Origin of the sequence: Parafannyhessea umbonata, assembly GCF_012844235.1 — a bacterium.
GTDB lineage: Bacteria > Actinomycetota > Coriobacteriia > Coriobacteriales > Atopobiaceae > Parafannyhessea.
The window spans coordinates 172,533-217,235 of the sequence record NZ_JABAGR010000004.1; the positions used below are offsets into that span (position 1 = coordinate 172,533).

53 protein-coding genes (1 of these 53 cut by a window edge) are annotated in these 44,703 nt (G+C 63.5%); 50 read left to right on the top strand and 3 right to left on the bottom strand.

All coding sequences use genetic code 11. The features are described 5' to 3' along the window. The 15 genes from nusG to rpsJ all read left to right on the top strand — a co-directional run. Nucleotides 1-137, top strand: partial view of a transcription termination/antitermination protein NusG gene (gene nusG / locus HF885_RS05470; protein ID WP_170103914.1) — the 3' portion only. Its footprint begins 421 nt before the window's first position; only the last 137 of its 558 coding nucleotides appear in the window; the start codon falls outside the window, past its left edge; the stop codon is at nt 135-137. An 86-nt stretch (nt 138-223) separates the two neighbouring features. Further along, nucleotides 224-649 (top strand): 50S ribosomal protein L11, encoded by a 426-nt coding sequence (rplK, locus tag HF885_RS05475; protein ID WP_090845492.1) that lies wholly within the window; start codon nt 224-226, stop codon nt 647-649. Nucleotides 650-753: 104 nt separating this feature from the next. After that, a complete protein-coding gene (gene rplA / locus HF885_RS05480; RefSeq protein WP_170103915.1) occupies nt 754-1,461 on the top strand; it encodes a 50S ribosomal protein L1 in 708 nt (235 codons plus the stop codon). Nucleotides 1,462-1,902: 441 nt separating this feature from the next. Continuing rightward, a complete protein-coding gene (gene rplJ, locus HF885_RS05485) occupies nt 1,903-2,418 on the top strand; it encodes a 50S ribosomal protein L10 (protein WP_170103916.1) in 516 nt (171 codons plus the stop codon). 88 nt (nt 2,419-2,506) lie between these two features. After that, the gene (gene rplL / locus HF885_RS05490) at nt 2,507-2,884 is read left to right on the top strand and encodes a 50S ribosomal protein L7/L12 (RefSeq protein WP_090845498.1); all 378 of its coding nucleotides are present in this window, start codon (nt 2,507-2,509) and stop codon (nt 2,882-2,884) included. A gap of 422 nt (nt 2,885-3,306) precedes the next feature. Beyond that, a complete protein-coding gene (locus HF885_RS05495; RefSeq protein WP_170103917.1) occupies nt 3,307-6,819 on the top strand; it encodes a DNA-directed RNA polymerase subunit beta in 3,513 nt (1,170 codons plus the stop codon). A gap of 5 nt (nt 6,820-6,824) precedes the next feature. After that, a complete protein-coding gene (locus HF885_RS05500; RefSeq protein WP_170103918.1) occupies nt 6,825-11,267 on the top strand; it encodes a DNA-directed RNA polymerase subunit beta' in 4,443 nt (1,480 codons plus the stop codon). Between the two features lie 172 nt (nt 11,268-11,439). Next, nucleotides 11,440-11,976, top strand: a complete 537-nt coding sequence (locus HF885_RS05505) for an HdeD family acid-resistance protein (protein ID WP_170103919.1) — start codon at nt 11,440-11,442, stop codon at nt 11,974-11,976. Nucleotides 11,977-12,242: 266 nt separating this feature from the next. Beyond that, the gene (locus HF885_RS05510) at nt 12,243-13,340 is read left to right on the top strand and encodes a glycerol dehydrogenase (RefSeq protein WP_170103920.1); all 1,098 of its coding nucleotides are present in this window, start codon (nt 12,243-12,245) and stop codon (nt 13,338-13,340) included. Between the two features lie 256 nt (nt 13,341-13,596). After that, on the top strand, nt 13,597-14,973 hold the full coding sequence (locus HF885_RS05515) for an FAD-dependent oxidoreductase (protein ID WP_170103921.1): 1,377 nt from the start codon (nt 13,597-13,599) through the stop codon (nt 14,971-14,973). A gap of 235 nt (nt 14,974-15,208) precedes the next feature. Next, on the top strand, nt 15,209-15,577 hold the full coding sequence (locus tag HF885_RS05520) for an ArsR/SmtB family transcription factor (RefSeq protein WP_170103922.1): 369 nt from the start codon (nt 15,209-15,211) through the stop codon (nt 15,575-15,577). 364 nt (nt 15,578-15,941) lie between these two features. Next, a complete protein-coding gene (gene rpsL, locus HF885_RS05525; RefSeq protein ID WP_090845511.1) occupies nt 15,942-16,316 on the top strand; it encodes a 30S ribosomal protein S12 in 375 nt (124 codons plus the stop codon). A gap of 47 nt (nt 16,317-16,363) precedes the next feature. Beyond that, nucleotides 16,364-16,834: a 30S ribosomal protein S7 gene (gene rpsG, locus HF885_RS05530; protein ID WP_170103923.1), complete on the top strand. Its 471-nt coding sequence runs from the start codon at nt 16,364-16,366 to the stop codon at nt 16,832-16,834. Between the two features lie 19 nt (nt 16,835-16,853). Further along, nucleotides 16,854-18,947 (top strand): elongation factor G, encoded by a 2,094-nt coding sequence (gene fusA, locus HF885_RS05535; protein ID WP_170103924.1) that lies wholly within the window; start codon nt 16,854-16,856, stop codon nt 18,945-18,947. Between the two features lie 50 nt (nt 18,948-18,997). Next, nucleotides 18,998-19,306, top strand: coding sequence for a 30S ribosomal protein S10 (rpsJ, locus tag HF885_RS05540; RefSeq protein WP_009278409.1), 309 nt, complete (start codon nt 18,998-19,000; stop codon nt 19,304-19,306). A 193-nt stretch (nt 19,307-19,499) separates the two neighbouring features. Here the strand turns inward: rpsJ and HF885_RS05545 are convergent, their stop codons facing one another. After that, nucleotides 19,500-20,264 carry a hypothetical protein gene (locus HF885_RS05545; RefSeq protein ID WP_206109812.1) on the bottom strand — a complete coding sequence of 255 codons (765 nt, stop codon included), beginning with the start codon at nt 20,262-20,264 and terminating at the stop codon, nt 19,500-19,502. Between the two features lie 567 nt (nt 20,265-20,831). Here HF885_RS05545 and rplC point away from each other — a divergent pair. The 34 genes from rplC to HF885_RS05715 all read left to right on the top strand — a co-directional run bounded on the left by rplC (nt 20,832) and on the right by HF885_RS05715 (nt 41,217). Then, a complete protein-coding gene (rplC, locus tag HF885_RS05550; RefSeq protein ID WP_170103926.1) occupies nt 20,832-21,452 on the top strand; it encodes a 50S ribosomal protein L3 in 621 nt (206 codons plus the stop codon). Between the two features lie 43 nt (nt 21,453-21,495). After that, nucleotides 21,496-22,122, top strand: coding sequence for a 50S ribosomal protein L4 (gene rplD, locus HF885_RS05555; protein WP_170103927.1), 627 nt, complete (start codon nt 21,496-21,498; stop codon nt 22,120-22,122). Next, complete coding sequence (gene rplW, locus HF885_RS05560; RefSeq protein WP_090845521.1) at nt 22,122-22,427, top strand: 50S ribosomal protein L23; 306 nt, start codon at nt 22,122-22,124, stop codon at nt 22,425-22,427. Before rplD ends, rplW begins: the two co-directional genes overlap by 1 nt. Before the next feature lie 136 nt (nt 22,428-22,563). Then, a complete protein-coding gene (rplB, locus tag HF885_RS05565; RefSeq protein WP_170103928.1) occupies nt 22,564-23,400 on the top strand; it encodes a 50S ribosomal protein L2 in 837 nt (278 codons plus the stop codon). A gap of 30 nt (nt 23,401-23,430) precedes the next feature. Next, nucleotides 23,431-23,691, top strand: a complete 261-nt coding sequence (gene rpsS, locus HF885_RS05570; RefSeq protein ID WP_090845525.1) for a 30S ribosomal protein S19 — start codon at nt 23,431-23,433, stop codon at nt 23,689-23,691. A gap of 17 nt (nt 23,692-23,708) precedes the next feature. Next, on the top strand, nt 23,709-24,062 hold the full coding sequence (gene rplV / locus HF885_RS05575) for a 50S ribosomal protein L22 (RefSeq protein WP_170103929.1): 354 nt from the start codon (nt 23,709-23,711) through the stop codon (nt 24,060-24,062). 7 nt (nt 24,063-24,069) lie between these two features. Further along, nucleotides 24,070-24,780: a 30S ribosomal protein S3 gene (gene rpsC, locus HF885_RS05580; RefSeq protein WP_090845529.1), complete on the top strand. Its 711-nt coding sequence runs from the start codon at nt 24,070-24,072 to the stop codon at nt 24,778-24,780. Further along, complete coding sequence (gene rplP / locus HF885_RS05585; RefSeq protein ID WP_170103930.1) at nt 24,780-25,205, top strand: 50S ribosomal protein L16; 426 nt, start codon at nt 24,780-24,782, stop codon at nt 25,203-25,205. Before rpsC ends, rplP begins: the two co-directional genes overlap by 1 nt. Before the next feature lie 5 nt (nt 25,206-25,210). Then, complete coding sequence (rpmC, locus tag HF885_RS05590) at nt 25,211-25,426, top strand: 50S ribosomal protein L29 (protein WP_090845533.1); 216 nt, start codon at nt 25,211-25,213, stop codon at nt 25,424-25,426. Nucleotides 25,427-25,442: 16 nt separating this feature from the next. Further along, entirely contained in the window at nt 25,443-25,709 is a 267-nt protein-coding gene (gene rpsQ, locus HF885_RS05595; protein WP_090845535.1) for a 30S ribosomal protein S17, read from the top strand. Nucleotides 25,710-25,784: 75 nt separating this feature from the next. Beyond that, nucleotides 25,785-26,153: a 50S ribosomal protein L14 gene (rplN, locus tag HF885_RS05600; RefSeq protein ID WP_090845537.1), complete on the top strand. Its 369-nt coding sequence runs from the start codon at nt 25,785-25,787 to the stop codon at nt 26,151-26,153. A 14-nt stretch (nt 26,154-26,167) separates the two neighbouring features. Then, a complete protein-coding gene (gene rplX / locus HF885_RS05605; RefSeq protein ID WP_235927321.1) occupies nt 26,168-26,482 on the top strand; it encodes a 50S ribosomal protein L24 in 315 nt (104 codons plus the stop codon). Between the two features lie 332 nt (nt 26,483-26,814). After that, the gene (gene rplE, locus HF885_RS05610; RefSeq protein WP_206109813.1) at nt 26,815-27,372 is read left to right on the top strand and encodes a 50S ribosomal protein L5; all 558 of its coding nucleotides are present in this window, start codon (nt 26,815-26,817) and stop codon (nt 27,370-27,372) included. A 60-nt stretch (nt 27,373-27,432) separates the two neighbouring features. Then, nucleotides 27,433-27,618, top strand: coding sequence for a type Z 30S ribosomal protein S14 (locus tag HF885_RS05615; RefSeq protein ID WP_090847706.1), 186 nt, complete (start codon nt 27,433-27,435; stop codon nt 27,616-27,618). An 87-nt stretch (nt 27,619-27,705) separates the two neighbouring features. Continuing rightward, on the top strand, nt 27,706-28,104 hold the full coding sequence (gene rpsH, locus HF885_RS05620; RefSeq protein WP_170103932.1) for a 30S ribosomal protein S8: 399 nt from the start codon (nt 27,706-27,708) through the stop codon (nt 28,102-28,104). A 30-nt stretch (nt 28,105-28,134) separates the two neighbouring features. Continuing rightward, nucleotides 28,135-28,671 carry a 50S ribosomal protein L6 gene (gene rplF, locus HF885_RS05625; RefSeq protein ID WP_170103933.1) on the top strand — a complete coding sequence of 179 codons (537 nt, stop codon included), beginning with the start codon at nt 28,135-28,137 and terminating at the stop codon, nt 28,669-28,671. A 62-nt stretch (nt 28,672-28,733) separates the two neighbouring features. Next, nucleotides 28,734-29,102 (top strand): 50S ribosomal protein L18, encoded by a 369-nt coding sequence (gene rplR / locus HF885_RS05630; RefSeq protein ID WP_154541525.1) that lies wholly within the window; start codon nt 28,734-28,736, stop codon nt 29,100-29,102. Nucleotides 29,103-29,113: 11 nt separating this feature from the next. Continuing rightward, nucleotides 29,114-29,635, top strand: a complete 522-nt coding sequence (gene rpsE, locus HF885_RS05635) for a 30S ribosomal protein S5 (protein ID WP_170103934.1) — start codon at nt 29,114-29,116, stop codon at nt 29,633-29,635. A 2-nt stretch (nt 29,636-29,637) separates the two neighbouring features. Beyond that, entirely contained in the window at nt 29,638-29,829 is a 192-nt protein-coding gene (rpmD, locus tag HF885_RS05640; RefSeq protein ID WP_170103935.1) for a 50S ribosomal protein L30, read from the top strand. Between the two features lie 12 nt (nt 29,830-29,841). Continuing rightward, entirely contained in the window at nt 29,842-30,291 is a 450-nt protein-coding gene (gene rplO / locus HF885_RS05645; RefSeq protein WP_090847718.1) for a 50S ribosomal protein L15, read from the top strand. Then, the gene (gene secY, locus HF885_RS05650) at nt 30,285-31,565 is read left to right on the top strand and encodes a preprotein translocase subunit SecY (RefSeq protein ID WP_170103936.1); all 1,281 of its coding nucleotides are present in this window, start codon (nt 30,285-30,287) and stop codon (nt 31,563-31,565) included. The genes rplO and secY overlap by 7 nt, the downstream gene beginning before the upstream one ends. Before the next feature lie 213 nt (nt 31,566-31,778). Further along, a complete protein-coding gene (locus tag HF885_RS05655; protein ID WP_170103937.1) occupies nt 31,779-32,405 on the top strand; it encodes an adenylate kinase in 627 nt (208 codons plus the stop codon). Then, nucleotides 32,402-33,205, top strand: a complete 804-nt coding sequence (map, locus tag HF885_RS05660) for a type I methionyl aminopeptidase (protein WP_170103938.1) — start codon at nt 32,402-32,404, stop codon at nt 33,203-33,205. The genes HF885_RS05655 and map overlap by 4 nt, the downstream gene beginning before the upstream one ends. A gap of 135 nt (nt 33,206-33,340) precedes the next feature. After that, complete coding sequence (gene infA, locus HF885_RS05665; protein WP_170103939.1) at nt 33,341-33,559, top strand: translation initiation factor IF-1; 219 nt, start codon at nt 33,341-33,343, stop codon at nt 33,557-33,559. 144 nt (nt 33,560-33,703) lie between these two features. Beyond that, nucleotides 33,704-33,817, top strand: a complete 114-nt coding sequence (gene rpmJ, locus HF885_RS05670) for a 50S ribosomal protein L36 (RefSeq protein ID WP_013252436.1) — start codon at nt 33,704-33,706, stop codon at nt 33,815-33,817. A gap of 15 nt (nt 33,818-33,832) precedes the next feature. Continuing rightward, complete coding sequence (rpsM, locus tag HF885_RS05675; RefSeq protein WP_090847728.1) at nt 33,833-34,204, top strand: 30S ribosomal protein S13; 372 nt, start codon at nt 33,833-33,835, stop codon at nt 34,202-34,204. Nucleotides 34,205-34,215: 11 nt separating this feature from the next. Beyond that, complete coding sequence (rpsK, locus tag HF885_RS05680; protein ID WP_090847730.1) at nt 34,216-34,620, top strand: 30S ribosomal protein S11; 405 nt, start codon at nt 34,216-34,218, stop codon at nt 34,618-34,620. 18 nt (nt 34,621-34,638) lie between these two features. Next, the gene (rpsD, locus tag HF885_RS05685; RefSeq protein WP_090863611.1) at nt 34,639-35,235 is read left to right on the top strand and encodes a 30S ribosomal protein S4; all 597 of its coding nucleotides are present in this window, start codon (nt 34,639-34,641) and stop codon (nt 35,233-35,235) included. 23 nt (nt 35,236-35,258) lie between these two features. Continuing rightward, nucleotides 35,259-36,200, top strand: a complete 942-nt coding sequence (locus HF885_RS05690) for a DNA-directed RNA polymerase subunit alpha (protein WP_090863610.1) — start codon at nt 35,259-35,261, stop codon at nt 36,198-36,200. 36 nt (nt 36,201-36,236) lie between these two features. Continuing rightward, on the top strand, nt 36,237-36,683 hold the full coding sequence (rplQ, locus tag HF885_RS05695; RefSeq protein WP_170103940.1) for a 50S ribosomal protein L17: 447 nt from the start codon (nt 36,237-36,239) through the stop codon (nt 36,681-36,683). Nucleotides 36,684-36,987: 304 nt separating this feature from the next. Next, nucleotides 36,988-37,881, top strand: a complete 894-nt coding sequence (truA, locus tag HF885_RS05700) for a tRNA pseudouridine(38-40) synthase TruA (RefSeq protein ID WP_328804336.1) — start codon at nt 36,988-36,990, stop codon at nt 37,879-37,881. Between the two features lie 278 nt (nt 37,882-38,159). Further along, nucleotides 38,160-39,182: a putative manganese transporter gene (locus HF885_RS05705; RefSeq protein WP_328804337.1), complete on the top strand. Its 1,023-nt coding sequence runs from the start codon at nt 38,160-38,162 to the stop codon at nt 39,180-39,182. Between the two features lie 39 nt (nt 39,183-39,221). Then, a complete protein-coding gene (locus tag HF885_RS05710) occupies nt 39,222-39,989 on the top strand; it encodes a hypothetical protein (protein WP_170103942.1) in 768 nt (255 codons plus the stop codon). Nucleotides 39,990-40,146: 157 nt separating this feature from the next. Continuing rightward, nucleotides 40,147-41,217 carry a glycosyltransferase family 2 protein gene (locus HF885_RS05715; protein WP_170103943.1) on the top strand — a complete coding sequence of 357 codons (1,071 nt, stop codon included), beginning with the start codon at nt 40,147-40,149 and terminating at the stop codon, nt 41,215-41,217. An 82-nt stretch (nt 41,218-41,299) separates the two neighbouring features. On the opposite strand, the gene pepT is transcribed toward HF885_RS05715, so the two are convergent. Together pepT and pyrE are read right to left on the bottom strand one after the other, a co-directional pair. After that, the gene (gene pepT / locus HF885_RS05720; RefSeq protein WP_170103944.1) at nt 41,300-42,565 is read right to left on the bottom strand and encodes a peptidase T; all 1,266 of its coding nucleotides are present in this window, start codon (nt 42,563-42,565) and stop codon (nt 41,300-41,302) included. An 88-nt stretch (nt 42,566-42,653) separates the two neighbouring features. Next, nucleotides 42,654-43,337, bottom strand: coding sequence for an orotate phosphoribosyltransferase (gene pyrE / locus HF885_RS05725; protein ID WP_170103945.1), 684 nt, complete (start codon nt 43,335-43,337; stop codon nt 42,654-42,656). Between the two features lie 295 nt (nt 43,338-43,632). Here pyrE and HF885_RS05730 point away from each other — a divergent pair, with 295 nt between their 5' ends. Continuing rightward, entirely contained in the window at nt 43,633-44,487 is an 855-nt protein-coding gene (locus HF885_RS05730; RefSeq protein ID WP_170103946.1) for a pirin family protein, read from the top strand. The last annotated feature ends 216 nt before the right edge of the window (nt 44,488-44,703 follow it).

A 44,703-nucleotide genomic window follows, 5' to 3' on the forward strand; every position in this document is an offset into this window, starting at 1 on the left:
CTGGGCCGCTTGCGGACTTCGACGGCCAGGTGTCCGAGGTCAATGCCGAGGCGGGCAAGGTCAAGGTTATGCTCACGATCTTCGGCCGCGAGACGCCCGTCGAACTCACCCTCGACCAGATCACCATCATCGCTTAGCAACCAGTCGGTCCCGGTATCGGTGAGGATGGCTTCTCCGGGGTCGGTTGATATAGGAAACGCAAAACTCTGTCTAGGAGACCACAATGGCCAAGAAGGTTACCCACTTCATCAAGCTCCAGATTCCTGCTGGCGCAGCTAACCCCGCGCCTCCCGTCGGCCCTGCCCTCGGTGCCGCCCAGGTCAACATCATGCAGTTCTGCCAGGCGTTCAACGCGGCGACCTCCGACAAGAAGGGTGACATCATCCCTGTCGAGATCACCGTCTACGAGGACCGCACTTTCGACTTCGTGTGCAAGACCCCTCCCGCGGCCCAGCTGATCAAGAAGGAGCTCGGCCTCAAGAGCGGCTCTGGCGTTCCCCAGCGCGATAAGGTCGGCCAGCTCTCCCAGGAGCAGCTCACCAAGATCGCCGAGATTAAGATGCCGGACCTCAACGCGAACGACATCGAGGCCGCCAAGAAGATCGTCGCGGGCACCGCTCGCTCCATGGGCGTCACGATCGCCGAGTAGAAGGCTCTAAGCGCCCGGTGTCGCCGGGCGTGTCCGATAACGGTGGTGATCCACCAACTACGTGGGAGGGCCACGCCGCCCGCTAACCACACAGGAGGTAAGAAATGGCGAAGCACGGAAAGAACTACACCAACGCCACTGCCAAGTTCGACAAGGCAGAGGTCTACAGCCCGAAGAAGGCCATGGAGCTCGTGAAGGAGCTCTCCACCGCCAAGTTCGACGAGACCGTCGAGGCTTCCATTCGCCTGGGCGTCGACACCCGCAAGGCCGACCAGAACGTCCGTGGCTCCATCTCCCTGCCCAACGGCACTGGCAAGACCGTCCGCGTCGCCGTCTTCGCAGAGGGCGCCAAGGCCGACGAGGCCAAGGCTGCTGGCGCCGACATCGTCGGCTCCGACGACCTCGTTGAGGATGTCCAGAAGGGCAACATCAACTTCGATGCCGTCATCGCGACCCCCAACCTCATGGGCAAGGTCGGTCGTCTCGGCCGCATCCTCGGTCCCCGTGGCCTGATGCCGAACCCCAAGCTCGGCACCGTCACCATGGACGTCGAGAAGATGGTCAAGGAGCTCAAGGCCGGTCGTGTCGAGTACCGCGCCGACCGCTACGGCATCTGCCACGTCCCGATGGGCAAGGTCTCCTTCACCGTCGAGCAGCTGGTCGAGAACTACGCGGCTCTCTACACCGAGATTCTCCGCGTTAAGCCGTCCACGGCTAAGGGACGCTACGTCAAGTCCGTCTCCTTCTCTTCGACGATGGGCCCTGGCGTCAAGGTCGACTCCGCTGTCACCCGCGACTTCCTCGCCGAGTAGCAAGCTAGTCGCCTAGCGGTCGCTAGACAGAAGCAACGTACGAATGCCGGTTCGGGACTGCCCGGGCCGGCATTCTGCTCTTCTCGACCACGGTCCTTTCGGTGTGCGGGCGCGAAGCTATGACTGACGGTGGGGGCGGAAGCGATCGCATGCCCATGCACACAATGTGAAGACGAGAAGAACGCGTCGCCTTTGCTTGACGTCCGCCATGGGTGATGTAAAAATACTCTGTGCATGACGTTGGTCATGCAATTTTACATAGCACGTACCGCTGCCAAAGACAGCAGGTGCCCGCAAGGGCTCAAAGGGGTTATCCCGCCAGCCGAGGTGGTCTTGGAATAGCTTCTTAGACCCTGCTTTGGCTGCGCCAAGCGGGGTCTTTTTCGTGAAGGCCCGCCGCGTCGGCGGCATGTGCCTGATCGGATCAAGGAGGTGTATTTCATGCCCAACAGCAAGAACGTCGAGATGCTCGCCAAGGTCAAGGAGTCCATTGACAACTCCAAGGGTGTCTTCTTCATCGACTACCGCGGTCTTACCGTCAAGGAGACCCAGGAGCTTCGTCGCAAGCTCACCCAGGCCGGCGCTCACATGAAGGTCTACAAGAACAACATCGTGAAGATCGCTCTTGAGCAGGCCGAGATGCCCGTGGCTGACGTTGCAGGCACCGTCGCCTACGTCTTCTACGAGGACGACCCTGTCGCCGCTGCCAAGGTCATCAAGGAGGAGTCCAACTCCCTCAAGAAGATCGAGTGGCTCGGAGCCATCGCTGACGGCCAGTCCCTCTCTGCGGACGAGGCCAAGGCCTACGCGGAGCTGCCCTCTCGCGAGGAGCTCATGGCCAAGCTGGTTTACGTCATCGCAAGCCCGCTTTCCGGCATCGCTCAGGTTTGCGCTGGTCCCGCCAGGGGTCTTGCGACCGTCCTGGACGCCATCGCAGACCAGAAGAACGCCGCCTAGACAGGCGCTCTTCGAAAGCGCCATCGCACGTTGCACTACCAAGAATTCTATGGGCGCAGGAAGCGCCCACTAACAAAGGAGAATTGACATGGCTGTCACCAAGGATGAGATCATCGAGGCCCTCAAGGAGATGCCCGCCCTCGAGCTTTCCGAGCTCGTTCACGAGCTGGAGGACGTCTTCGGCGTCTCCGCCGCCGCTCCTGTCGCCGTCGCTGCTGCCGCTCCCGCGGCCGACGCTGCTCCCGCTGAGGAGAAGACCAACTTCGACGTCGAGCTGACCTCCTTCGGCTCCAACAAGATCGCCGTCATCAAGGTCGTCCGCGCCCTCACCTCCCTTGGCCTGAAGGAGGCCAAGGAGGCCGTCGAGTCCGCTCCTAAGGTCATCCTCGAGGGTGCCAAGAAGGAGGACGCCGAGGACGCCAAGAAGCAGCTCGAGGAGGCCGGCGCTACCGTTACCCTGAAGTAACGAACGCTCCTTCAGCACTTCGCACGTCTGGGGTCCGGACCGCAAGGTCCGGGCCCTTTTGCGTAGGACCGCCAATGCGAGAAGGGCTTGCGCAGCGCTCTTCGGACATCGTCTCTCTGGCTGATTGCGGGTCCGGCTGCCTTTCGGTACGGGCGCGCGACCGGGTTGATGGCGGACGAGAATCTATGGGCACTGGAAGATTTCTGTGCTGAATTTCGTCGTCCCGTCGGTTTGGAATGTAACAGCCCACAATCTGACCACAAATTCGAAATGCGTTTTCGCAGGTAGAAGCCTTGCTTTTCTCCCCTAATAAAAAGGGTCTCGAATGTCAAGACTTTTCATTGACCTGGAATTCCAACTTCGTTAAGTTATTAGATTGCGACAACTGCCGCTTTTTATCTCGTCGAAGGAGGAAGTGCCTGGTGCCTACCGCAAAGTCTTCCCAGCCCGCACAGGAGCAGCGCAAGCGCGTGAGCTTCAGCAAGATCCCTAGTGCGATGGAGTTGCCCAACCTCATTTCCGTACAGAAGGAGTCTTTCAACCGCTTCATGACCGAAGGCCTGGCCGAGTGCTTTGCCGAGTTTTCGCCCATCGAGAACTCCGCGAAGAACATGCAGGTCACCTTTGGTGAACACCAGTTTGGCGACGCGCCCGCGGACATTGCCGAGTGCCGCGCCAAGGACATGTCGTACCAGGCGCCGCTCTTCGTGGACGTGCGCTTCGTGAACACCGACACGGGCGAGATCAAGGAGCAGCTCGTCTTCATGGGCGACTTCCCCCTGATGACCGACCGCGGCACCTTCATCATCAACGGCACCGAGCGCGTCGTCGTCTCGCAGCTGGTCCGTTCGCCTGGCGTGTACTTCTCCGAGGAGCTGGACAACGGCGTGACCGTGCAGCACGTGCAGTTCATTCCTGCGCGTGGCGCATGGCTCGAGTTCGAGGTCGACAAGCACGGCCACCTGGTGGTCTCCATCGACCGCAAGCGTCGCCAGAGCGCGACCCTGCTGCTTCGTGCGCTCGGCATCGCCGAGAGCGACGACGAGATCATGAACCTGCTTGGCGACTCCGACGTGGTTCGTGCGACGCTTGAGCGCGACGTTGCCACGACTCGCGAGGACGCCCTTCTCGAGATCTACCGTCGCCAGCGCCCGGGCGAGCCCCCCACCGTCGACTCCGCGATGAAGCTGCTGGACGGCCTGTACTTCAACCACCAGCGCTACGACCTCGCTAGGGTCGGTCGCTACAAGATCAACAAGAAGCTTGGGCTGGACATCGACGCGCAGGAGAAGATCCTGACGCAGGAGGACATCGTGTGCGCGCTGAGGTACCTGCTCGCGCTGCACGAGGGCGACAACACCAAGAAGTTCGACGACATCGACCACTTTGGCAACCGTCGCGTCCGCACCGTTGGCGAGCTGGTGCAGAACCAGTTCCGCATCGGCATGAGCCGCATGGAGCGCGTCATCCGCGAGCGCATGGCCTCCCAGGACGCCGATGACATCACGCCGCAGTCCCTGATCAACATTCGTCCCATCGTGGCGGCCATCAAGGAGTTCTTCGGCTCTTCTCAGCTGTCCCAGTTCATGGACCAGTCCAACCCGCTTGCCGGCCTGACCCACAAGCGCCGTCTGTCCGCGCTTGGCCCTGGCGGCCTTGCCGGCCACAAGTCTGGCTCCAGCCGCCGCACGAACGTCCCGACTGCGGTCCGCGACGTCCACAACTCCCACTACGCGCGCATGTGCCCGATCGAGACGCCCGAAGGCCCGAACATCGGCCTCATCGGCTCGCTCGCGCTGTACGCGCACGTCAACGAGTATGGCTTCATCGAGGCGCCGTACCGTCGCGTCGTGGACGGCCGCGTCACGGACGACATCGACTGGATGACCGCCGACGAGGAGGAGAACCACGTCATCGCGCCGGCGAACACCCCCGTCGACCCGAGCACCGGCCACTTCGTCGCCGTCGACCCCGAGGGCAAGACCTACAAGCCCGAGACCGTCATCGCGCGTACGCGCAACTTCGACGGCTCGTTTGGCGCTCCCGCGTCCGTGCCCGTCGAGACCGTCGACTACATGGACGTCTCCCCGCGCCAGCTTCTCTCCGTCGCGGCGAACCTCATTCCGTTCCTGGAGCACGACGACGCAAAGCGTACCCTCATGGGCGCTAACATGCAGCGCCAGGCCGTGCCCCTGATCAAGCCGCACGCGCCGTACGTCGGCACCGGCCTCGAGCGCCGCGCCGCGCTCGACTCCGGCGAGCTCATCGTCGCGAAGCATTCCGGCACCGTTGTCGAGGTCGACGCGGCTCACGTGACCGTCGACACCGCGAACGGCCCCGAGCGCTTCGACCTGCCCAAGTACCAGCGCTCGAACCAGAGTACCTGCATCAACCACCGTCCCGTGGTCCACGTGGGCCAGAAGGTCGAGGCCGGCGAGCCCCTGACCGACGGCACGTCCATCGACCACGGCGAGCTTGCGCTTGGCACGAACCTGACCGTGGCGTACATGCCGTGGGAGGGCTACAACTACGAGGACGGCATCGTCGTCTCGGAGCGCGTTGTCCAGGACGACCTGCTCACCTCCATCAACATCTCCCGTCACGAGATCGACGCCCGCGACACGAAGCTCGGTCCCGAGGAGATCACGCGCGAGATCCCGAACCAGAGCGAGGACATGCTCGCGAACCTCGACGACGACGGCATCATTCGCATCGGCGCCGAGGTCGGCCCCGGCGACATCCTCGTCGGCAAGGTGACCCCGAAGGGCGAGCAGGCCCTTACCGCAGAGGAGCGCCTGCTCCGCGCGATCTTCGGTGCCAAGGCGCACGACGTTCGCGACACGTCCCTGAAGATGCCTCACGGCGCCTATGGCCGAGTCGTCGACGTGGTCCGCTTCAGCCGCGAGGCCGGTGACGACCTCCCGCCCGGAGTGAACGACCTTGTCCGCGTCTTCGTCGCGCAGCGCCGCAAGATCCAGCAGGGCGATAAGATTTCCGGCCGTCACGGCAACAAGGGCGTCGTCTGCAACGTACTGCCGGTCGAGGACATGCCCTACATGGCCGACGGCACGCCCGTCGACGTGCTTCTTGACCCGCTGGGCGTCCCCTCCCGTATGAACGTGGGACAGCTCATGGAGTGCCACCTCGGTTGGGCCGCGAGCCACGGCTGGGACGTCGTTTCCGCGGACTCCAAGGAGGTCGTGGACGGCCCGATGTACGTCTCGACGCCCGTCCTCGACGGCGCGACCGACGACGAGGTCCAGGAGGCCCTGCGCCGCACGAACATCAACATCATGAACAAGGCCCTGCGCACCTACGGCGAGCACCTCCGCAAGGAGTTCGTGCCCCAGCTGAACGAGATGGGCAAGACCACGCTGTATGACGGCCGCACCGGCGAGCCCTTCGAGAGCCCGATCACCGTCGGCACCTCGTACATCCTGAAGCTCGGCCACATGGTCGACGACAAGATCCACGCCCGTTCGACCGGCCCCTACAGCCTCGTCACGCAGCAGCCCCTGGGCGGCAAGGCCCAGTTCGGCGGCCAGCGCTTCGGCGAGATGGAGGTCTGGGCGCTGTACGCGTACGGCGCGGCCAACGTCCTCCACGAGCTCATGACCGTCAAGTCCGACGACACGAACGGCCGCGTCAAGACGTACGAGGCCATCGTCAAGGGCGAGAACGTCCCCAGGCCCGGCATCCCCGAGTCCTTCAAGGTCCTCGTCAAGGAGATTCGCTCCCTCGCGCTCAACATCGAGCCGATCTCCTACAAGAGGCCCGAGAAGGGCCCCAAGTCGCAGGAGGACGTCCAGGACGAGAACAGCGTGGACGTCTTCGCTGGCGCCGACAGCGCCGACGACCTGATCGGTGGCGTTGCCTCCGATTCCGAGAAGGGCTCCGAGGCCCTGATCGGCGACAATTCCGACGATAAGGAGTAGCGAACGTGGCAGATTTCGATACCACTGATTTCGACGCGATAAAGATCTCGCTCGCCTCCGCAGATGAGATTCGCAGCTGGTCGCACGGCGAGGTCAAGAAGCCCGAGACCATCAACTACCGCACCCTCAAGCCCGAGAAGGACGGTCTGTTCTGCGAGAAGATCTTCGGTCCCGTCAAGGACTGGGAGTGCGCTTGCGGCAAGTACAAGGGCATCCGCTTCAAGGGCATCGTCTGCGAGCGCTGCGGCGTCGAGGTCACGAGCGCCAAGGTGCGCCGCGAGCGCATGGGCCACATCGAGCTGGCCGCGCCCGTCTCGCACATCTGGTACTTCAAGAGCCCCGCGACCTTCCCCCTGGCGCGTCTGCTCGACATGAAGAGCAAGGATCTCGAGAAGGTCCTGTACTTCGCGAGCTACGTCATCACCTCCGTCGACGCCGAGGCCCGCGAGGCCGACGCGGACGACCTGAAGGAGGAGCTGGCCGCAGACCTCGAGGAGCTCGACGCAGAGCGCGACGACGAGATCGAGCGCCTCAAGGCGCAGGGCGACCCCGACGCCGCCGGCGAGTTCGGCGACGACGAGGTCCTCTCGGCCGACGAGGTCCGCATGGGCATCGCCGACCTCGAGGAGGAGTACGCGGAGGAGAAGAAGCTCCGCCAGGACGCCTTCGACAAGTTCATGCAGCTCGAGGAGCGCGAGCTCATCTCCGACGAGTCGCTCTTCACCGAGATGAAGCGCTACTACTCCATCTACTTCAAGGGCGGCATGGGCGCCGAGGCCATCCGCGACCTACTTCGCGGCATCGACCTGGGCGAGGAGGCCGAGCGCCTTCGTTCCATCGTCGCGTCCGACGATGCCCAGAAGCAGAAGAAGGAGCGCGCGGTCAAGCGCCTCGAGATCGTCGACGCCTTCCTGAAGGGCGGCAACGACCCCGCCAACATGATTCTGGACGTCATTCCGGTCATCCCGCCCGACCTGCGCCCCATGGTGCAGCTCGACGGCGGCCGTTTTGCGGCGTCCGACCTCAACGACCTCTACCGCCGCGTCATCAACCGCAACAACCGCCTCAAGCGCCTGCTTGATCTGGACGCTCCCGCGATCATCGTCAACAACGAGAAGCGCATGCTCCAGGAGTCGGTGGACGCCCTCTTCGACAACGGTCGCCGTGGTCGCCCGGTCACGGGCCGTGGCGGCAGGCCGCTCAAGTCCCTCGCCGAGTCCCTCAAGGGCAAGCAGGGCCGCTTCCGTCAGAACCTGCTGGGCAAGCGCGTCGACTACTCCGGCCGTTCGGTCATCGTCGTCGACCCGCGCCTGCAGCTCCACCAGTGCGGCCTCCCCTCCGCGATGGCGCTCGAGCTCTTCAAGCCGTTCGTCATGCGTCGCCTCGTCGAGCTCGGCAAGGTCGAGAACATCAAGGGCGCCAAGCGCGCCATCGACCGCGGCATGCCCGTGGTCTGGGACGTCCTGGACGAGGTCATCAAGGGCCGCCTGGTCCTGCTCAACCGCGCACCTACGCTGCACCGCCTGTCCATCCAGGCGTTCGAGCCGGTGCTCGTCGAGGGCAAGGCCATCCACCTGCACCCGCTCGTCTGCGCGCCGTTCAACGCAGACTTCGACGGCGACCAGATGTCCGTGCACGTGCCCCTGTCCACGCAGGCCCAGACCGAGGCCCGCGTCCTGATGCTCTCGAGCAACAACCTCCGCTCGCCGGCGTCGGGCAAGGTCCTCACCGTGCCGTCCCAGGACATGGTCTTCGGCGTGTACTTCCTCACCACCGAGAAGAACGACGACCAGCCCTCCATCCACACCTTCGCGAGCTTCGAGGACGCCCTCGCGGCGTTCGACAGCATGGGCGACCTCGACATCCAGGGCAAGATCACCGTCCGCGTCAAGCCGGAGCAGGCCAACGTCGTCGACGGCGACAAGCGCTACTTCCGCATCGTCGACGGCTGGGGCAAGTTCGAGGACCTCGACCTCACGAACGGCTCCGCGCGCTTCGAGACCACCATCGGCCGCGTCATCTTCAACAAGTGCCTGCCTGACGACTATCCGTTCATGAACTACAAGATGGTCAAGGGCGACATCTCCAAGCTCGTCAACGACTGCTGCGACCGCTACAGCACCGCGAAGGTCGAGCCGATCCTGGACGCCATCAAGGCGACCGGCTTCCACTACGCCACCCGCGCCGGCCTGACCATCTCCGTCTGGGACGCAACCATCCCGCAGGACAAGCCGCAGATCCTTGCGGAAGCGCAGGAGCGAGTCGACACCATCAACGAGTACTACGAGGACGGCTTCCTGTCCGAGCAGGAGCGCCACGTCGAGGTCGTCAACGCCTGGACGGAGTGCACCGACAAGCTCTCCGCCGAGATGCTCGCCGGCTTCAACGAGGACAACCCCATCTTCATGATGGCCGACTCCGGCGCCCGTGGCTCCAAGACCCAGCTGCGTCAGGTCGCAGGCATGCGTGGCCTCATGGCAGACATGTCCGGCGACACGATCGACCTCCCCATCAAGTCCAACTTCCGCGAGGGCCTCGAGCCGCTGGAGTACTTCATCTCCACGTACGGCGCCCGCAAGGGCCTCGTCGACACGGCGTCCCACACGTCCGATTCCGGCTACCTCACCCGTCGTCTCGTCGACGTCGCACAGGACGTCATCGTGCGCGAGGAGGACTGCGGAACGGACGAGGCCGTCACGTACGACATCATCAAGCCAGGCGAGACCGACGTCGACCTCGACCTCATCGGCCGCTGCACGCTGCACGACGTCGTGAACCCCACGACGGGCGAGGTCATCATCGCCGCGGGCGACTACGTCGAGTCCAAGGCGCAGCTCCAGCAGATGGTGGAGGCCGGCCTCAAGAAGGTCGAGCTCCGCGCCCTGCTCACCTGCAAGTCCAAGTACGGCGTCTGCCAGCGCTGCTATGGCTGGGACCTCTCCACGCGTCGTCCCGTCAACATCGGCACCTCCGTCGGCGTCATCGCCGCGCAGTCCATCGGCGAGCCGGGCACCCAGCTCACCATGCGTACGATTCACTCCGGCGGCGTCGCGGGCGCCGACGACATCACGCAGGGCCTCCCGACGGTCGCCCGCATGTTCGACGTCGTCGGCAACGTCAACGAGAAGATCCTCGGCCGTGAGGCGGACCTCGCTCCCTACTCCGGCATCCTCTCGATCACGCCCGAGCAGACCGAGTACCTCATCCGCATCCTCGATGCGGACGACCGCTCCAGGATCCTCGTCGAGTGGCGCGTCCCCGCGTCCGTGCGCTTCATGCCGGGCTTCGAGGACGGCGTCGAGGTTCGCGCCGGCGACCAGATCACGCGCGGCTTCGTCAACTTCCGCAAGCTCCGCAGCCTGACGGACATCGAGTCCACCATGCACACCTTCGTGAAGTCGGTCAAGGACGTCTACACGTCCCAGGGCGTCGACCTCAACGACAAGCACATCGAGGTCATCGCCCGACAGATGCTCCGTCGCGTCCAGGTTACCAACCCCGGCGACTCCACGTACCTCCTCGGCCAGTACGTCGACCGCTACGTGTTCGCGGACACCGTCCGCAACATCGCGCTTGCCGGCGGCACCCCGCCCGAGGCAGAGCCCGTCATCCTCGGCACCCTCAAGGTCGCGAGCTCCATCGACTCCTGGCTGTCCTCCGCGTCGTTCATCCGCACGGCTGGCGTCCTCACGGAGTCTGCCATCAAGGGCGAGGTCGACCACCTGCTCGACCTCAAGTCCAACGTCATCGTCGGCAAGAAGATTCCGGCGGGCACCGGCCTTCGCGCATACGACGACGTCAAGCTCACCTACCACGGCAAGCGCATCGACGGACCCACCTCGCCTATGGCGAAGTCGCTTCCCGAGTGGGCTCCCGAGGAGCTCAAGGGCATCGAGGAGCAGCTTCCCAAGCAGCTCGACTGGATCGGCGACGACTACGGCTACGGCGGCGTCTACTCCAAGAACGGCCGCACCCTGTCTTCCGAGGACGCGAAGCTCTACCTCTTCGACGACCTCGGCGTGTCGCAGCGCTGGACCAACAAGTTCAGCGAGGTCGGCATCGAGACCGTGGGCGACCTCATCGGCAAGACCGAGGACGACCTGCTCCGCATCGACGGCATCGGCGCCAAGGCGATCGAGGAGCTTCGCGACGGCCTCGAGGCCCGCAACCTCCTCTACATCCTCGAGCCCGACGAGGACGAGGCGGACAGCGAGGACCTCTCCCAGCTGCTCAACATGGTCTTCTCGCCCGACGCTGACAGCGACATCATGCTCGGCACGGCCGCACCGTCCAAGCACCAGTCCTTCGACGACGAGCTCATCGGCGGTTCCTCCAAAGACGAGCAGGAGGACAGCTCCGAGTCCCAGGTCATCAACGAGGACCTCGGTTCCCTCCACGACCTGCTTTCCCAGGTCGAGAAGAACGAGTCCTCCGACTCCGAGGAGTAACGCCTAGGCTCGCGCGGCACCCGCCCGCGACATAGTTGCCAGTCAGGCCCCCGGCTCAGCAAAGAGTCGGGGGCCTTTGTCATACCTGCGCGCAAATGGGTATCACTTGCCATAGGCAACGTTCGGCGGCGTGCCCGTGGCGCGCCGCGGGTCGCGAAGGGGTGGTGTCGTTATGGAAGTCAAGTTCACGCGCTCTAAGTGGGGGACCATCCTCTGGGGCGTCGCCAGCGCCGTGCTGGGCATTTTCATGTTCGTCAACCCGGGCGCCACGGCAAAGGGCGTCACGGTCTTCTTCGGCTGGGTGCTCACCATCGCGGGCGTGATCGCGCTCATCGGGTCGTTCACGCACTGGAGCATCGTCCTCTCCACGCTGGACCTCTATGCCGGAGCCCTTTCGCTCCTGTTCGGCATGCTCATCCTGGCGTGGCCGGAGTTCTTCGTCGCGTTCATCTTCGTGATGCTCGGCCTCTATGTCATCGCGGCCGGCTTCTCGACTCTCGCGGGGTCGAACGCCCTGCGGATACTGGGGGTAAAGGGCTCGGGCGCCGGCATAGCGCTCTCGGTCCTCTCCGTGATCCTTGGCATCCTCGTCATCATGTCGCCGTTCGCCATGGCGAGCTTCGCCATGTCCGTTGGTGGCATCGCGCTCATCTACACGGGCCTGGTGCACATAGCGCAGGGCATCAAGATGCCGGGCAAGGGCAACTAGAGCCGCACGCCGAACGCCTTGGCTCTGGGGCCGCGGCGTCCGCGAGGGTCGCCGCACGGATGGCTCTACCATGGGGGTACCGGCCGTCGCCGGCGCCCCCTTTTTCAGGACGACCATCATGCGCCGTGGCATCACACAATTCCGTGAGTGGTTCCCACGCGACGGTCCTTCGTATCGATAATGGGTAAGAAACATAATGTCATAGGTCCACTGAGCCTTATGCGAAGGGCGGACCGCGTATACACACTCTGTCGGAAGGATGAGTCATGGCACGCGTGTTCATCAGTCCCAGCAAGTACGTCCAGGGTCCCGGGGAGTTGGCCAAGCTTGGCAGCTACGTGGCAAACTACGGCAAGAAGGCCCTGGTCGTCATTTCCGCGGGCGGCATCCGTCGCTCCTGTGACGTGGTGAGGAAGAGCTTTGCCGATGCCAATGTCGCGTTTGACTTCGACGAGTTCAACGGCGAGTGCTCGCAGGACGAGATCGACCGTCTTGTGGGCGACGCGCGCGAGAAGGGCGCGGACGTCGTCGTAGGCATTGGCGGCGGCAAGATCTTCGACACTGCGAAGGCCGTCGCAAACGCCGTGGACGCTCCCGTGATTGTGGTCCCGACGATCGCCGCGACCGATGCGCCGTGCTCCGCGCTCTCCGTCGTCTATACGGATGACGGCCAGTTCAAGGAGTACCAGTTCTTCAAGGCGAACCCGAACTTGGTGCTCATGGACACCGACGTCATCAGCAAGAGTCCCGTGCGTCTGACCGTGAGCGGCATGGGCGACGCGCTGGCCACGTACTTCGAGGCGCGTGCGTGCAAGCGCTCCGACGCCACCACCTGCGCCGGCGACAAGGTGACCTCCGCGGCCATGGCCCTCGCGCGCCTGTGCTACGACACGCTGATGTCCGACGGCGTCAAGGCGAAGATCGCGCTGGAGGCCGGTGCGTGCACCGAGTCCGTCGAGAAGATCATCGAGGCCAACACGCTGCTATCCGGCCTTGGCTTCGAGTCGGCCGGCCTTGCTGCGGCGCACGCCATCCACAACGGCCTTACCGCGATGCCCGAGACGCACGCGTTCTACCACGGCGAGAAGGTTGCGTTTGGCACGCTGTCCCAGCTGGTGCTGGAGGATGCCGACGAGCTTCCCGAGGTGCTGGACTTCTGCGTGCAGCTGGGCCTGCCGGTCACGTTTGAGCAGCTCGGCGTTAAGGACGCGAGCTACGACCGCGTGCTTGAGGTGGCGAAGCTCGCGTGCGCGCCGAACGACACCCTGCACAACATGCCGTTCGAGGTGACGCCGGAGAAGGTCGCGAACGCGATGCTTGCGGCCGACGCGCTGGGCAGAAACGAGCTCGAGGCGTACGAGTAGCTTCGGGACCACGGTAGACCGCGGGATGCCACGGACGTGTGGCTGACCTAGGCCCCAGGTCGCCCGTTACAAAAGAACCCTCCCTGCCGCTTTGGCAGGGAGGGTTCTGTCGTACCATCCCAAATTCCTGGCAGGTCGGGAGCGTGGCGGAGTATACTTGTGTAGACATTATGTAATGTGACTAAATTAGTGTCTATACAGATGTTTTGGCATGACCTTGCGCATCGCGCCGGTCCGGGTCGGAAAGGGGAATCCGTTGGACAGGAACAGCAGAATCTGCATCGTTGGTGGAGGCCCCGCCGGGCTCTCGCTTGCCATGTACCTCGAGAAGAACGGGTTTGACGACTACACCATCTTCGAGCGCAGCGGGCGCGTGGGCGGCAAGGCGTTCAGCCCGCTCATGAAGGTGAAGAACCGCAAGGGCCAGTGGGAGGACCGCACCATCGAGATGGGCGCGGTCATGGGCTGCGACACGTACTTCGCCGTGCACGAGTGCGAGGAGTTTGGCCACACGTCCCACGCCGACGGTCCGCAGATGGGCCGTCGCTTCATGAACACGGACGGCACCCCCATCAAGGAGAGCAAGCTCGGGCTGCTCAAGAAGGTCATGAAGATGCGCAAGCTCAACCACCTGCTTGCGACCAAGTACAAGGGCTACGACGTCAACGGACACCGCGGCGTGGCACAGGGCCGCTACGAGGGACCATGTCCTTCTCCCAAGATGAAGCTGGCGCACATCGAGGGCGAGAACCCGAACCTGAAGGACCTGAGCATGCCGTTCAGCGAGTTCCTGAAGCTGAACGACTGCGAGGACGCCGAGCTCGTGTGGAAGGGGCCGTTCACGAGCTTTGGCTATGGCTACTTCGACGAGATTCCCGCCGCGTACGTCCTGAAGTACCTGGACGCATTCACCGTGAAGCAGTTCCTTTCCACCGGCAGGCTCTGGACGTGGAAGAACGGCACCAACTCGATCTGGACCGGCGTCAACAGCGCGCTGCGCCACCCGGCAAACCTCAACAGCGAGGTCACGGCCGTGCGTCGCACGGATGACCATGTGTACGTGCGCGTGAACGGCGGCGCGGAGCAGGAGTTTGACAAGCTGGTCATCTGCACGCCGCTCGAGATGTTCACGGCCTACGGTGACGCGACGGAGCAGGAGCGCGAGCTCTTTGGCAAGATCCAGCACAAGGAGTACTTCACCATGGCCGTGCGCACGGAGGAGGAGAAGAGCCCCGACATCAGCTACTACTACTTTGCCAACATGACGCCCGAGACCCGCGGCCACCTTATGGTGTTCTACCACCGCTGGCCGGACGCGGGCGCGCAGCCGCTGGTGACGTTCACGCTGCGCAACCACGAGGGTGCGGAGGACGTGCCGTTTGAGGAGGCGCGCGACACCACGCTTTCCGACATGGCGAAGTCGGGCCTGCCCGTCATGAAGACGGAGCGCATCGACGACTGGTACTACTTCCCGCATGTGAGCTCGGCGGACTACGCCGACGGCTGGTACGACAAGGTCGAGGCCCTGCAGGGCGAGCGCAACACGTACTTTGCGGGCGAGGTCATGTCGTTTGGCGACATGGAGGAGACCGCGGAGTACTCGCGCGACCTGGTGCGCCGCTTCTTCCACTAGCCTTGCGGCCATCTTGCGAATGGCCGTCGGGTGGCGCGCGAATCTCTGCCTGCGCCCGAGCCGCCTGCCGCGCGTGCGGCGGGCGGCTTTTGCGTGGCGCCGCGCGCCGCGAGGGGGCCGCGAGCCTCGCGGGTGCCCGCGCCGCTATACTAGGGTGATGCCCGCCCGACAGGCGTGGCCCGCCCAGAGGGGGCGGCCGCGCGGCGACGCCCGCGGGCAAGCCGAAAGGAGCCGCATGGCAGAGTCTCACGTGACGACAGACTGCGGGTGCAAGATCGCGGACGACGACACCCTGCGCGCGCACCTCGCCAACGACGACGTGGTCTACAGCGCGACGCAGATCTTCGACGCGCTTTCCGATTCCACGCGCTTCCAGATACTGGGCGTGCTAGTCCTGGGCGAGAAGAGCGTATCCGACCTGCAGGAAGTCTGCCATGTGTCCCAATCCGCCATTTCGCACCAGCTTAGGCTCCTGCGCGACCGCGGCCTTGTGAACGCGCGCCGCGACGGGCAGCGCATGATCTACTCGCTTGCGGACGAGCACGTGGAGCAGCTGCTGCGCGTGGGCCTGTCGCATGCAGCGGAGGACGCGCGGCCTGAGTAGGGCGACGGCGCTTGTCGCCGTGTGGCCGCGCTGCCGGCGCGGGCGTGTACGGAAGGGCCTGCCACGGGCGATGGGCGCGGTCCTTCTCGTCCGCCTGCGCTGTCGCCCCGAGCGAATGTGCACGGAGCGTGAAAAAGGGATACGCCCGGCACCGTGGCGTTTTGACATCTGCTGTTCAAGAGATTAAAGTTCTCCATTGCGTCAAATTGCGCTAGGAGTCTGTCTGTATCCGCTGCAGGGTGGCCTTCCAGGGTAAAGTCGCAGGTATCTGTCCCCAACAATCCGAGGTAGCGGTGCTGCGTTGCCTCTGATACATAGGTGCTCGCGCACCAAATTCCGTTTGATCCTATTAAGGAGAGAAGCTTTGCCTACTATCAACCAGCTCGTCCGTCAGGGTCGCGTCTCGCACAAGGCCAAGTCCAAGAACGCCGCCCTCCAGCACAACCCCCAGAAGCGTGGCGTCTGCACCCGCGTGTTTACCACGACCCCCAAGAAGCCTAACTCCGCGCTTCGTAAGGTCGCGCGTGTCCGCCTGGTCAACGGCATCGAGGTCACCGCTTACATCCCGGGCGAGGGTCACAACCTGCAGGAGCACTCCATCGTCCTGATCCGTGGCGGCCGTGTTCGCGACCTGCCTGGTGTCCGTTACAAGATCATTCGCGGCGCCTATGACTGCGCGGCAGTTCAGGACCGCAAGAAGGCTCGTTCCCGCTACGGCGCGAAGCGCCCCAAGAACTAGCCGCAAGGTCCCATCTGAATTAGCTACGAGTTTTTAGGAGATACAACATGCCGCGTCGTGCAGCAGCAGTCCGTCGTGAGGTCCAGCCGGACGCCGTTTACAACAACCGTCTCGTGACCCAGCTCATCAACAAGGTCCTCCTGGATGGCAAGAAGGCCACCGCCGAGCGCATCGTCTACGGTGCCTTCGACCTGGTCAAGGAGAAGACCGACGGCGATCCTCTGGCCACCTTCAAGAAGGCCATGGACAACGTCCGCCCGACCCTCGAGGTCAAGCCCAAGCGCGTTGGTGGCGCCACCTACCAGGTTCCTATGGAGGTCAACTCCCGTCGCGCGACGACCCTCGCCATCCGCTGGATCGTCAACTTCAGCCGCGCCCGCAAGGAGAAGACCATGGCGGAGCGCCTCGCCAACGAGATCATGGATGCGGCCAACGGCGTTGGCGCTTCCGTGAAGCGTCGTGAGGACCTCTTCAAGATGGCCGAGGCCAACCGCGCGTTCTCGCACTATCGCTTCTAGTCCAGGGGAGTAGCGACACATGGCAAAAGTTAAGTACAAGCTCGAAGACCTTCGTAACATCGGCATCATGGCCCACATCGATGCCGGTAAGACGACTACCACCGAGCGAATCCTGTACTACACCGGCAAGACCCACAAGATCGGCGAGGTCCACGACGGTGCAGCCACCATGGACTGGATGGTTCAGGAGCAGGAGCGTGGCGTGACCATCACCTCCGCCGCGACCACGTGCTTCTGGAAGGACCACGTCATCCAGATCATCGACACCCCGGGTCACGTTGACTTCACCGCAGAGGTCGAGCGCTGCCTGCGTGTCCTCGACGGTGCCGTCGCGGTCTTCGACGCCGTCGCCGGCGTCCAGCCGCAGTCCGAGACCGTCTGGCGTCAGGCTGCCAACTACAACGTCCCGCGCATCGCCTTCATCAACAAGTACGACCGCGTCGGCGCCGACTTCTTCCACGCCATCGACACCATGAAGGACCGCCTTGGCGCCAACGCCGTGGCCGCCCAGGTCCCCATGGGCTCCGAGTCCAACTTCTGGGGCCTCATCGACCTCGTCACCAACACCGCTTGGGACTTCAAGGAAGACGCAAAGGGCATGATCTACCCCGAGCCCATGGACGAGATTCCTGACGAGTTCAAGGACGTCGCAGCCGAGAAGCGCGAGGAGCTCCTGGACGCAGCCTCCAACTACGACGACGACCTGATGGAGAAGATCCTCATGGAGGAGGAGATTCCCGTCGATCAGCTGAAGGCCGCCATCCGCAAGGGCGTCATCGCCAACGAGCTCAACCCCGTCTTCGTGGGCTCCGCCTACAAGAACAAGGGCATCCAGGAGCTGCTGGACGCCGTCGTCGACTACCTGCCGAGCCCGCTCGACGTCAAGGAGATCGACGGCAAGAACCTCGAGGGCGAGGACGAGGTCCGTCACGCGGACTTCAAGGAGCCCTTCTCGGCCCTTGCCTTCAAGATCATGACCGACCCCTTCGTCGGCAAGCTCACCTACATCCGCGTGTACTCCGGTCAGGCGGAGGCGGGCAGCTACGTCTACAACTCCGTCAAGGACAACCGCGAGCGCCTTGGCCGCATCCTCGAGATGAACGCGAACGACCGTGTCGACCGCGAGGAGTGCTCCGCCGGTGACATCGTCGCCTGCGTCGGCCTGAAGAACACCTCCACCGGCGACACCCTCTGCGACGAGAAGCACCCCATCGTGCTCGAGTCCATCGACTTCGCCGACCCCGTCATCGACGTCGCCGTCGAGCCGAAGTCCAAGGCCGAGCAGGACAAGATGTCCGTTGGCCTTGCCAAGCTCGCCGAGGAGGACCCGACCTTCCGCGTCCACACCGACCACGAGACCGGCCAGACCATCATCGCCGGCATGGGCGAGCTGCACCTCGAGATCATCGTCGACCGCCTGCGTCGCGAGTTCCACGTCGACTGCAACGTCGGTAAGCCGCAGGTTGCCTACCGCGAGACCGCCGGTCACGCCGTCCAGCACGTCCAGGGCAAGTTCGTCCGTCAGTCCGGCGGCCGCGGCCAGTACGGCGACGCCATCATCGACCTCGAGCCGATGGAGCCGGGCTTTGGCTACGAGTTCGTCGACGGTACCGTCGGTGGCTCCGTCCCCAAGGAGTACATCCCCTCTGTCGACAAGGGCATCCAGGAGGCGCTGGAGTCCGGCGTCATCGCGGGCTACCCCGTCCAGGACATCAAGGTCACCCTGGTCGACGGCTCCTACCACGAGGTCGACTCCTCCGAGGCGGCCTTCAAGATCGCCGGCTCCATGGCGATCAAGAACGCCCTTCAGCAGTCCGACCCCGTTCTTCTCGAGCCCGTCGAGGAGGTAACCGTCGAGACGCCCGAGCAGTACATGGGCGACGTCATGGGCAACCTCTCCGGCCGTCGCGGCAAGATCGAGGGCATGGAGGACCGTGCCAACACCAAGCTCATCCGCGCCAAGGTGCCCCTGGGCGAGATGTTTGGTTACGCAACCGACCTGCGCTCCCAGACGCAAGGCCGCGCGTCCTACACCATGCAGTTCTCCAGCTACGAGCCCGTCCCGAAGAACATCAAGGACGAGATCGTCGCAAAGAGTGGCGTCAACGCCTAAGTTAAGTAGCCAACGGTAGCTCAGGCTGCCATTTGATGGAGGTATAAGAAGTGTCAAGCCAGAAGATCAGGATCCGCCTCAAGGGCTACGATCACGAGGTCGTTGACCAGTCCGCGAAGCTCATCGTCGACACCGCCCAGAAGACCGGTGCCCGCGTCTCTGGTCCTATCCCCCTGCCGACCGAGCGCAACCTCTACACGGTCATTCGCTCGCCGCACAAGGACAAGGACTCCCGCGAGGAGTTCGAGATGCGCACCCACAAGCGCCTCATCGACATCCTCGACCCCAGCTCCTCGACCGTCGATTCGCTCATGCGCCTCGACCTTCCCGCTGGCGTCGACATCGAGATCAAGCTCTAAGCGCTAGCGACTCGATACGCTGACAAGCCCCGCCACTCCTGCGAGTGGCGGGGCTTTTGCGTGTGTCGAAGCCGCTGCGAGGAAGAAGGCTCCGGGCGTGAAGGCGCAAATACACAAGCGACGTCGTTTGAGCCCGGGCGGCGTCGTTTGGAGGGGTCGCCCCACCGCCCTAGGCTCGTGTCCACATCGGGCGCTATCCCAGCAGCTGCGACCGTAGGTCGTCTGAACGTTGGGCGAACAATCCGGTGCGAAGCGGTGGCGTGACGCCAAGCGGGGGAGCGACCCGCTGCCTTACGATGTTGTCGTACTCCATTGCAACCATCTCGGTAGGCCATGCCAAGTCAGCCGGCAGATATGGCGTTCGCAGGTACCGCTCCCACGATTCCGCAAGGTCTATGCGATGGTTCGAGGCGCACGTGGGAAGACCATAGCCGCCGAGTCTTGCCGGGAGCGTGAGGAGAAGTGCAAGGGAGGTCCCCGCGGGCGACCTAAACCCCTCGACCGCGTACGACAGCGTCTTTCGTGCCCCGCAAACCCCGCGGGCCCCGGCGCACTTCGATAAGTACGGCGCCAGAAGGCCCAGGTTGGTCAATGGCGGGCGCGCGTGGAACGAACGCCCGCCTTGGTTCAGAGAGTACCCTTCCACGATTTCGCATGCATACGAGGCAAGCCTCGGCAAGGATATGACTGTGGCCATCTGCAGATAGGTGAACTCTGGCGTGGAAAGCCTGACCGACGGCTCGATCGTGACGAACGAGCGCTCGGGAATCTGGCGCATCCAGACGTGATTGCGAATCTGCTTGCCATAGAGCCGGTCGGAGTCTTTCTCAACAATGATGTCGACGGGTCTCGGAAGTGCGCGGAGCGCCGTCGTCGACAGTATTCCCTGCGAGAAGAGCGCGCGGTACGAATGGGGGAGGTTCGCGGGACGAGAGTCCGCTATGCGAGGAAAGCGCACATAGTCTCGTGCACGCGTGCTCCTCCAGAGCGACTGCGCCGAGTTGTGGTAAATGTAGACGGGCATACGGGCATACGCACCTCCGTTCGTCGCGGTTTTACAGGATCGTTCGTAGTAGCGCCACATCATGCCGCACGGCACTTGCAGCGACTTCGCATCCGTATTGCGCAAAACTCTCCGCATCGCGACAAGCGAGACGTCTTGCGCCGCTGGCGATAAGCAAGACGGCCGGTGCCATGGGCAAACGCTGCTTTCGTGGCGCCTATCGCGAATTCTCGGTGTTGCACCCGAGCGGCAGCCGACGCCCTTCTCGCCTTCTGGCCTGCGATTTTTGCAGGGATTGTGGCGCAAAAAATGTGGATGCTTACCACGGTCCCGAGCGTGTACACTAGTCAGGCTGTGTTTTTATGGCTCATGCCGTCCAAATCGCTCGTCCCCGACCTGTGAGGGGGCGCCTGCCCGCGAGGCGGCGACATGTCCGCACGGCACTCGTTGGATGTGGTCCGCTGGGGAGAGTCGCAGGATGCGTCTCTAAGGTCCCATGACCACCGAAGGAAAGGACCAGGAATGGTCAACACTATCCTCGGCCGCAAGCTCGGGATGACGCAGGTGTGGGATGAGGACGACAACGTCGTGCCCGTCACCGTCGTCCTCGCTGGCCCCTGCACCGTCTCGCAGGTCAAGACGAAGGCAACTGACGGCTATGACGCCGTCCAGATTGGCTTCGGAGACATCTCCGCAAAGCACGTGAACAAGCCCATGGCCGGCCACTTTGCCGCCGCAGGCGTCGAGCCCATGCGCTACCTGCGCGAGGTTCGCGTCGCTGAGGGCGAGGAGCACGCCACTGGCGAGAAGGTCACCGTCGCCGACTTCGCTGAGGTCCAGACCGTCGACGTCACCGGCACCTCCAAGGGCAAGGGCTTCCAGGGCACCATCAAGCGCTGGAACTTCTCCCGCGGCCCCATGGCCCACGGTTCTCGCAACCAGCGCGAGCCGGGCTCCATCGGCCAGTGCGCCTACCCCGCGCGCGTCCGCAAGGGCCTGCACATGGCTGGCCACATGGGCAACGAGCGTGTCACCGTCAAGAACCTGAAGCTCGTTCGTGTCGACGCCGAGCAGAACCTCATGCTCATCAAGGGCGCTGTCCCCGGCGGCAAGAACGCTCTCGTTTCGATCCGCATGGCCTAAGGGCCCGTTCGTAATCACACCCTAAGGCTAACAAGGAGGACTAATGTCCAAGATCGAAGTTAAGAACGTGGAGGGGAAGGCGGCCGGCGAGGTCGAGCTTTCCTCCGACGTCTTCGGCATTGAGCCGAACATCCCCGTGGTGCACCAGGTCGTCGTGGCCTACGAGGCCTCCCTGCGTCAGGGCACCCACTCCGTCAAGAACCGCCACGAGGTCTCCGGCGGCGGCGTCAAGCCTTGGCGCCAGAAGGGCACCGGTCGTGCCCGCCAGGGCTCCATCCGCGCTGGCCAGTGGGTCGGCGGCGGCGTCATCTTCGGGCCCCAGGTCCGCAGCCACGCCAAGCGCGCCAACAACAAGGAGAAGAAGCTCGCCATGCGCTCCGTCCTCTCCGGCAAGCTCGCTGACGGCGAGCTCGTGCTCGTGGACGAGCTGAAGTTCGAGGCCCCCAAGACCAAGCAGGCCGTCGCTCTTCTGAGCGCCCTTGCCCTCGACGGCAAGCGCGTGACCGTCGTCGTCGACGACGAGGACATCAACACCTACCTCGCCTTCAGGAACCTCCCGAAGGTCAACGTGATCGGTGTCTCCGAGTCCAACACCCGCAACCTGCTCGACAATGGCGCCCTCGTCATGTCCGCCGCGGTTGCCAAGCAGCTCGAGGAGGTGCTCGCGTAATGAACTCCATCTATAACGTCATCATCCGCCCGGTCGTCTCCGAGCGTTCGTTCGACCTGATGTCCCAGGGCAAGTACACCTTCGAGGTTGCCGCCAAGGCTCCGAAGGAGGAGATTGCCGACGCAGTCGAGAAGCTCTTCAACGTTCACGTCCTCAAGGTCAACACCATGTGGGTGAAGCCGAAGAACAAGCGCGTCCGCTACGTCACCGGCAAGACCCGCACCTGGAAGAAGGCCGTTGTCACCGTCGCCGAGGGTGAGCAGATCGAGGTCTTCGCCAACCAGCAGGCAGCTGCTGAGGAGTAAGTGGTTTTTCGCCCGCGCCTCCCAGGAGGCCGGGCTTTCATGCCGCGCATGATGGATACGCGCGGTACCGTGGTAATCCGGTGTCGGCGTGCCATTCCCGGGCACACCGGCCAACGGACAAGAAAGGGAAGCAGTAATGGCAGTTAGACATCTGAAGGCAACGAGCGCCGGCAGGCGTTGGCAGACCATCTCCGACTTCGCGGAGATCACTACCGACAAGCCCGAGAAGTCCCTCCTCGAGCCCCTGCCCAAGAAGGCCGGCCGCAACAACAACGGCCGCATCACCACCCGTCACCAGGGTGGCGGCGTGAAGCGCCAGTATCGCAAGATCGACTTCAAGCGTCAGAAGGACGACGTGCCGGCCAAGGTCGCGACCATCGAGTACGACCCGAACCGCACCGCGAACATCGCCCTGCTCCACTACGTCGACGGCGCCAAGGCCTACATCCTGGCCCCCGAGGGCCTGCACGTGGGCGACGTGGTCGTCTCTGGCACCAAGGACGTCGACATCAAGCCGGGTAACTGCACGGTTCTCTCCGAGATCCCCGTCGGTACCCTGCTGCACAACGTCGAGTTCCAGCCTGGCAAGGGCGCCGCGATGGCTCGTTCCGCCGGCACCTCCGTCCAGCTCATGGGTAAGGACAACGGCTATGCGGCGCTCCGCATGCCCTCCGGCGAGCTTCGCCGCGTCCTTCTCACCTGCCGTGCCACCATCGGCGTCGTGGGCAACGCCGAGCACGGCAACATCGTGATCGGCAAGGCCGGTCGTCACCGTCACATGAACGTGCGCCCGACCGTCCGTGGTACCGTCATGAACCCCGTCGACCACCCGCACGGCGGCGGCGAGGGCAAGAACCACACCTCCGGTCGTCCCTCCGTTACGCCTTGGGGCAAGCCGACCAAGGGCTTCAAGACCCGCGACCCGAAGAAGGCCTCGAACCGCCTCATCATCCGTCGTCGCAACAAGAAGTAACCGGAACACGAACATTAGGAGATTCCAAGAATGAGCAGAAGTCTCAAGAAGGGCCCGTTTGTGGAGACTCGCCTCCTTGCGCGTGTCGCCGCGATGAACGAGGCTGGCAAGAAGGAGGTCGTGAAGACCTGGTCGCGTTCCTCCACCATCTTCCCCGAGATGGTCGGCCACACGATCGCCGTCCACGACGGCCGCAAGCATGTCCCCGTATACGTCACCGAGTCCATGGTCGGTCACAAGCTGGGCGAGTTCGCCCCCACCCGCACCTTCCGTGGTCACAAGCAGGCTTAACAGGGGGTATGGAGTAAATGGCTAACAACAACGAGGTCAAGGCCACCGCTAAGTACGTGCGCATGGCGCCGCGCAAGGTACGCATGGTCGTCGACCAGATTCGCAACAAGTCCGTGGAGCAGGCACTCGAGCTTCTCCAGTTCTCGACCCGCGCGGCCGCTGAGCCCGTCGCGAAGGTTCTCCGCTCCGCGGTGGCCAACGCCGAGAACAACAACAACCTTCGTTCCGACAACCTCGTGATCAAGGCTGCCTACGTGGACGAGGGCCCGACCCTGAAGCGCATCCGCCCGCGTGCCAAGGGCTCCGCTTCGCGCATCAACAAGCGCACCAGCCACATCACCGTCGTCGTTGCACCTCGAAAGGAGGCGTAGGGGAAGTATGGGTCAGAAAGTACAGCCTACCGGCTTCCGTCTCGGCATCACCGAGGAGTGGCGTTCCCGTTGGTACGCCGATAAGAAGGACTACGCCAAGAACCTTGGCAACGATATGCAGATCCGCAAGTTCCTCGAGAAGAAGCTTGCGAGCGCAGCGCTGTCCCGCGTCGACATCGAGCGTGCCGGCGACAAGGTCAAGGTCATCATCTACACCGCCCGTCCGGGCATCGTGATCGGCAAGAAGGGCTCCGAGATCGACGCCCTGCGTGCCGAGCTCGAGAAGATGGCCGGCGTCTCCAAGGGCAACATCTCCGTCGACGTCATCGAGATCAAGCGTCCGGAGCTCGACGCCCAGCTGGTGGCCCAGTCCATCGCCGAGCAGCTCGAGGGCCGCATCGCCTTCCGTCGTGCCGTCCGCAAGGCCATCCAGTCCGCCCGCAAGGCCGGCGCCAAGGGCATCCGCATCCAGTGCTCCGGCCGCCTGAACGGCGCCGAGATGGGCCGCCGCGAGTGGTCCCGCGAGGGCCGCGTGCCTCTGCACACCCTGCGCGCCAAGATCGGCTTCGGCGAGGCTACCGCCCGCACCACCATGGGTGCCTGCGGCGTTAAGGTTTGGATCTATCTCGGCGAGAAGATGCCTGGTCAGCCTGCGCCCAACCCGGCGCTTGAGGGCTCCAGCCGTCCCCGTCGCCGTAACGAGAGGAGGGGTCGCTAATGCTGGCTCCTAAGCGAGTCCTTCACCGTAAGGTACAGCGCGGCTCCATGAAGGGTCAGGCCAAGGGCAACACCGAGCTGCACTTTGGCAAGTGGGGTCTTGTTGCGCTCGAGCGTCACTGGATCACCAACCGTCAGATCGAGGCCGGCCGTGTCGCCATCGTCCGTCGCATGAAGCGTGGCGGCAAGATGTGGATCACCATCTTCCCCGACAAGCCGATCTCCAAGAAGCCGGCCGAGACCCGCATGGGTAAGGGTAAGGGCAACCCCGAGGAGTGGGTGGCCGTTGTCAAGCCGGGTCGCGTCATGTACGAGATCGACGGCGTCGACGAGGCAACCGCAAAGGCTGCGCTCCGTCTTGCTCAGTACAAGATGCCGATCAAGACCAAGATCATCACCCGCGCCGAGCAGGACGTGGAGGAGTAGTCAACATGAAGTACAAGGATATTCGAGAGCTCTCCGACGAGGAGCTTGCTCAGAAGCTCGAGGATGGCCGCGCAGAGCTGTTCAACCTTCGCTTCCAGATGGCTACCAGCCAGCTGGACAACACGGCCCGCGTCAGCGTCGTCAAGCGTGACATTGCCCGCATCCAGACCGAGATGCGCGCTCGTCAGATCGCAGCGGACAACGCCGCTGCGCAGAACTAGTCGCAGGAGATAAGAAATGGCAGATACCGAAAGCAGGAACGCACGTAAGGTCCGCACCGGTGAGGTCATCTCCCTCTCTGGCGACAAGACCGTCACCGTTCAGATCACCTACCGTAAGCACCACCCCAAGTACGGCAAGATGATGACCATTAGCAAGAAGCTCCACTGCCATGACGAGAAGAACGAGTGTGGCCTTGGCGACACCGTCCGCGTCATGGAGACCCGTCCCATGTCCAAGACCAAGCGCTGGCGTGTCGTGGAGATCGTGGAGAAGGCAAAGTAACGATCGTATTCACCCCGTCCGACAATGTGCGCGCACAAGCGCGCACCTCTTGCGGGCAGGTATGGAGGAACAGCAATGATCCAAATGGAGACCATGCTCAACGTCGCTGACAACAGTGGCGCTAAGCGCGTGAAGTGCATCAAGGTCATGGGTGGCTCCAAGCGCCGTTATGCTGGCCTCGCCGACGTCATCATGTGCGCCGTGCAGGAGGCTACGCCGGGCGGTTCTGTGAAGAAGGGCGATATCGTTCGTTGCGTTGTCGTCCGCACCACCAAGGAGACCCGCCGCAAGGACGGCAGCTACATCAAGTTCGACCAGAACGCCTGCGTCCTGGTCAACAAGGATGGCGAGCCCAAGGGCACCCGTATCTTCGGGCCTGTGGCACGCGAGCTGCGCGATCACAAGTACATGAAGATCGTCTCGCTCGCACCCGAGACGCTGTAGGGGAGTGAGAACGAATGGCAAAGATGAACGTTAAGAAGGGCGACCAGGTCGAGGTCCTGTCCGGCAAGGACAAGGGCAAGCGCGGCGAGGTCATCGTGGCCCTTCCCTCTGAGGGCAAGGTTGTCGTTCGTGGCGTTGCAGTCGTGAAGAAGGCTCAGCGCCCGACCCAGGCCAACCAGCAGGGCGGCATCGTCGAGAAGGAGGCCGCGATCGACGTGTCCAACGTCGCCCTCGTGTGCCCCACCTGCGGCAAGGCTACTCGCGTCGGCCACGCCGAGGAGGACGGCAAGAAGATACGCGTCTGCAAGAAGTGCGGCGCCAAGTTCTAGTCCCTTCTCGCCAAGAGCGATATCAAGGGACCCGTCTCCGGACGGGTCCCTTTTCTGTGCGACAAACGATTATTCGGGCGCCCTTGCGAAATCGGGGATAAGGGCGGCCGGTGCCAGTGGATGCCGCCTCTGAAATAGTGTCTGATATGCGGAGATTTGCCGCAGACCAGTTCGTGCTGGAAATTTACCTCTCGAACACGTAATATTTGACCTTGCGTCTCTATGAACGGGATGGGTATGTCTCTGGAACGGGCGCACGGCTCCTGGTCACAGGGACCAGGAGGTGCGAGGACCAACCCCGCACTTAAAACCCCATGAGTGAGGAGTGCCACATGGCAGACAAGTACGTTCCTCGTCTTAAGGAGATGTACGTCTCCGAGATTCGCGACGAGCTGCAGAAGAAGTTCCAGTACCAGAATGTCAACCAGATTCCGAAGATCGAGAAGATCGTCGTGAACATGGGCGTCGGCGAGGCCGCGACCGATTCCAAGGCCATCGAGGGTGCCGTTTCCGACCTTCGCGCCATCACCGGCCAGCAGCCCATGGTCACCCACGCCCGCAAGTCCATCGCAACCTTCCACCTGCGTGAGGGCCAGGCCATCGGCGCCAAGGTTACCCTGCGCGGCGACCGCATGTACGAGTTCCTGGACCGCCTGATCTGCATCGCAATCCCTCGCATCCGCGACTTCCGCGGCATCAGCAGCAAGTCCTTCGACGGCCACGGCAACTTCTCCATGGGCGTCACCGAGCAGCTGATCTTCCCCGAGATTGACTTCGACAAGATCGATCACACCCGCGGCATGGACATCACCATCGTGACCACCGCCCCGACTGACGAGGAGGGCAGGGCGCTCATCGCGGCCTTCCACTTCCCGTTCAAGAAGGACTAGTCAATATAGTTTGTCAAACACCCCGGCGGGGTGCCGGGGTCTCTTCCTGAAGGAGGATTTGTGGCTAAGACATCGATGATCGTCAAGGCGAACCGCGAGCCGAAGTTTTCGACGCGCAAGCAGAACCGTTGCCAGCGCTGTGGCCGACCCCACTCCGTCTATCGCAAGTTCGGTCTCTGCCGTGTCTGCTTCCGCGAGATGGCGAGCAAGGGCGAGCTCCCTGGCGTCACCAAGGCTTCTTGGTAGCAAAGGGCTCTGGCGTTTAGGCATCCTGGCTACGGGCTTGGATGAACCAAACGCGCAGTTTCATCACTAACGAAGGAGAAGGAATCAATGAAGGTTACTGATCCCATCGCAGACATGCTGACGCGCATCCGCAACGCTAACTCTGCCGGCAAGTCCGAGGTCTCTATGCCCTCGAGCAAGGTCCTGGTTGAGATCGCTCGCGTCATCTGCGAGGAGGGCTACATCAAGAGCTACGAGGTCGAGGACACCAAGCCTCAGAAGACCCTCCACATCACGCTCAAGTATGGCGCCCGTCACGCCAAGGTCATCCGCGGCATCCGTCGCATCTCCAAGCTTGGCCTTCGCATCTACACCACCGCAGCTGAGATGCCGCGTGTCCAGGGTGGTCTCGGCACTGCCGTCATCTCCACCTCCAAGGGCATGATGTGCGACCGCGATGCTCGCAAGCTCGGCATCGGCGGCGAGGTCATCTGCTACATCTGGTAACCAACGGACGAATCTAGATAGGAGGAGACAATGTCTCGTATTGGTAAGAAGCCTGTCACGGTTCCCGCTGGTGTTACTGTGACCATCGATGGCACCACCGTTTCGGTCAAGGGCGGCAAGGGCGAGCTCACTCGCACCTTCTCCGACCTGGTGACCATCGCTCAGGAGGGTTCCGAGGTTCTCGTTACCCGCAACGACGAGTCCACTGAGTCGAACGCTCAGCAGGGTCTCACCCGCACCCTCATCCACAACATGGTGATCGGCGTCTCCGAGGGCTTCTCTAAGAAGCTCGAGCTGACCGGCGTCGGCTACCGTGCCGCTCTCAAGGGCACTGGTCTCGACCTCTCCCTCGGCTACTCTCACCCCGTCCTCGTCGATGCCCCCGAGGGCATCTCCTTCGAGGTCCCCGACAACACCCACATCGTTGTCAAGGGCATCTCCAAGGAGCAGGTCGGCCAGGTTGCCGCCGAGGTCCGCGCCAAGCGCCCGCCCGAGCCTTACAAGGGCAAGGGCATCCACTACGAAGGCGAGCACATTCGTAGGAAGCTCGGCAAGGCTGGTAAGTAGTCTTCGCTAGGCCATAGATAAGACCATCACCCCGTCAGGTGATGGCGATTGAAGGAGAAGGTATGAACAAGAACCAGGCTAAGCGTGCGAGCCTTCAGCGCCGTAAGCGCCGCGTTCGCGCCAAGGTTTTCGGCACCGCTGAGCGTCCTCGTCTGAGCGTCCACCGTACCAACGCTCACATCTACGCCCAGGTCATCGACGACCAGGATGGCAAGACCATCTGCTCCGCCTCTACCCTGAGCCCCGAGTTCAAGGAGACCGGCAAGATCGGCTCCAACAAGGAGGCTGCGGAGTTCGTCGGCAAGCTCATCGGGGAGCGCGCCGTCGCGAAGGGTGTTACCGAGGTCACGTTTGACCGCGGTGGCTTCATCTATCACGGCCGCGTCCAGGCTCTGGCAGACGGTGCCCGTGCCGCGGGCCTGAAGTTCTAGGAGGAATTTGAATGCCACGTGATCGTAAGCGCCAGAATGACTCCGATCTTCAGGAGCGCGTAGTCTACATCCACCGTGTTTCCAAGACCGTTAAGGGCGGCCATCGCATGTCGCTCGTCGCTCTCGTCGTCGTCGGTGACGGCAAGGGCAACATTGGCCTTGGCCAGGGTAAGTCCGCCGAGGTCCCTCTGGCAATCCAGAAGGGCGTCGAGGATGCAAAGAAGAACATGTTCAAGGTTCCCGTCACCGCCGGTGGCTCGATTCCTCACCCCGTCGACGGCCACTTCGGCGCCGGCCATGTTCTGATCAAGCCGGCTATCGAGGGTACCGGCGTCATCGCCGGCGGCCCCGTCCGTCCGCTCTTCGAGCTCGCTGGTATCACCAACGTGCTCTCCAAGTCGCTCGGTACCGACAACGCTCTCAACATCATCAAGGCTGCTGCAGAGGGCCTCAAGTCTCTCTCCAGCCCTGAGCAGGCTGCCGAGCGTCGTGGCCTTACCGTCAGCGAGATGTTCAACGGTAAGGAGGACTAACTATGGCAGACGAGAAGAAGCTCACTGTCAAGCTCGTCCACAGCGCCGTCGCGTCGGTCAAGAAGGACCAGACGAGGACTTGCTTCGCCATGGGTCTCCGCAAGATCGGCGACGTCGCCGTGCTGCCCGACAACCCGAGCGTTCGTGGAATGATCTTCAAGGTCAAGCACCTTGTTGAGGTTGAAGAGAACTAAGGAGTCAACCAAATGCAGCTCAATGATCTTCGCCCCGCGGAGGGCTCCAAGAAGTCCCGCAAGCGCATCGGCCGCGGCAACTCTTCTGGCCACGGCACCACCGCTGGTCGCGGCACCAATGGTCAGCTCTCCCGCTCCGGCGGCGGCAAGGGCGCTGGCTTCGAGGGTGGCCAGACCCAGCTCGCGATGCGCCTTCCGAAACTTCCTGGTTTCGTGAACCACAACCGCGTCGAGTACGCTCCCGTGAACGTTGCTCGACTCGAGGCTCTCTTCGCCGACGGCGAGACCGTCGACGGCGAGTCCCTGATGGCCAAGGGCGTCATCAAGCACGACTACATCCCCGTCAAGGTCCTCGGCGACGGCGAGATTACCAAGAAGCTCACCGTCAAGGTCGACAAGGTCTCCGCTTCCGCCAAGGCCAAGATTGAGGCGGCTGGAGGAAAGGTCGAGCAGGCGTGCTAAAGGGAATCGCAAATGCGTTCCGCATTCCGGAGCTCAGGAAGAAGATTCTGATTACCATCGGGATCCTCGCCCTGTATCGCTTTGGTGCCTATCTGCCCGCCCCGGGCGTGCCCTTCGCGAGCATGCTCGAGGCGTTCCAGACGGCTGCCGCCGGTAGCGGTGCCATCGCGGTGCTCAACCTGTTCTCTGGTGGCGCCCTTTCCCGCGTCTCCGTCTTCAGCCTCGGAATCATGCCTTACATCACCGCGCAGATCATTTTGCAGATGTTCCAGGCTGTCATTCCCTCCCTTGGAGAGCTTGCGAAGGAGGGAGAGTCCGGTCAGCGCAAGATCACGCAGTATACGCGTTACCTTACGATTGGCCTCGCGCTCATCAACGCGATCGGTTACCTCTTCCTCTTTAAGAGCTACGGCATCGACTTCTCCCAGCTCGGGTTCCCCGAATTCATCGAGGACATCGTGATCGTTGGCGTGCTTCTTACCGGTGCCATAATCATCATGTGGCTTGGCGAGGTCATCACGCAGCGTGGCATCGGCAACGGTATGTCGCTCATCATCTTCGCGAACATCATGGCCGGCCTCCCCTCTGCGTTGATCTCTTCGGTCAAGACCTCGAGCACGGGAGCTGTCATAACGCTGATTACCGTTCTCGTGATGATTGCGATCATCCCCGTGATCGTCTACATCGAGCGTGGTCAGCGTCGCATCCCGGTTCAGTATGCGAAGAGGGTCGTTGGCAGGAGGATTATGGGTGGACAGTCCACCTACCTGCCGATCAAGGTGAACACGGCAGGTGTCGTGCCCATCATCTTCGCGTCCGCGCTTCTCTACCTGCCGGCGCAGCTTGCGGTCTTCTTCCCCAACGTGGGGTGGATTCAGTTCGTTGCGAATGCGCTTGCCTCCGGCTGGGTGAACTGGGTGCTCTCCGTTCTCCTCATTGTGTTCTTTGCGTACTTCTACACCTCTATGGTGTTCAACCCCGACGAGACCGCCGACCAGCTTCGCAAGGCAGGCGGCTTCATCCCGGGAGTGCGCCCCGGCAACGCCACCGCCGAGTACATCAAGAGCGTGCTTGATCACATCACGCTCCCGGGTGCACTCTTCATGGCAGTGCTGGCCGTCGTTCCTTCCATCCTGTTCTCCATCACGGGCAACACCCTGATGCAGTCCTTTGGCGGAACTTCGGTTCTGATCATGGTCGGCGTGGCCATGGACACGATCTCTCAGCTCGAAAGCCAGCTGAAGATGCACAACTACGAGGGCTTCTTCAAATAGCCTTCGGACTGCGTAGAACGCGCAACCATACAAGGAGGGGGCCTTCGGGCCCCCTCCTCCTTTACGTGTGGAGGCCGTGCAGGCGCTCCGTCTGCCAGAACGCGAGGCCAATTCTCAAGTTGCAAGCAACGTGAGCCCTGCTTAGGGGCTAGACTAGGGTTGTTGGTGCGTCGAGAGAGGTACGGCGCAACGCTATGCGAAAGGTGGAAACCCATGAAGATCGTCCTTCTCGGCGCCCCTGGCGCTGGCAAGGGAACTCAGGCACAGAAGCTCGTCGCTGACTACGGCGTGGCCCACATCTCGACGGGCGACCTGCTTCGTGCGGCCGTCAAGGCCCAGTCCAAGCTCGGCGTAGAGGCCAAGGGGTACATGGACGCAGGCAAGCTCGTTCCCGATCAGCTGGTGATCGATTTGGTGAAGGAGCGTCTTGCACAGGATGACGCGCAGAAGGGCTTCATCCTCGACGGCTTCCCGCGCAACACGGCGCAGGCCGAGGTTCTGGACAAGGAGCTTGCCGGCATGGGCATCGCGCTTGACGCGGCGCTTCTTGTGGACGTGAAAGCCGACGTGATCATCAAGCGTCTGAGCTCTAGGCGCACGTGTCGTTCCTGCGGCTATACCGCCGGCGCCGGCGTGGACGTCTGCCCCCGCTGCGGCGGCGAGATGTACCAGCGCGACGATGACAAGCCAGAGACCATCAAGAAGCGCCTGGACACCTACGAGAGCCAGACCGCCCCGCTTGTTGGCTACTACCGCGAGCATGGCATCCTTAAGGAGGTTGACGGAGACCGTCCCGTCGACGAGGTGTACGCCGACGTCAAGGTGCTCCTTGGACTATGATCCACATCAAGTCCCAGCTGGACATGGACACGTACCGCGCAAGCGCAGGCGACCTCTCCAAGAGGGCGCTGCGCCTTGCGGGGTCCTTGGCCAAGCCGGGGACGAGCACGAAGCAGATTGACCAGGCGGTCGAGGGGTTCATCAGGCAGAACGGCGCCAAGCCCGGCTTCAAGGGCTATGGCGGCTTCCCGGGAAGCATCTGCGCCTCCATCAACGACGAGGTCGTGCACGGCATTCCGTCTCCTGAGGTGTTCCTTCGCGACGGCGACATCATTTCCGTGGACGTGGGCGCGAACAAGGCCGGCTGGGCCGGAGACAACGCGTGGACGTTCTACGTCGGCACGGTCTCGGACCAGGTGAAGGGGCTGTGCGAGTGTGCGCGGGACTGCCTCAAGGACGCAATAGAGCAGGCAGTGCCCGGCAATCGCCTTGGCGACGTTGGGTACGCAGTCCAGTCAAAGGCCGAGAAGAACGGCTACGGCGTGGTGCGCGACTACGTGGGTCACGGCGTGGGCCACTCGATGCACGAGGACCCGAACGTCCCGAACTACGGAAAGAAGGGCAGGGGGGTCCTGCTGCAGGTAGGCATGATGATCGCCATCGAGCCCATGCTTACGCTGGGGCTTGCGCAGACCCACGTGCGGCGGAACGGCTGGACCGTCGTGACCGACGACGGACTGCCGGCCGCGCACTACGAGAACACGATCGGCATCACCAAGGATGGCCCCGTCATCCTGACCCAGGATTCGTTTGGCCCGTGGTGCCGCATGCAAGGCGGCAAAGTGGGTTCAGAGGAATAGGGGAGCACGGCGCCGGGCTCTTCTCGCCTGGCGATATGTGCACCAAAGATGAATCGATCAGTGCGTCGTGGACGTGCTGTGTTGATTTATGTATGATATTCAGTCGCTGTGATTCACAGGGAGAAAGTAGGCAAGGTGGCAAAGCAAGGCGGAATCGAGCTGGAAGGTAAGGTCATCGAACCCCTTCCCAACGCAATGTTCAACGTTGAGCTTGAGAACGGAAAGACGATCCTCTGCACCATCTCGGGCAAGATCAGGATGAACTACATCCGCATCCTGCCGGGAGACAAGGTCGTGGTGGAGATTTCCCCGTACGACCTCACGAGGGGTCGCATCACCTATCGCTACAAGTAGTCCTTGTGGACGTGCGTCCGCATGGGCGCATCCGGCCTTGGATATTCACGCCTGCGGCTGGGCGAGTACATAGAGGCGTCTTAGCACCACCTGAGGCGTCGAGCAACACCAGTTCGTGTTAGAACTACCGAAAGGAAACGCAAAATGAAGGTACGTCCTTCGGTCAAGAAGATGTGCGACAAGTGCAAGATCATTCGTCGCCATGGCAAGGTTTACGTGATCTGCGAGAACCCTCGCCACAAGCAGCGTCAGGGCTAAGAGAGGAGCTCGAAGTTGGCACGTATCAACGGCGTTGACCTTCCCCGCGAGAAGCGCGTTGAGGTTGGTCTTACGTATCTCTATGGCATCGGTCAGACCAGCGCTACCAAGATCTGCGCTGAGACTGGCGTGAATCCCGACACCCGCGTCAAGGACCTCACCGAGGACGACGTGACGAAGATTCGCGACTACATCGACGCGAACTTCACCACCGAGGGCGACCTCCGTCGCGAGGTTCGTCAGAACGTTGCCCGCCTGATGGAGATCGGCTGCTACCGCGGCCTCCGTCACCGCAAGGGCCTTCCTGTCCACGGCCAGCGCACCCACACCAACGCTCGCACCCGCAAGGGCAAGAAGCGTCAGATCGGTGCAAAGAAGCGCGGGTAGGGAGTAGATAAATGGCACAGAAGAAGAACCAGCGCGGCACCCAGCGCGTCCGTCGCGCCGACCGCAAGAACATCGCTGTGGGCCAGGCTCACATCAAGAGCACGTTCAACAACACGATCATCTCCATCACCGACCCCCAGGGCAACGTCATCGCCTGGCAGTCCGGTGGCACCGTCGGCTTCAAGGGCTCCCGCAAGTCCACCCCGTTTGCCGCCCAGGTCGCGGCTGAGGCCTGCGCCAAGGCAGCCATGGAGCACGGCCTTCACAGGGTCGCTGTGTTCGTGAAGGGTCCCGGCTCCGGCCGCGAGACCGCAATCCGTTCCCTCCAGGCCGCCGGCCTCGAGGTTTCGGGCATCCAGGACAAGACCCCCATTCCGCACAACGGTTGCCGTCCGTGCAAGCGTCGTCGCGTGTAGTAAGGAAGGACAGTAGCAATGGCAGTTGATAGGACCCCTGTCCTCAAGAGGTGCCGCCAGCTCGGCATCGAGCCCGTGACCATGGGCTACAACAAGAAGAGCAATCGCGGTGAGCACCAGCGTCGTCGTCGCCAGGAGAGCGAGTACGGCCAGCAGCTCCGCGAGAAGCAGAAGGCCAAGTTCATCTATGGCGTTCTGGAGAAGCAGTTCCGCGGCTACTACGACAAGGCCAAGAAGGTCGAGGGCATCACGGGCGACAACCTGATGACCATCCTCGAGTCCCGTCTTGACAACGTCATCTTCCGCCTTGGATTCGCTCGCACCCGCAAGGAGGCCCGTCAGACCGTCCGTCACGGCCACATCACCGTGAACGGCCACCGCGTCGACATCCCCTCCTACCAGGTGAAGGCCGGCGATGTCGTTGCCGTCGCCCCCAAGTACAAGGACCTTCTCCCCATCAAGGAGGCCCTGATCTCCTCCGAGCACGTCGCGGTTCCCGCGTGGCTCGAGGTGGACATCGAGAAGCTCCAGGGCACCGTCCTGCAGCTCCCCGTCCGCGACCAGATCGACCTTGACATTGACGCTCAGCTCATCGTCGAGCTCTACTCCAAGTAAGTCTGGACCGGTAGGAGGTTTTCATGTCCGAATTCATCCGACCGCAGGTGTCGGTCGAGGAGATTTCCGAGAATCTCGCCCGCGTTACCGCGGAGCCGCTGGAGCGTGGCTACGGAGATACCCTCGGAAACTCTCTTCGCCGCGTTCTCCTGTCGTCCCTTGAGGGAGCGGCAGTCGAGGCCATCCAGATTGATGGCGTGCAGCACGAGTTCACGACCGTCGAGGGCGCCTACGAGGACGTCACCGACATCGTCCTGAACGTCAAGGGCCTGGTGTTCAAGAGCATGGGCACCGGCGACGAGGCCACGGCGACCGTCAGCATCGACGGCCCGTGCACCGTCACCGGCGGGGACTTCCACGTTCCGGCCGAGTTCGAGCTCGTGAACAAGGACCACGTCATCTGCACGCTGGGCGAGGGTGCTCACCTTACGATGCAGATGCGCATCGGCGTCGGCCGTGGCTACGTGTCCGGCGACGACAACGAGCGCGAGGGCGACCCCATCGGCATCATCCACGTGGACTCGCTCTTCTCGCCCGTGCGCCGCTGCGCCAAGACGGTCGAGCCCTGCCGCGTTGGCCAGCACACCAACTATGACCGTCTGATCCTCGAGGTCGAGACGGACGGCTCCGTTTCGCCGCGCGACGCGGTGGTCGAGGCCGCAAACATCGTCGACCAGCACATGAACGCATTCATGAGCCTGGCTGACGAGGAGGAGCCCGCCGAGGACACCTCCATCTTCGCCACCGGCGAGGTCGAGGACAACACGGAGCTTGACAAGCAGATCGAGGACCTGGACCTTTCCGTCCGCTCCTACAACTGCCTCAAGCGCGCCGGCATCCACTCCGTCCGACAGCTGGTGGAGTTCTCCGAGAACGACCTGCTCAACATCCGCAACTTTGGCGTCAAGTCCATCGAGGAAGTCAAGGACAAGCTCGAATCCATGGGTCTTAGCCTCAAGGCCTAGGACAAGTCGCAAGTTTCACTTAGGAGTATCTAGACCATGAGACACAACAAGAAGCGTGGCATGAAGCTTGGCACCGATGCCAGCCACACCAAGGCCATGAAGAGGAGCCTCGTCGCTTCCCTCCTCGCCAACGACCGCATCAAGACCCTCGACGTTCGCGCCAAGGCCATCCGTCCCGACGTGGACAAGGTCATCACGTGGGCCAAGAAGGGCGACCTGCACTCCCGCCGTCTTGCCATCGCCAAGGTCGGCGACAAGGAGGTCGTGCGCGAGGTCTTCGAGAAGGCCGCTCAGGGCATGTGGGCTGACCGCAACGGCGGCTACACCCGCATCATGAAGCTTGGTCCCCGCAAGGGCGACGCAGCCGAGGTCGTCATCATCGAGCTCGTGACCGAGCCGGTGAAGGGCGCCAAGGCCGAGACCACTGTCACCAAGGTGGAGCCGGTCGAGGAGGCTGCTGCCGAGGAGACCACCGAGGAGTAGGCTGTCGCCACATCGCACATAGCTTTGCCGGGGGGCTCGCACGCGCGGGCCCCTTTTTGCTACGAAGCCTTGCCGAAGGCGCATGGCGCATTGGCGAGAAGTGCTTGGCATGCCGCCTGATGGCTGCGCGATGACCGACACATTCCCACCTTGTGGCTCTCTGACGGAACCTGGTGCCGAATGACGGTTGTTTCGCACGAAAGACGTGTATCTTTACGCTAACTTTGGAACGGGCCGAATATGGCCTTACAATCGCTTCTATTGTGCAGAGGCGGATTGCGCTTGGGAGGAAACGGAGCCAGACGTGGAACGCGAAGACATGGCACGGGGCGGCATCTGCGCGGGCGACATCGAGCCGACGAGGGAGCCGGCGCTGCCAAGCGATCAGGTTGCCGGGACCCTTGCGATCACGCTGGGCTACCGCGGCGAGGGATTTTCCGGATACGCGGAGCAGCCGGGCCAGCGCACCGTTGCCGGGGAGCTTCGCCGGGCGCTGCAGACGCTGCTGAGGCGTGACGTTGACATGGAGTGCGCGGGCCGCACGGATGCGGGCGTAAGCGCTCTTGGGCAGGTGGTGAGCGTGCCGGTGACCGCGCAGGAGCTGCTGCGCCCGGCGCGGCGTCTGACGGCGTCTCTTGTTGCGCTTACGCCAGACGACCTTTCCATACGCGGGATCCGACGGGGAGGGCAGAACTTCTCCGCCAGGTTTGATGCGACGCAGCGCTCGTACCGCTATCGCATTTGCTGCGGTCCGGCGCGTCCCGTGCTGGCATGGGGCCACGCGTGGTGGCTGCGCAGCGTGCCCGCGCTGGATGCGGACGCGATGCACGCGGCCGCTCAGGTGCTTGTGGGGGAGCATGACTTCCGCAGCTTCTGCAAGGCGACGTCTGCGCACCTGCTCGAGGCGGACGGGCGATCAACGTGCCGCTGCCTTTCCTCCGTGCGCGTGAGCCGCGTGCGCGAGGCGGGAGAGGAGCTTGTTGCCGTGGACGTGACGGGCAACGCGTTCCTTCACAACATGGTAAGGATCATCGTGGGCTCGCTCGTGGAGGTGGGGCGCGGGCATCGCGACACCGCGTGGCTCGAGGGCGCGCTTGCGGCGCGGGACCGATCGGCCGCCGGACCGACGGCGCCGGCGAGGGGGCTCGTGTTCGAACGGGTCGACTATCCCGCGGATGCGCTCGAGGCGTGGAGGTAGCCAAGCCGTAGCCGGCGTCCGGGCGGCGCGGCCTGCGCGCCAACGCGGCGCCCATGCGCCCCGCGCTGGCGTCCGATGCATGCCGACTCAAAATAGCGTGTGTGAAGTTTTCTTGCCCAAGGCGCACGTTGCGCGCCTTGGGTATAATGCACTCCGCGTTTTACGACAAAAGCGCAGGTAAATACATATGTTCATCTGCTCATATGTTGGTACGGGACGATGTGGACGTTCCGGCGGCGCTGCATTGGACATAAAGATGTAAACAGTTTGGAGCACACGTGACGCCAGGCATCATAATGGACGTACTTCTGGACAGCGTGCACGACACGCTAGAGCTGATTCCGTTCCTCTTTCTCACCTACCTTGCGATGGAGGCGCTCGAGCACACGGCCGGCGGCCGCACGGAGCGCATCATCGCGCGTGCGGACAAGTCCGGCCCCATCGTGGGCGCCCTGCTGGGCGCGCTGCCGCAGTGCGGCTTCTCCGCGATGGCCGGCACGCTGTACGCGGCGCGCGTGGTGTCGGCGGGCACGCTCGTCTCCGTCATCCTCGCGACGTCCGACGAGATGATTCCCGTGTTCGTGGCGCATGCGGAGCCGGCGGGCCGCATGCTCGCGATCATCGGCTTCAAGGTGGTCGCGGGCATGCTCGTGGGGCTTGCGGTCGACGTCGTGCTGCGCGCGCTGCACCGTGCGGGCGACGGGCACGCGCACATCGCCGAGCTGTGCGAGGCCGCCCACTGCGACTGCGGGGAGATAGATTCGGACGCGGATGGCGCGCTCTTCTCGCCCGAAGCGGGCGCCGCGGGCGAGAAAGACGCCGTCGCGGCTGCGGCGCATGGCGAAGCTCACGGCCATGGCCATGCGCACGACCACGGCCATGGCACGTCGCACGGGCGTCGCGTGTGGCACATCGTGCGCAGCGCGCTGGTGCACACGGCGGAGGTCACGTTCTTCATCTTCCTGGTGACGCTGGTGTTTGGCTTCGTGATCGAGGCGGCCGGCACCGACGCCATCGCCCAGGTGCTGGGAAGCCACCCCGTGCGCGCCACCATGCTCGCCGCGCTCATCGGGCTCATCCCCAACTGCGGCGCCTCCGTGGCGATCACCCAGCTGTACCTGCAGGGGTCGCTCGCGGCGGGCCCCATGATGGCCGGCCTTCTGGTCTCTGGGGGCATGGGCCTGCTCGTGCTGTTCCGCACCAACCGCGACATGCGGCAGAACCTCGTCATCACGGCGTTCGTGTACGTGGTGGGCGTAGTTCTGGGTCTTGTGGTCGCGGGATTAGGTATCATCTTCTGATAGGGCGCCCTCGGGCGCATTCGGCCCTGGGGAGGAAGCATGCCATTTAGACAGCGCGAGAGGTTCGAGCGCACGGACGTCCCTCGCTACAGTCCGTATCGCAACGCCATCGCCATAGCGGTGCTGGTGGCGGTGGGCGTGCTTCTGGTGGTGCTGCTGGGCACGCTGTGGGCGAAGGCACAAAAGCCCATCAGCGTGGGCAACGAGTCCCTGAGCAAGTCGCTCCAGGCACAGGGCCAGGTGACGAGCCCGGACGGCTATACCGTGTCGCAGGACTCCTTCACGAACGTGCTGGTGCTCACGGTGGACGACGTTAACGCGAAGTCGCCCAAGCTCACGAAGGCCCAGATCCTGAGCCTGGACGCCACGGCGCGCAAGGGCACGCTCGTGACCATCCCACTGGACACCAAGGTGAACGACGGCAAGGCTGACGTGCGCCTGCAGGACCTGTACTCCGGCTCCGGCGCGTCCGCGTGCATCGTGCCGCTGGCGACGGCCGCGAACCTGCGCATGACCCACGCCATGCTGGCCTCGAATGACGTGTGGGACAAGATCGAGAGCTACAAGGGCGCCGGCGTGAGCGCGCTTATGAGCCACGGTGCCGACCTGCTGTACAGCATCAACACGGACATGAGCACCGGCGACCTGATGGACGTGGCCGAGCTGGTGCAGTCCATCGGCGTGAACAACCTGAAGCGCATGGACGCGCCGGCGAGCCAGGAGGCGGATGGCGCGGGCGGCAACTGGTCGGTCCTGAACTCCGCGCAGCTTGGGGTGGACATCGGAATCATGGTGCCCGCGGCGTAGCGTCGTCGCGCCGGCCTGCCCCGCGGTTTGTGCAGTTATTGAACTCCACCGCTCCACCACACGACGCCAGGCACGGTAGGGGATAATTCGACCTGCAGCACTTTTCCGCCGCGTCGTGCGGCGCGGTCGCCCAATCGTCGTTTGGAGAGCTTGCGGAATGGATCCTCACACGCCTGGAATTTCGGTCATCATGCCGGCGTACAACGTGGACGGGTATGTGCGGCGCGCCGTCGAGAGCCTGCAGCACCAGACGTTTCGCGACTTCGAGCTCCTGGTGGTGGACGACGGCTCCACCGACCGCACCGGGCAGATCCTGGACTCCATCGCAGGGCGTGACATCCGCGTGACGGTGTACCACCGCCAGAACGGCGGCGCCCCGGCGGCCCGCAACTACGCGCTCGACCGTGCGCGCGGGAAGTACGTCATGTTCATGGACGCCGACGACTGGGTCGAGCCGGGCATGTTGGAGGACATGTACGCGTTTGCCCAGGAGAACCGCCTGGAGCTTGCCATCTCGGGCTTCTACATCGACACGTACTACGGCAGCGCGGGCGAGCACACCACGGAGCTCAAGGCGTGCGCCGACGCCGTGTACCAAACGCAGGAGGAGTTCCGCGCGGCGGCGTTTCGCCTGTTCGACCAGAACCAGCTGTATCCGCCCTGGAACAAGCTGTTCCTGCGCGAGCGCATCGAGCGCCTGGGCATTCGCTTCCGTCCCACGTTCTGGGACGACTTCCCCTTCGTGCTCGACTTCATCCGCGACGTGCAGCGCGTGGGCGTCATGTCCCGCCCGTACTACCACTTCATCCGCCAGCGCAGCGAGTCCGAGACCGCCCGTTGGCGCCCGGACATGTACGCGAAGCGCGAGGAGGAGCACACCTGGATGCTCGACCTCTACCGCCACTGGGGCCTGTCCGGCGACGCCGCCAGCAACGAGATGATCCAGCGCCGCTACATAGAGCGCCTCGTAGGCTGCATCGAGAACGTATGCAACCCCAAGTGCGAGCTGAGCGAGAAGGACAAGCTCTCCCAGATCGACGCCATGATCAACAGCGAGCGCGCGCAGATCGCGGTGGTCGCGGCGCGCCCGCGCTCCCGCATGATGGCCGCGATGCTCGTTCCCATCAAGCAGCGCAACGCCGCCCTGGCCTACCAGGAGGGCAAGTTCATCTCGTTCGTGAAGCGCCACAACACCAAGGTGTTCGCGACGCTGAAGGCCAACCGCTAGGCCCAAAGCAGGCCGCCGCCAGTGCCCGTGCTGCGCCGGGCGCCCGTCCCATGCATCCCAAGGACGGGCGCCCGGCGCCTTGCTACCGTGCGCCTGCCTGCGGCCGGGCGTACAGCGCCGCCAGCTCCTGCAGCACGTCCACCATGGCCTCGAGCTCCGGCACGGGCACGAACTCGCGCACGCCATGCGCGTTGTAGTAGCACGCGGAGAGGTTCGCGCACGCAAAGCCCCTAAAGCTCAGCTGACTGCCGTCCGTCCCGCCGCGCATGGGCACGCAGCGCATCTCCTGCCCCACCTTCGCGTACGCGGTGCGGGCGTTCTCTATCAGGTGCCTGTGCTCCGGGCGCGTCACCACGTCCGCCAGGTTGTGGTACTGGTCCTCGATCTGGATGGTCAGCACTTCTCGCCCGCCGCCGTACGTCTGGTTCACAAGGTCCACGGCGCGCCGCATCACGTCCTTGCGAGACTCCACCTTCGCCTGGTCGTGATCGCGAATGATGTAGTCGGCACGCGCCTCCTCGCAGTTGCCTTCCATCCGCTCGAGGTAATAGAAGCCCTCGTGGCCCTCGGTGTACTCCGGCCGCTCCTGCGCGGGGATCATCGCGTGGAACCTCATGATGGCCTCGGACGCGTTCACCATGATGCCCTTCGCCGTGCCCGTGTGCACGGAGGTCCCGCTTGCGCGCACCTTTGCCTCCGCGGCGTTGAACGTCTCGTAGCAGAACTCGCCCAGGGGTCCGCCGTCGATGGTGTAGCCAAAGCCCGCGCCAAACTCCCGCAGGTCGAGAAGGGCCGCCCCATGGCCGATCTCCTCGTCCGGGACAAAGGCGACTGCCAGCCGCGGGTGGGGGAGCGCGGGGTCCTTGCGCAGCCGCGCAAGCAGCGACACCACCATGGCGATGCCGGCCTTGTCGTCGCCGCCCAAAAGCGACGTACCGTCGCTCGTCACCAGGTCCCAGCCCACCATGTGCTCGAGCTGCGGGTTCGTGTCTGGGCTTATGGACACCTCGCGCCCGTCGCGACCGCGCCCGATGGCCAGGGTTCCGCCTTCGTAGCGCCTCACCTGCGGGCGCACGGGGTCCCCGTACGTCTGCCACGCGGTGTCCAGGTGGCAGCACAGGCCAAGCGCCGGCAGCTCCTCTGCGCCCGCGCTCGCGGGCCAGTGCGCCGTCACGTAGGCGCTTGGCGTCACGGTCACGTCCTGGGCGCCAAGCTCGCGCAGGTCCCGGGCCACGACGTTTGCCATGTCAAGCTGGCTTGCCGTGGAGGGCACATCGTCGGCCGTCAGGGGGTTCGATTGCGACGGCACCGCGCAGTAGCGCAGGAAGCGGTCTAGAACGTCGCTCATGCGGGGTCCTTCCTTTCACATGGCTGCGGGGCGCGTGCCGGTGCGTCGTACGCCGGCTGCGCCCCGCCCAAAGCCTGCGGACGTCTTGCTACTCCTTGACGCCGTACTTCTCGTAGTATGCGTCGATGGACGCCTTCAGGGCGTCGTCGATCACCACGCGCCCCTCGACCTCGTGGTCGTACAGCGCGTCCACGACCTCCGCCATGGTCACGATCGACGCGACGGGGAAGCCGTAGCGCTCCTGGATCTCCTGCTGGGCGGTGACCTTGCCGCCCTTGCCGACCTCCATGCGGTTGAGCGACACCATCAGGCCCACGACCTGCACGTCCGCGGCGGCCTTCAGCTTGGGGTACGTCTCGTCGATGGACTTGCCTGACGTGGTCACGTCCTCCACGATCACCACGCGGTCGCCGTCATGCAGCTCGTAGCCCAGGAGCTGGCCCTTGTCCGCGCCGTGGTCCTTTACCTCCTTGCGGTCGCTGCAGTAGCGCACCTCCTTGCCATACAGCTCGTGATACGCGATGGCCGTCACCACGGCCAGGGGGATGCCCTTGTACGCCGGGCCAAACACCACGTCGAAGTCGTCGCCAAAGTTGGCGTGGATCGCCTGCGCGTAGTACTTGCCCAGGCGGCTGAGCTGCTCGCCCGTCACATACGCGCCGGCGTTCATGAAGAACGGGGACTTGCGGCCGCTCTTGAGCGTGAAGTCGCCAAACTTCAGCACGTCGCTCTGAACCATGAACTCGATGAACTCCTGCTTGTAGGCCTCCATTGGCCTCTCCTCTCGTCGAAGGCGTCGCACTCATGGTAGCGCAGGGGCGCCCGAAAAAGCCCGCGACCGGCGCCGCCGTCCTTCTCGGCCACGCGCTCGGTGGCGGCGCGTTTGGGCCGCGGCTTCCGCCCCACGGCCGCAACGTCCGACCTGACGCCTCGCGCCGCCTATGTAAATGTTATGCACTAAGTATCAATTGCATACCGCGCGGGGGAGACTGAGCCTAACGCAGACCAACCGGCGCGCCCGCGCAGCGCGCACGACCCGCCCCGCAAGGGGCTGACGGGAGAAGAACATGCAGCTCAGGAAGGTAACTCACACGCTCAAGGGAGTTCGTGCCACGGACGGCGCCGGCGTCAGCCTCGTGCGCGTGCTTGGTGCGAACACCACCGACACCTACGATCCGTTCCTCATGCTCGACTCGTTTGACTCGACCGACCCCGAAGACTACCGCGCCGGCTTTCCCATGCACCCGCACCGCGGGATCGAGACCGTCACGTTCATCGCCCGCGGCGCCATGGTGCACGAGGACCACCTGGGCACGAAGGCCACGGTGACCGACGGCGAGGCGCAGTGGCTCACCGCGGGCTCCGGCGCGTTTCACTCCGAGATGCCGCAGGCGACGGAGCGCCTGCTGGGCGTACAGCTATGGCTGAACCTGCCCGCGAAGGACAAGCTCACCGCCCCGCCCAGCTACCACGGCATCACGCGCGACGAGATCCGCGAGTTCCCGTTTGAGGGCGGCACGCTGCGCCTTGTGGCGGGTACCTACGGTGACGCCCATGGTTACCAGGGCAAATACTTGCCGCTGGACTACTACGACATCCACCTTGACCCGCATGCCTCGATCACGCTGGACGTCCCGGGCGCGCGCTCCGTCATGGCGTTCACGTTGCTGGGCGGCGCGACGATATCTGGCCACAAAGTGGCCGAGAAGAACGCAGTCAAGCTGGGTGACGGCGACACCGTGACCATAGAGGCCCTGGACGAGCCGGCCGAGGTGCTGTTTATGTCGTCCGTGCGGCTGGACGAGCCGGTCGCGTGGTACGGCCCCATCGTCATGAACACGAAGGAGGAGCTTCTCGACGCGTTTGGCGAGCTTGAGGATGGCACGTTTGTGAAGCAGGCCGCGGAGTACGCGGGCGAGTGAGAGAACGACTGCGGGACGTATAAAGGTGGTGAGCGTCCTTTTTCGTACTGCGGTAGTTCTCCCCCGATGCGTGAGGTGTCTGGCGACAGTAGAACAAGCGTGCAAACAATCTTTCCAGATGTCCCCCCCGAAATCTGGTAAATGGCTATTTGGCTGCGTGAGGTCGACCTTCGAGACGTCGATTTCGCCGGACATGAGCTTGGGAAGCAGGGCATC

What these genes read in the sequence shown, in the direction of transcription:
- rplK (WP_090845492.1), top strand. Translation starts at nt 224, where the DNA reads ATGGCCAAGAAGGTTACCCACTTCATCAAGCTCCAGATTCCTGCTGGC.
- rplA (WP_170103915.1), top strand. Translation starts at nt 754, where the DNA reads ATGGCGAAGCACGGAAAGAACTACACCAACGCCACTGCCAAGTTCGAC.
- rplJ (WP_170103916.1), top strand. Translation starts at nt 1,903, where the DNA reads ATGCCCAACAGCAAGAACGTCGAGATGCTCGCCAAGGTCAAGGAGTCC.
- rplL (WP_090845498.1), top strand. Translation starts at nt 2,507, where the DNA reads ATGGCTGTCACCAAGGATGAGATCATCGAGGCCCTCAAGGAGATGCCC.
- HF885_RS05505 (WP_170103919.1), top strand. Translation starts at nt 11,440, where the DNA reads ATGGAAGTCAAGTTCACGCGCTCTAAGTGGGGGACCATCCTCTGGGGC.
- HF885_RS05510 (WP_170103920.1), top strand. Translation starts at nt 12,243, where the DNA reads ATGGCACGCGTGTTCATCAGTCCCAGCAAGTACGTCCAGGGTCCCGGG.
- HF885_RS05520 (WP_170103922.1), top strand. Translation starts at nt 15,209, where the DNA reads ATGGCAGAGTCTCACGTGACGACAGACTGCGGGTGCAAGATCGCGGAC.
- rpsG (WP_170103923.1), top strand. Translation starts at nt 16,364, where the DNA reads ATGCCGCGTCGTGCAGCAGCAGTCCGTCGTGAGGTCCAGCCGGACGCC.
- fusA (WP_170103924.1), top strand. Translation starts at nt 16,854, where the DNA reads ATGGCAAAAGTTAAGTACAAGCTCGAAGACCTTCGTAACATCGGCATC.
- rplC (WP_170103926.1), top strand. Translation starts at nt 20,832, where the DNA reads ATGGTCAACACTATCCTCGGCCGCAAGCTCGGGATGACGCAGGTGTGG.
- rplD (WP_170103927.1), top strand. Translation starts at nt 21,496, where the DNA reads ATGTCCAAGATCGAAGTTAAGAACGTGGAGGGGAAGGCGGCCGGCGAG.
- rplW (WP_090845521.1), top strand. Translation starts at nt 22,122, where the DNA reads ATGAACTCCATCTATAACGTCATCATCCGCCCGGTCGTCTCCGAGCGT.
- rplB (WP_170103928.1), top strand. Translation starts at nt 22,564, where the DNA reads ATGGCAGTTAGACATCTGAAGGCAACGAGCGCCGGCAGGCGTTGGCAG.
- rpsS (WP_090845525.1), top strand. Translation starts at nt 23,431, where the DNA reads ATGAGCAGAAGTCTCAAGAAGGGCCCGTTTGTGGAGACTCGCCTCCTT.
- rplV (WP_170103929.1), top strand. Translation starts at nt 23,709, where the DNA reads ATGGCTAACAACAACGAGGTCAAGGCCACCGCTAAGTACGTGCGCATG.
- rpsC (WP_090845529.1), top strand. Translation starts at nt 24,070, where the DNA reads ATGGGTCAGAAAGTACAGCCTACCGGCTTCCGTCTCGGCATCACCGAG.
- rplP (WP_170103930.1), top strand. Translation starts at nt 24,780, where the DNA reads ATGCTGGCTCCTAAGCGAGTCCTTCACCGTAAGGTACAGCGCGGCTCC.
- rpmC (WP_090845533.1), top strand. Translation starts at nt 25,211, where the DNA reads ATGAAGTACAAGGATATTCGAGAGCTCTCCGACGAGGAGCTTGCTCAG.
- rpsQ (WP_090845535.1), top strand. Translation starts at nt 25,443, where the DNA reads ATGGCAGATACCGAAAGCAGGAACGCACGTAAGGTCCGCACCGGTGAG.
- rplN (WP_090845537.1), top strand. Translation starts at nt 25,785, where the DNA reads ATGATCCAAATGGAGACCATGCTCAACGTCGCTGACAACAGTGGCGCT.
- rplX (WP_235927321.1), top strand. Translation starts at nt 26,168, where the DNA reads ATGGCAAAGATGAACGTTAAGAAGGGCGACCAGGTCGAGGTCCTGTCC.
- rplE (WP_206109813.1), top strand. Translation starts at nt 26,815, where the DNA reads ATGGCAGACAAGTACGTTCCTCGTCTTAAGGAGATGTACGTCTCCGAG.
- rpsH (WP_170103932.1), top strand. Translation starts at nt 27,706, where the DNA reads ATGAAGGTTACTGATCCCATCGCAGACATGCTGACGCGCATCCGCAAC.
- rplF (WP_170103933.1), top strand. Translation starts at nt 28,135, where the DNA reads ATGTCTCGTATTGGTAAGAAGCCTGTCACGGTTCCCGCTGGTGTTACT.
- rplR (WP_154541525.1), top strand. Translation starts at nt 28,734, where the DNA reads ATGAACAAGAACCAGGCTAAGCGTGCGAGCCTTCAGCGCCGTAAGCGC.
- rpsE (WP_170103934.1), top strand. Translation starts at nt 29,114, where the DNA reads ATGCCACGTGATCGTAAGCGCCAGAATGACTCCGATCTTCAGGAGCGC.
- rpmD (WP_170103935.1), top strand. Translation starts at nt 29,638, where the DNA reads ATGGCAGACGAGAAGAAGCTCACTGTCAAGCTCGTCCACAGCGCCGTC.
- rplO (WP_090847718.1), top strand. Translation starts at nt 29,842, where the DNA reads ATGCAGCTCAATGATCTTCGCCCCGCGGAGGGCTCCAAGAAGTCCCGC.
- HF885_RS05655 (WP_170103937.1), top strand. Translation starts at nt 31,779, where the DNA reads ATGAAGATCGTCCTTCTCGGCGCCCCTGGCGCTGGCAAGGGAACTCAG.
- map (WP_170103938.1), top strand. Translation starts at nt 32,402, where the DNA reads ATGATCCACATCAAGTCCCAGCTGGACATGGACACGTACCGCGCAAGC.
- rpmJ (WP_013252436.1), top strand. Translation starts at nt 33,704, where the DNA reads ATGAAGGTACGTCCTTCGGTCAAGAAGATGTGCGACAAGTGCAAGATC.
- rpsK (WP_090847730.1), top strand. Translation starts at nt 34,216, where the DNA reads ATGGCACAGAAGAAGAACCAGCGCGGCACCCAGCGCGTCCGTCGCGCC.
- rpsD (WP_090863611.1), top strand. Translation starts at nt 34,639, where the DNA reads ATGGCAGTTGATAGGACCCCTGTCCTCAAGAGGTGCCGCCAGCTCGGC.
- HF885_RS05690 (WP_090863610.1), top strand. Translation starts at nt 35,259, where the DNA reads ATGTCCGAATTCATCCGACCGCAGGTGTCGGTCGAGGAGATTTCCGAG.
- rplQ (WP_170103940.1), top strand. Translation starts at nt 36,237, where the DNA reads ATGAGACACAACAAGAAGCGTGGCATGAAGCTTGGCACCGATGCCAGC.
- HF885_RS05710 (WP_170103942.1), top strand. Translation starts at nt 39,222, where the DNA reads ATGCCATTTAGACAGCGCGAGAGGTTCGAGCGCACGGACGTCCCTCGC.
- HF885_RS05715 (WP_170103943.1), top strand. Translation starts at nt 40,147, where the DNA reads ATGGATCCTCACACGCCTGGAATTTCGGTCATCATGCCGGCGTACAAC.
- pepT (WP_170103944.1), bottom strand. Translation starts at nt 42,565, where the DNA reads ATGAGCGACGTTCTAGACCGCTTCCTGCGCTACTGCGCGGTGCCGTCG.
- pyrE (WP_170103945.1), bottom strand. Translation starts at nt 43,337, where the DNA reads ATGGAGGCCTACAAGCAGGAGTTCATCGAGTTCATGGTTCAGAGCGAC.
- HF885_RS05730 (WP_170103946.1), top strand. Translation starts at nt 43,633, where the DNA reads ATGCAGCTCAGGAAGGTAACTCACACGCTCAAGGGAGTTCGTGCCACG.